Raw genomic sequence first — 57671 nt, 5'->3', positions numbered from 1 at the left:
CGAGGTCCTGCATCCCGGGCATGGGCACCACTTTGCCGTTCGGTCCCTTCAGGCCGACGGCAATCTGCGAAATGGAGTGTCCCTCGGTGTGTCCGACGAGACCATAAACATTTATAAACGGCAGCAGCCAGGCATCCAGCTTGAGCGTCTCGGTTTTGCTGCTTTCCCGCGTATGACCAACGCCAATCTGGAAGGCGTTATCCAGTGAGACCGGCCCCTTAGCGAAAATGTTCTTCACGGCGTGTTTGCAAACAGGATCCTTACCGCAATCGATATTGCGGCCGTCCAGCGACAGGCCGGTGAAGCTAATGCTGTCGACATTAATATTCTGCCGCATATCCATATAATTAATGCTGACGCCAAACGGCAGCGGCAGGACGTAGCCACGTTTTCTGGCCTCATCGCCTAGAAATGGCAATATCGGCGCCGATTCCGCTGTCTCAGTCTCGGTGTCGACCGGCGCCGGCAGATCCGCAGGCTCGGCGCCGTGATAGGCGTACGCCGGCTCAAGCGGCGTCGTTGGTTCCGCGGCCGCGCAAATCTGAACAGAGGCGAATGGCAGCGTAACCAACATCAAATAATGGCGTTTATTCATGAAAAATCTGATGTTAGTTCTGAATTGCAAAAAAAGAGGGCGGGTAGCTTATAGAATCCCCTGTGCGGAATAAGGGATTTAAATGCGGATTAACATCTGTTCATGAAAAAAGAGAAGACAGGCCCGAAGAACGCCGGGCCTGAAGGAAGCTTACGCTAAAACGTATTTTTCAATAGCGAAGGCGACGCCATCATCGAGGTTCGATTTGGTAATGAAGTTCGCCGCCTCTTTAACCGCCGGAATGGCGTTATCCATCGCCACGCCGACGCCGGCAAATTCTATCATCGCGATATCATTTTCCTGATCGCCAATCGCCATAATCTCTTCCGGTTTGATACCCAGCGCATCGGCCAGCGACTTCACGCCGGTGCCTTTATTGACGCGTTTATCCAGTATTTCGAGGAAGTAAGGCGCGCTTTTCAGCACGGTGTACTTCTCTTTCACTTCCGCCGGGATACGGGCGATGGCCTGGTCGAGGATCGCCGGCTCATCGATCATCATGACTTTCAGCAGCTGGATCTCAGGGTCCATCTTTTCCGCTTCGCAGAACACCAGCGGGATGGTCGCCACATAGGATTCATGCACGGTGTAGTAGCTGATATCGCGGTTTGCGGTATACAGCGTATTGCGATCGAGCGCGTGGAAGTGGGAGCCGACCTCGCGGGAAAGCTGTTCGAGGAAGCGATAGTCGTCATAGCTCAACGCGGTTTGCGCCACGGTGCTGCCGTCCCCGGCTTTTTGCACCAGCGCGCCATTGTAGGTAATGCAGTAATCACCCGGCTGCTCCATATGTAGCTCTTTCAGATAGCTGTGAACGCCGGCGTAAGGGCGGCCGGTGGTCAGCACCACGTTGACGCCGCGCTCACGCGCCGCGGCAATGGCGGCTTTCACCGCAGGAGAGATGGTATGGTCTGGCAGCAGCAGAGTGCCGTCCATATCGATTGCAATCAGTTTAATAGCCATAGGATCCCCGGGTAAGATGAGTCTTCCCTCATGCTAACGCGATTCCGCTCAAAAAACAGTAAAAGTGTCGGCCAGAAAGGGGGATGGAACCGCAGCAGAGGATTCCTCTTTTACTGGCAAAGAAAAGCCCGGTCGCGCCATGCGACCGGGCTCAGACATTCCGTTACCCCGGGCAAACTCGCTCCGGGGGAACACGGCTTAGATATCGATATTCGCCGCTTTCAGGGCGTTTTCTTCGATAAAGGCGCGACGTGGTTCAACCGCATCACCCATCAGGGTGGTGAACAGCTGATCGGCAGCAATGGCATCCTTGACGGTGACGCGCAGCATGCGGCGGCTGTCCGGATCCATGGTGGTCTCCCACAGCTGATCCGGGTTCATCTCGCCCAGACCTTTATAGCGCTGGATAGAGAGGCCGCGACGGGACTCTTTCACCAGCCAGTCCAGAGCCTGCTCGAAGCTGGCCACCGGCTGACGACGTTCGCCGCGCTCGATGTAAGCATCTTCTTCCATCAGGCCGCGCAGTTTCTCACCCAGGGTACAGATACGGCGATATTCCGGCCCCATAATGAACTCATTATCCAGCGGATAGTCGGTGTCCACGCCGTGGGTACGAACGCGAATAACCGGTTCAAAATGCTGCAGCTCTTTGTTCTCGTGGAGATCAAATTTCCACTGGCTGCCGTGCTGCTCTTTCTCATTCAGCTCGGATACCAGCGTGTTCACCCAGCGGGTCACCTTCTGTTCGTCAGCCAGATCGGTCTCGGTCAGGGTCGGCTGATAGATAAGCTCTTTCAGCAGCGCTTTCGGGAAGCGGCGCTCCATGCGGCCAATCATTTTCTGGGTGGCGTTAAACTCGGCAACCAGTTTTTCCAGCGGTTCGCCCGCCAGCGCCGGCGCATTGGCGTTAGTATGCAGGGTCGCACCGTCAAGAGCGATAGCGATCTGATACTGATCCATCGCTTCGTCGTCTTTAATGTACTGTTCCTGTTTGCCTTTCTTCACTTTGTACAGCGGCGGCTGGGCAATATAGACGTGGCCGCGCTCGACGATCTCCGGCATCTGACGATAGAAGAAGGTCAACAGCAGGGTACGAATGTGCGAGCCGTCGACGTCCGCATCGGTCATGATGATGATGCTGTGATAGCGCAGTTTGTCCGGGTTGTACTCATCGCGGCCGATGCCGCAGCCCAGAGCGGTGATCAGCGTGGCCACTTCCTGAGAAGAGAGCATCTTGTCGAAGCGGGCTTTCTCAACGTTAAGGATTTTACCCTTCAGCGGCAGGATCGCCTGATTCTTACGGTTACGACCCTGTTTAGCAGAGCCGCCCGCAGAGTCCCCTTCCACCAGGTACAGTTCGGAGAGCGCCGGGTCGCGTTCCTGGCAGTCCGCCAGTTTGCCCGGCAGGCCAGCCAGATCCAGCGCGCCTTTACGGCGGGTCATCTCACGGGCACGACGCGCGGCTTCGCGCGCGCGCGCGGCGTCAATAATTTTGCCGACCACGATTTTCGCATCGGACGGGTTTTCCAGCAGGTATTCGCTCAGCAGTTCGTTCATCTGCTGCTCAACCGCCGATTTCACCTCGGAGGAGACCAGCTTGTCTTTGGTCTGTGAGGAGAATTTCGGATCCGGCACTTTCACCGATACCACGGCAATCAGGCCTTCACGGGCGTCGTCGCCGGTGGCGCTGACTTTCGCTTTTTTACTGTAGCCCTCTTTGTCCATGTAGGCGTTGAGGGTACGGGTCATCGCCGCACGGAAGCCGGCAAGGTGAGTACCACCGTCACGCTGCGGAATGTTATTGGTAAAGCAGTAAATGTTTTCCTGGAAGCCATCGTTCCACTGCAGGGCCACTTCCACACCGATACCGTCTTTTTCCGTAGAGAAATAGAAGATATTCGGATGGATCGGCGTTTTGTTCTTGTTGAGATACTCAACGAACGCCTTGATGCCGCCTTCGTAGTGGAAATGATCTTCTTTGCCGTCACGCTTATCGCGCAGGCGGATAGAGACCCCGGAGTTCAGGAACGACAGTTCGCGCAGGCGTTTCGCCAGGATATCGTATTCAAACTCGGTGACGTTGGTGAAGGTTTCCAGGCTCGGCCAGAAACGCACCATGGTGCCGGTTTTATCGGTCTCGCCGGTCACGGCCAGCGGCGCCTGCGGCACACCGTGCTCATACATTTGTTTGTGCACTTTGTTATCGCGCTGGATAACCAGCTCCAGCTTCTGCGACAGGGCGTTAACCACCGAGACGCCCACGCCGTGCAGGCCGCCGGAGACTTTATAGGAGTTATCGTCAAATTTACCGCCAGCGTGCAGGACGGTCATGATAACTTCCGCTGCGGAGACGCCCTCTTCCGGGTGAATGCCGGTCGGGATGCCGCGGCCGTCATCCTGGACAGAGACGGAGTTATCGCTGTGGATGGTCACCACGATATCTTTGCAGTAACCCGCGAGCGCTTCGTCGATAGCGTTATCCACAACCTCGAATACCATGTGGTGCAGACCGGTGCCGTCATCCGTGTCGCCGATATACATACCCGGGCGCTTACGCACCGCATCCAGCCCTTTCAGGACTTTGATACTGGAGGAGTCATAAGAATTCGACATCAACGTTTCTCGCTCATTTAATCTTGGGTTAATCCGTTATTTTACCTTTTTCCACGCGGAACATCTTCGAATTTTTGTCCGACATGTCCATAACGTGCTCAGCGCTGATCGCGCTGACGAAAACCTGCGACTGCGTCGCTTTCAGGCGACTGGATAACAGACCGCGGCGGGCATCATCGAGTTCCGAGGCAAAATCATCTATCAGGTACAGGCAGCGCCGCCCGCTGACGCGGGTGAGGAACTCGCCCTGCGCCAGACGCAGGGCGCACATCAGCAGCTTAAGCTGCCCGCGCGACAAGGTATCTTCCACCGGCGCCCCGTCGGCACGAATACGGAAATCCGCTTTATGCGGGCCGTGGGCGGTATAGGTTAACATTCTGTCGCGCTCGAAATTCCGCTCCAGCACTTCAGCGTAGTTGGTCTCTTTTTCCCAGCCGCGCTGGAAGGAGAAAGAGAGCGAGAATTCCGGTAAAAATTGCTGACAGGTATCCGCCATGTCTTCGACGATAGCGGCGCTGTATTCGGCACGCCAGCGGCTGATCTGCTCCGCCAGCGGGATTAATTCCAGATCCCATGGCCGCAGCTGGGCATAGCGGCTGACCTGACGCAGCGCGGCGTTGCGCTGCTTGACCAGGCGCTTCAGGTTGCTCCAGGCGGTGAAGAATCCGGCTTCGTTATGAAAGCATCCCCAGTCAAGGAATGCTCTTCTGTATTTGGGGCCGCCGTTGAGTAAAGTAAACCCCTCCGGCGTAATCAGCTGCATCGGCATCAGGTGCGCCAGCTCCGCCACTTTGTGGCCATCGGTGCCGTCGATACGCACCTTGCTGTCGCCCTGTTTGTCTTTGGTCAGGCCGATGGCGGTTTCCCGCTCTTCGCCCTGTAAACGCCCGTGCAGAACAAACGCATCCTGCTCGTGGCGGATCACCCGGCCAATTTGCAAACTGCGAAACGCCCGGCCGTGGCCAAGCGTGTAAATGGCTTCCAGCACGCTGGTTTTGCCGCTGCCGTTGGCGCCAACCAGGAAGTTAAAGCCGGGAGATAAAGCGAGATCCGCATGTTCAATATTGCGGAAGTCTTTGATCAGGAGTCGGGATAGCGACATATCAGCTCGTCATCATTCAAGGGGCGTGGGTGTCGCAGCCAGTTCGTCTACCGCCAGCGCGCAGAAAGCGGAGCGTACACGAAGTACGTGAGCATTTGCTCGCTCCGCTCGTCCTTCGGACCGTCTTACAGACGTCCAAAACGCATAGCGTTTTGTCGAGCACTGCCGGAAGGCGAAATGGCAAGTAAACCAGCCCCTTTGCAGATTCTACAATCGCATTGGCATGACAACGTAGGCGGCGGATTGCGAAGCCGCATCCTCAATCTGCACGCTCGACACAGAATCCGTCAGCAGAATCCGTACATTCTCGCACTTCAGCGCGTTCAGCACATCCAGCACGTAGCTAACGTTGAAGCCAATCTCCATCTCCGTTCCGGCGTAGGTCACGTCCAGAATCTCTTCCGCTTCTTCCTGCTCCGGGTTATTGGCGGTGATTTTCAGCTGATTTTCGCTCACGTACAGCCGCACGCCGCGGAATTTCTCATTGGAGAGAATCGCCGCGCGGGCAAAAGCCTGCTTCAGAATATCGCAGCCCGCTTCGAGGTGTTTATCCGGATTTTTCGGCAATACGCGGCGATAATCCGGGAAACGGCCATCAACCAGCTTCGAAGTGAAGATAAAATCGCCGACGTGGGCGCGGATATTATTGCTGCCGATCTGCACGCGCAGCGGCGTATCACCGCCGTCGAGCATCCGCATCAGCTCAATCACTCCTTTACGCGGCACGATCACCGAATGGTTCGGCAGCGACGCTTCCAGCGGCATCGAACAGACCGCCAGACGGTGGCCGTCGGTAGCAACGGTGCGCAGTTCGCTGCCTTCGGTTTCGAACAGCATACCGTTTAAGTAGTAACGAACATCCTGGTGCGCCATCGAGAACTGGGTCGCTTCGATCAGACGCTTCATGGTCGCCTGCGGCAGGGTAAATTCCACCTCGCTCTGCCAGTCGTCAAGATTCGGGAAATCGGCAGCGGGCAGGGTCGACAGCGAGAAGCGGCTGCGGCCGGAACGCACCAGCATGCGATCGCCTTCCAGCTGCACCGCGATCTCCGCGCCTTCCGGCAGGCCGCGGCAGATATCAAAGAATTTACGCGCCGGAACGGTGGTGGCGCCCGCTTCGTGCGGCTGAACCAGCGCCACGCGCGCCACCATCTCCATTTCAAGATCGGTACCGGTCAGCGACAGCGCGCCGTCCGCGACCTGAAGCAGCAGGTTACCGAGAATGGGCAGCGTCGGACGACCACCTAACGGACCGCTCACCTGTTGCAGCGGTTTTAATAAATGTTCACGTTCTACGGTAAATTTCATAGCGTCACGAGGATAATGTTCTGATTAAATTGGAAAAATCTTCTTTAATGTCGTGGCTTTCTTCACGCAGCTGCTCAATCTTGCGGCAGGCGTGCAGCACGGTGGTATGGTCGCGGCCGCCAAACGCATCGCCGATTTCCGGCAGGCTGTGGTTGGTCAGCTCTTTGGCCAGCGCCATCGCCATCTGGCGAGGACGCGCCACCGAACGGGAGCGGCGTTTGGACAGCAGATCCGCTACCTTAATCTTGTAGTACTCCGCCACCGTCTTTTGAATATTGTCGATGGTGACCAGTTTTTCCTGCAGCGCCAGCAAATCGCGCAGCGCTTCGCGCACGAAATCGATGGTGATCGCCCGGCCGGTGAAGTTGGCGTTGGCGATAACGCGGTTCAACGCCCCCTCCAGCTCACGCACGTTTGAGCGCAGACGCTTGGCAATAAAGAACGCTACTTCACCCGGCAGGCGGATATCGTTCTCATCGGCTTTTTTCATCAGGATCGCGACGCGGGTTTCCAGCTCCGGCGGCTCGATCGCCACCGTCAGCCCCCAGCCGAAGCGGGATTTCAGACGATCTTCAACGCCGTTGATCTCTTTGGGATAACGATCCGAGGTCAAAATGATCTGCTGATTACCTTCCAGCAGGGCATTGAAGGTATGGAAAAACTCTTCCTGGGATCGCTCTTTATTGGCGAAGAACTGAATGTCATCGATCAGCAGGGCGTCAACGGATCGGTAGTAGCGCTTAAACTCTTCGATGGCGTTGTTCTGCAGCGCTTTAACCATGTCCTGAACGAAACGCTCCGAGTGCATATAGACCACTTTGGCGTTCGGTTTACGCGCCACGATACCGTTCCCCACCGCGTGCAGCAGGTGGGTTTTGCCCAGACCCGTCCCGCCATAAAGGAACAGGGGGTTGTAGGCGCCGCCCGGGTTATCCGCCACCTGACGCGCCGCCGCGCGGGCCAGCTGGTTAGATTTACCTTCGACGAAGTTATCAAACGTGTGTTTCACGTTAACGTTAGAACGGTAGGTCGGCTCCGCTGGCGCCGGGACATTATCCCAGCCAGGGCGCACGATCGTCGGCGCCACGCGCGCGGTCTGCACCTGCGCCGCCGGGATAGTCGCTGCGGCCGGGCTTACCGCCCCTTTCTGCAGCGAGCTGGCGGGCTTAGCGCCCACCTCAAAACGCAGCTGCGGGGCGTCCGCACCGCAAAAATCATTGAGGAGTCCATTGATATTATTGAGGTATTTGTCCCTTACCCAGTCGAGCACAAAACGGTTTGGCGCATACAGTGCCAGCGTGTTATCGCTCAGTTCCGCCTGCAATGGGCGGATCCACATGCTGAATTCTGTGGCTGGTAACTCATCCTGCAATCGGGCAAGACACTGCTGCCAAAGCGAAAGTGACACGGCGGACTCCACTCGAACATAAAATCGATATCAAAGAAAAACTGAAACAATCGTGATTGTTGGCACACGTCGACAAGACCCTGCATTAGCCGAAAAGCCCCTGCACAAAAGGGGTGACGTGCGAACCGCTATCTGCGGTTATTTCCCGCTGCGGATCCGGGGATCGCGATCGGGACCGGGGATCATAGCCTAAACTGAGAAAGAGATCTTGTGTTTCTCAACAGATTCTTCCCGATTTATCCACAGGAAGGATCGAAACCGGGTAAGTGTAATCGATCCTGGAAGGAGTGAAGCACGATTTCCGCCGCATATTGGAAAAATTAATGAGCTATGCCGCTTTTGGGCGCAAACGATCTAACAAAGATCCTTCAGGATCCTTGCGCTTTACTGGCCAGGCCGTATAATCCCCCACCCGGCGCGTAATGCCCGTTTTCGTCACACGTCTCAGCTTATTTTTTGTGCGACGAGGTGCGAGAAATAAGGAAAGAGAATTGACTCCGGAGTGTACAATTATTACAATCCGGCCTCTTTAATCACCCACGCTGAGGCGTAAGTCGTTCGAAGTTCGTTCGGGTCTACGCAAAAGTCAGTGAATTTATTCAAGTTTAGGTAGAAATCGCCATGAAACGCACTTTTCAACCGTCTGTACTGAAGCGCAACCGTTCTCACGGCTTCCGTGCTCGTATGGCTACTAAAAATGGTCGTCAGGTTCTGGCACGTCGTCGTGCTAAAGGCCGCGCTCGTCTGACCGTTTCCAAGTAATAAAGCTAACCCTGCGTGGTTAAGCTCGCATTTCCCAGGGAGTTACGCTTGTTAACTCCCAGTCATTTCACTTTCGTCTTCCAGCAGCCACAACGGGCTGGCACGCCGCAAATCACCATCCTCGGCCGCCTGAATTCGCTGGGGCATCCCCGCATCGGTCTCACCGTCGCCAAGAAAAACGTGAAACGCGCACATGAACGCAATCGGATTAAACGTCTGACGCGTGAAAGTTTTCGTTTGCGTCAACATGAACTCCCACCTATGGATTTCGTGGTGGTGGCGAAAAGAGGGGTTGCCGACCTCGATAACCGTGCTCTCTCGGAAGCGTTGGAAAAATTATGGCGCCGCCATTGTCGCCTGGCTCGCGGGTCCTGATCGGCCTGATTCGAGTTTATCAGCGCCTGATTAGTCCGCTACTCGGGCCGCATTGTCGTTTCACCCCAACCTGTTCTCAATACGGAATTGAGGCCTTACGCAGGTTTGGAGTGATAAAAGGCAGTTGGTTGACGATGAAACGCGTATTAAAATGCCACCCTTTACACCCTGGTGGTGACGATCCCGTCCCGCCTGGACCATTTGATACCAGAGAACACTAACGATGGATTCGCAACGCAATCTTCTTATCATCGCTTTGTTGTTCGTGTCTTTCATGATCTGGCAAGCCTGGGAGCAGGACAAAAATCCGCAACCCCAGCAGCAGACCACGCAGACTACGACCACAGCAGCGGGTAGCGCCGCCGACCAGGGCGTACCGGCCAGTGGCCAGGGGAAACTGATTACGGTTAAAACCGACGTGCTTGAGCTGACTATCAACACCAACGGTGGCGATATTGAGCAGGCGCTGCTTCTGGCGTATCCAAAAACGCTGAAATCGACCGAACCGTTCCAGTTACTGGAAACCACCCCGCAGTTTGTCTACCAGGCGCAGAGCGGCTTAACCGGCCGTGACGGTCCGGATAACCCGGCAAACGGCCCGCGTCCGCTGTACAGCGTCGATAAAGAGGCGTTTGTGCTGGCCGATGGCCAGGATGAGCTCGTCATCCCGCTGACCTACACCGACAAAGCCGGCAACGTCTTCACCAAAACCTTCACCCTGAAACGCGGTGGCTATGCGGTGAACGTCGGTTATAGCGTGCAGAATGCCAGCGAGAAACCGCTGGAAGTCTCGACCTTCGGTCAGCTGAAGCAGACCGCTGCGCTGCCGTCCAGTCGCGATACGCAGACCGGCGGCCTGTCCACGATGCATACTTTCCGTGGCGCAGCGTTCTCCACCGCGGATTCGAAATACGAAAAATACAAATTCGATACCATTCTGGATAACGAAAACCTGAACGTTAGCACCAAAAACGGTTGGGTTGCCATGCTGCAGCAGTACTTCACCACTGCGTGGGTGCCGCAGAATAACGGGACGAATAACTTCTATACCGCCAACCTCGGCAACGGCATTGTTGCTATCGGCTATAAATCTCAGCCGGTACTGGTACAGCCTGGTCAAACCGACAAACTGCAGAGCACGCTATGGGTCGGCCCGGCGATTCAGGACAAAATGGCTGCCGTCGCGCCGCACCTGGATCTGACCGTCGACTACGGCTGGCTGTGGTTCATCTCCCAACCGCTGTTCAAGCTGCTGAAGTTCATCCACAGCTTCCTCGGCAACTGGGGCTTCTCGATCATCGTCATCACCTTTATCGTTCGTGGCATCATGTACCCGCTGACCAAAGCGCAGTACACCTCCATGGCGAAGATGCGTATGCTGCAGCCGAAGATTCAGGCCATGCGCGAGCGTCTGGGCGACGATAAACAACGTCAAAGCCAGGAGATGATGGCGCTGTATAAAGCGGAGAAAGTGAACCCGCTGGGCGGCTGCTTCCCGCTGATTATTCAGATGCCGATCTTCCTTGCGCTGTACTACATGCTGAGCGCCTCGGTTGAACTGCGTCATGCGCCGTTTATCCTGTGGATCCACGACCTTTCTGCTCAGGACCCGTACTACATCCTGCCGATCATCATGGGCGCGACGATGTTCTTCATCCAGAAGATGTCGCCGACCACCGTGACTGACCCGATGCAGCAGAAGATCATGACCTTTATGCCGGTCATCTTCACGGTGTTCTTCCTGTGGTTCCCGTCTGGCCTGGTGGTGTACTACATCGTCAGCAACCTGGTGACCATTATTCAGCAGCAGCTGATTTACCGTGGTCTGGAGAAGCGTGGCCTGCATAGCCGCGAGAAGAAGAAATCCTGATACTCTTCATTCTTCAAGGCAACGCATCTGCGACTTGAATGATTTAGAGTAGTTACGGTAACGTTAATGCCAGAGAAGGCGGTCAATGGACCGCCTTTTTTACATCTACATAGAGAGTCACCATGAGCCATAACGACACTATCGTCGCCCAGGCAACCCCACCGGGACGCGGGGGTGTGGGCATCCTGCGCATCTCCGGCCTCAAAGCGCGCGACGTCGCGCAGGCGGTACTCGGCAAGCTGCCGAAACCGCGCTATGCCGACTACCTGCCGTTCAACGACGTTGACGGTACGCCGCTGGATCAGGGGATTGCGCTGTGGTTCCCCGGACCGAACTCCTTTACCGGGGAAGATGTGCTTGAGCTGCAGGGCCACGGCGGCCCGGTCATTCTCGACCTGCTGCTTAAACGTATTCTGACCCTGCCGGGCCTGCGCATCGCCAGGCCGGGCGAATTCTCCGAGCGCGCGTTCCTTAACGACAAGCTCGACCTGGCGCAGGCAGAGGCCATCGCCGACCTTATCGACGCCAGCTCAGAACAGGCGGCGCGCTCGGCGCTGAACTCACTGCAGGGGGCCTTCTCCGCGCGGGTTAACCACCTTGTGGAAGCGCTCACTCACCTGCGCATCTACGTGGAAGCGGCGATTGATTTCCCGGATGAAGAAATTGATTTCCTCTCCGACGGCAAAATTGAAGCCCAGCTGAACGAGGTGATGGCCGACCTCGACGCCGTCCGCGCCGAAGCCCGTCAGGGCAGTCTGCTGCGCGAAGGGATGAAGGTGGTGATCGCCGGGCGGCCAAATGCCGGTAAATCGAGCCTGCTAAACGCCCTGGCGGGCCGCGAAGCAGCGATCGTCACCGACATCGCCGGCACCACCCGCGACGTGCTGCGCGAACATATCCATATCGACGGCATGCCGCTGCATATCATTGATACCGCAGGCCTGCGCGACGCCAATGACGAAGTGGAACGTATCGGCATCGAGCGCGCCTGGCAGGAGATTGCCCAGGCCGATCGGGTGCTGTTTATGGTCGATGGCACCACCACCAGCGCCGTTGATCCGGCGGAGATCTGGCCAGATTTTATCGAGCGCCTGCCCGCTAAACTGCCGATTACCGTGGTGCGTAATAAAGCCGATGTCACCGGCGAAGCGCTGGGTATCAGCGAAGTAAATGGCCACTCACTGATCCGCCTGTCGGCACGCACTGGCGAAGGCGTCGAGGTGCTGCGTAACCACCTCAAGCAGAGCATGGGCTTCGATACCAATATGGAAGGCGGCTTCCTCGCCCGCCGTCGCCATCTGCAGGCGCTGGAAGAGGCGGCGGACCATCTGCAGCAGGGCAAAGCCCAGCTGCTGGGCGCCTGGGCCGGCGAGCTGCTGGCGGAAGAGCTGCGTCTCGCGCAGCAGGCGCTGAGCGAGATCACCGGGGAGTTCACCTCCGATGACCTGCTGGGCCGCATCTTCTCCAGCTTCTGTATCGGCAAATAACGTTTAGTCCGTAAATGTTCACTCACCCGCATTAACGCCGCGTTAATGCGGGTTTTTTCTTGCCCTTTGCGGCGCAACGTTCTCTACTTTTATCTCCCCTTAACCACGAGACTAAAGCATGACCGTTGAATATACCGTGATCGAGAAGGTGCCCTCCGCCGAAGCGTTTTGCCACCTGCGAGAGGTAGCGGGTATGTCGCCGCGCCCCCTGGAAGGCGCCAGAGCCGGGCTGCCGCGCAGCTGTTATGGCGTACATATCCTCTGGCAGGAGACGCCGATCGCCATGGGCCGCATCGTTGGCGACGGCGCGATTAATTTTGACATTGTCGACGTCGCCGTCGATCCAGCTCACCAGGGAAAGGGCCTTGGCCGGCTGGTGATGGAGAAGCTGGTCGCCTGGCTGGACGCTAACGCCTTTGACGGCGCCTACGTTACGCTGGTAGCAGATGTTCCGGAGCTGTACGCGAAGTTTGGCTTCGAAAGCGTTCGGCCGGAAAGCGAAGGGATGGCCCGCGTCTGGCGACGCCGGGACCGCTAGCTCGCGTTTCCTGCCAGGAAAATAGCGTTGTCCAAATGGCAACTCGTCTTGCGGGGCGTTCCTCACTATGCTGAACGCCATTCACTTCGCGAGGATCTCATGACACGCTTTCTTCTCTGCAGCTTTGCCCTGGTTCTGCTCTATCCCTCCGGCATCGATATGTATCTCGTCGGCCTGCCGCGTATAGCGCAGGATCTGGGAGCCAGCGAGGCGCAATTACATATCGCCTTCTCGGTCTATCTGGCCGGAATGGCCTCGGCGATGCTGTTTGCTGGCCGTATCGCCGACCGCTCGGGGCGTAAACCTGTCGCCATGGTGGGGGCGGCGATCTTTGTTATCGCCTCCCTGCTCTGCGCGCAGGCGCACACCAGCAGCCACTTCCTTACCGGACGCTTTATCCAGGGGATCGGCGCCGGCTGCTGCTACGTGGTGGCTTTCGCTATTCTGCGCGATACGCTGGACGACCGTCGGCGGGCTAAAGTGCTGTCGTTGCTCAACGGAATTACCTGCATCATCCCCGTGCTGGCGCCGGTGCTCGGCCACCTGATCATGCTGAAATACCCGTGGCAGAGTCTGTTCTACACCATGATCGGCATGGGGGTAACGGTGGGTTTACTGGCGGTATTTATCCTGCGCGAGACGCGTCCGACGGCGCCTGCGCAGATGGCTATGCCGCAGCATGGCGCGGGCGAATCGCTGTTGAACCGCTTTTTCCTCAGCCGCATTCTCATCACCACCCTCAACGTAACGGCGATCCTCACCTACGTGAACGTCTCGCCGGTACTGATGATGGAGGAGATGGGGTTCGATCGCGGTACCTATTCCATGACGATGGCGCTGATGGCGATGGTCAGCATGGCGGTCTCCTTCTCGACGCCGTTCGCCCTGTCGCTGTTTAAACCGCGCACCCTGATGGTAACCTCGCAGCTGCTGTTCCTGGCGGCAGGCGTGGCGCTGAGCCTCGCCACCCGCCAGGCCGTCACCCTGGTCGGGCTGGGCATGATATGCGCCGGCTTCTCCGTCGGCTTCGGCGTCGCGATGAGTCAGGCCCTGGGGCCATTCACGCTGCGCGCCGGTGTCGCCAGCTCGGTCCTCGGTATCGCGCAGGTGTGCGGTTCGTCGCTGTGGATTTGGATCGCCGCCATCATCGGACTCAGCGCAATGAATATGCTGATCGGGATACTCATTGCCTGTAGCATAGTGAGTCTTGTTCTGCTACTGGTCGCCACTCCGCCGCGGGTTGCGCAACACAATGAAGAAGCCGCTTTCGAGTCTCGATCTTAATTTACTGCTCTGCCTGCAGCTCCTGACCCAGGAGCTCAGCGTCACCCGTACGGCGAAGCGGATGAACGTTTCGCCCTCGGCGGTGAGCAAGTCGCTGGCCAAGCTGCGCGCCTGGTTTGACGATCCGCTGTTTGTCAAAACGCCGCTGGGCCTGGCGCCTACACCGCTGGTCAGCAGCATGGAGCAGGATCTGGCGGACTGGATGCAGATGGGCAACCAGATCCTCGATAAACCGCACCACACCATGCCGAGCGGCCTCAAGTTCGAGCTGGCGGCGGAAACGCCGTTGCTGATGATCCTGTTTAACACCCTCTCCCAGCGCATCTATCAGCGCTACCCGCAGGCATTGATTCGTTTGCGCAACTGGGACTACGACTCCCTGGACGCCATCATCCGCGGCGAGGTGGATATCGGCTTCTGCGGACGCGAAAGCCATCCGCAGTCGCGGGAGCTGCTGAGCCTGCTGCCGTGGTATATCGATTTTGATGTGCTGTTCACCGACCTGCCGCAGGTCTGGCTGCGCGCCGATCATCCGGCGCTCAGGGAGGAGTGGGATCTGGCGGCATTCTTACGCTATCCGCATATCACCATCTGCTGGGAACAACGCGATACCTGGGCGCTGGACGACGTGCTGCAGGAGCTGGGGCATAAGCGTAATGTGGCGCTGACCGTGCCGGGGTTTGAGCAATCCCTCTTTATGGCGGCTCAACCGCAGCACACCATGCTGGCCACCGCGCCACGCTACTGCCAGCACTATAATCAGCAGCATCAGCTACCGCTGGTCTCCCGGCCGCTGCCGCTAGAGCCGCAGCATCTGGAAAAGCTTCGCGTCCCCTTCACCTTGCTATGGCATAAACGCAACAGCTACAACCCGAAGCTTGTCTGGCTTAGAGATACGTTGAAAGCGCTCTATTCCGGTACGCTGTAAGCTTTGTTTCGTGTCCGTAGCACCTTATTTGCGCAATAATTTGTAAAATCCAAACAAATTCCCTTTTCAAGGGGGGATTTCGGCATTAAAACCTGTTAATACCAGGCGATAATAGCGCCCGCAGTTTTCATTCAGACCATTACTCACGGAGCGACGTATGGCAACGCATTTTGCACGAGGGATACTCAGTACCGGGGAGCCGCTATCGACACGTTTGTCAGCGGCCTGTCATCAATCCGCACGTCGGCTCCCTGAATACCGGCAAGCCCGCTTTCGCGCTTCGCGGTCGCTGCTCGCCGAACTGCTGTTTATGCTTTACGGCATCGGCGAGCTGCCTGAAATCGTTAACGAAGCCAATGGCCGACCGGTTTTTAGCGATCGTCACCTTCCCCGCTTCTCTATCTCTTATACTGGCAATATCGTTGGCGTAGCGCTGACCACCGAAGGGGATTGTGGCCTCGATATGGAGCTGCAGCGCACTGTCCGCAGCCACGACGCCGACCGGCAAAATTTCAGTAACAATGAGAATCTGTGGGTTAACATTCAGCATGACCCGGACGAAGCGCGCAGCCAACTGGTGGCGCTGCGGCGCAGCGTGCTGAAGCTGACCGGTGAAACATCAATGCAGCTGCAGCTGCTGCCTGGCTCCGGCCGCCTGCGTACCGCCGGCAGCCTGCCGATCGAAGCCGTCTGTGACGCCGAATCGCTGCTGGTGTGGTCGATTGCCGCTACCCCGAATATCGGCCCGCTGAAGGTCTGGGAGTATGACGCTAAGGGAGGCGACTGGCACAGCCTGGCGGACGCTCAGCGGCGCGCGCGCGAGCCGTCAGCCCGCCTGATGCGCTTTACCAGCCTACCCACGGAAAAAACCTTATCCCTCAATTGACCGGTCTTGCCGGCATCATGATCCAAAGGAGCAATCATGTCAGATACCTTGAAAGTGGTTACGTTACTCGGCAGCCTGCGTAAAGGGTCGTTTAATGGAATGGTCGCGCGTACCCTGCCCGGCATCGCGCCGGCGGGCATGGACATCTCCGCGCTGCCGTCAATCGGCGATATTCCGCTGTACGATGCTGATATTCAGGAAGAAGAGGGATTCCCGCAGCGCGTGCAGGAGATTGCGCAACAGATCCGCGAGGCGGATGGCGTGGTGATCGTCACCCCCGAGTATAACTATTCCGTGCCTGGCGGCCTGAAAAACGCCATCGACTGGCTTTCACGCCTGCCAGAGCAGCCGCTGTCCGGCAAGCCGGTGCTGATTCAAACCAGCTCAATGGGCGCCATCGGCGGCGCGCGCTGCCAGTATCATCTGCGGCAGATTCTGGTGTTCCTCGATGCGATGGTAATGAATAAACCGGAATTTATGGGCGGCGTGATCCAGAACAAAGTGGATCCGCAGTCAGGTGAAGTGGTCGATCAGAGCACCCTCGACCATCTGCGCGGCCAGCTGACCGCCTTTGGCGATTATATTAAGCGGGTAAAAGCATAAAAAAAGCCCGGCAGCGATGCCGGGCTTTTTCATCATGCGTGCGGATTAATGTGCATCAATAAAGACAATCTTCAGCACGAACAGCAGCGAGACGATAATTACGCAAGGGCTGAGGTCGCGCAGACGGCCGGTGCCGATCTTCATCACGCAGTAGGAGATAAAGCCCAGGGCGATACCTTCAGTGATCGAGAAGCTAAACGGCATCATCACCGCGGTGATAAACGCCGGTACCGCTTCCGTCAGGTCATCCCACTTCACGCGCGCCAGGCTGGAGGTCATCAGCACGCCGACGTAAATCAGCGCGCCGGCGGCCGCATAGGCCGGAACCATCCCCGCCAGCGGAGAGAGGAAGATAACCAGCAGGAACAGGATACCGACGACAACGGCGGTCAGGCCGGTGCGCCCGCCTACGGAAACGCCGGAGGAGGATTCGATATACGCTGTTACCGACGAGGTGCCGATGAAGGAACCTGCCACCGACGAGACGCTATCGACAAACAGCGCCTGCTTCATGCGCGGGAATTTACCGTTGGCGTCCGCCAGACCCGCTTTATCCGTCACGCCGATCAGCGTCCCGGAGGAGTCAAACAGGTTGACCAGCATAAAGGAGAAGATTACCCCGGCCAGGCCCAGATTCAGGGAGCCCGCCAGATCGACATGACCGATCACCGAAGTCACGCTCGGCGGCGCTGAGACGATACCGGTGTAGTGCACATCCCCCAGCATCCAGCCCAGCAGGGTGGTCACCACGATAGAGACCAGTACCGCGGCGTGAATGTTGCGCGACGCCAGAATCGCGATGATAAAGAAGCCCAGCACGCCCAGCAGCACGCTGTGGGAGGTAAGATGACCAATGCTGACCAGCGTTTCCGGGTTAGCGACGATAACCCCGGCGTTCTTCAGGCCCATCATACCGATAAACAGGCCGATCCCGCTGGTGATGCCCACGCGCAGGCTCAGCGGAATATTGGCGATCATCCAGTAGCGTACGCGGAAGATCGTCAGCAGCAGCAGGCCGACGGCGCCCCAGAAAATCGCGCCCATGCCGACCTGCCATGGCAGGCCCATCGCCTGCACCACCACAAAGGCGAAAAAGGCGTTCAGGCCCATCGCCGGCGCCAGAGCAACCGGCAGGTTCGCGAACAGCCCCATCATGATACTGCCGAAAGCGGCAATCAGACAGGTGGTCACAAACACGGCGCTGGTATCCATGCCCGCTACGCCAAGAATTTGTGGGTTAACAAAAACGATATACACCATCGTCAGGAACGTGGTGAAACCGGCGATGGCTTCCGTGCGCACCGTGGTGCCGTGCTCGCGCAGTTTAAATACGCGCTCCAGCAGACCCTGGCCAGAAGACTGGCTGGTTTGTTGTTGACTCATTATCGGTTTCCGAACGTAAGGAGGGAAAATTCGACGCTATCCTATACCAAATTACAGCGCCAGGCGCGGTTGTATGGTAATTTTTTTCATTTATTTTGCTTATACGGCAACGATTGCGTCGCGGCATTGGACATGACGAAAACGTTAAACTTGTTAATATGGAATGGCTATGACTCAACCAGAAGCAGTATTTTTTGACTGTGACGGCACGCTGGTCGACAGCGAGGTAATTTGCTCCCGCGCCTACGTGCACATGTTCCAGGAATTTGGCATTACGCTGGAGCTTGCAGAGATTTTTAAGCGCTTCAAAGGCGTAAAGCTGTACGAAATAATCGACACCATCAACGCCGAGCATGGCGTTAACCTGCAAAAGGCCACCCTGGAGCCGATTTACCGTGCGGAAGTCTCCCGCCTGTTCGATAGTGAACTGGAAGTGATTGCTGGAGCCCAGGCGCTGCTGGATGCGGTAAGCGTCCCGATGTGCGTGGTCTCCAATGGCCCGGTCAGTAAGATGCAACACTCTCTTGGCCGCACCGGCCTGCTGCACCATTTCGCTGACCGGTTGTACAGCGGCTACGATATTCAGCGCTGGAAACCCGATCCGGCGCTGATGTTCCATGCCGCAAAGGCGATGAACGTTAACGTTGAGAACTGCATTCTGGTTGATGATTCCAGTGCAGGTGCACAATCGGGAATAGCCGCCGGCATGGAGGTGTTCTACTTCTGCGCCGATCCGCACAACCCGCCAATCGATCATCCCAAAGTGACAACCTTTACCGATCTGGCTGCGCTGCCGGCATTGTGGAAAGCGCGCGGTTGGGATATCACTCGCTAGCCCCCGGCGTCGCCTGGCCGGGCGACGGTTGGCAGCAAGGGTAGCCCGGTAGCGCTGTGATCTCGCCCAGAACAGGATGGCTGGCGACCGGCTTAACTCATTATCTTCGGACACAAGCACTTTCATCTTGTCTTTCTTCACTCGCGGAAAACGGGGGCTAAACGCCCCCTCCGGCTATTTAAACAGTTTTTGCACAAACTCCGCGTAGGCAGGGCGCCAGACGTCCATTTCATGGTTCAGGCCGGGATAGGCGTGATAGTCAAAGTTGATCTTCTGTTTTTCCAGCTCGCTTTTCAGACCCGCGATGTCTTTGCCGGTCACGGAATCTTTTTCCCCGACGACCACGGTAAAGTTACGCAGCTGTTTATTGATCGCCTCAGGATGCTTCAGCTGTGCTTCCACACCAGCATTCGGCACCGTGGTGGTTGTGACGCCGCTAAACGTGGCGAGCCAGCCAAAGCTCTCCAGATGATTCATTCCGGAGACCAGCGCCTGATAGCCGCCCTGCGACAGCCCGGCGAGCGCCCGGCCATCCGCGTCTTTACGCACATTAAAACGCGCATCAATCAGCGGAATGATATCGTTCATCAGCTCGTTATCAGCCGCTTTCGCATTTAGCGGATAGAAGGTTTTGCGTCGCTCCTGCGGCGGGAAGTTTTCCGCGATGGCTTCCGGGATATCGGTTTCGGTATCCGGGACCACCACCAGCATTGGCTTGATCTTGCCCTCCGCCAGCAGGTTATCCATGATTTGCGGGATCCGCCCCTGATCGATGGCCGACAGGCCGCTGTCGCCAAAGCCATGATAGAAATAGAGCACCGGCAGCGGATCGCCGGTTCCGCTATAACCCGGCGGCGTCCAGACATAGAGACGACGTTCAGCGTTCAGTGCCTTTGAGTGATAGGTAAGGGTGCGCAGATCGCCGTGCGCGACCGCCCGATCGTCAAGAATACTGCCCGGCACCAGAATCAAACTGGTGTTCACCTGGCGCTGCGGCTTCTGATAGCGGCTGCCGGTATCTACCGAGCGGAAGCCATCCACATCGAAATAGTATTCATAGAGATTGGGCTTCATCGGCTCGCTTTTCCATGTCCAGACTCCGTCCGCTGCCTTGGTCATGTCGTGCGAGACAAAGGTGTCCGGCGTGGCGCCGGTGACTACCGAAACCCGCCGGGCATCAGGGGCAAACAGGCGGTAAGTGATACTTTTATCCGCGTTAACTTGGGTGATAAAGTGGCTCACCGGCAGGGAGGGGTCCGGCACCGCGGGCAACGGTGCCGCCTGAATGGTGAACGCCGCGCCCGCCAGCGCCAGGGCGAAATAAATTGCATGTCGTTTCATCGTTATTCCTCTTATGTTGTGTCCGTTCTGTTATCGTCTCACCACCAGATTTCCGCCTGCGCCCCTACGGCAAACTGATCGTTTTTACCGTCTTCAAAAATGCTGGTGGTGTTATTCGCGGCCTTATCCAGGTCGATATCCTTCGCTTTAATATAGGTGGCATAGAAGCGAATTTCCGGGCGCGAGGTCAGCATACTGGTATTAACTTTGAAGGTATGGAACAGCGTGGTCTTATAGCCGGACTCGTTATATTTTTTGCCGGTAACATCTTTGTTTTGCTGCTTGAAGTACCCCAGTTCGACGCCGGTCTGGTTATATTTATTCCAGATAGCCGGTCGCAGGACCGTACGGATGGATTCAAAATCGGAGTGGGCCCCGGTCTCGTAGCTGTAAACGTCGTTACCAAAAGAGTAAACGATGGCATTCGCCATAATAATGTCATCACGTAAATAGGTTTCCCCTTGCGAGGTTAAGCGCACGGCGGTGCCATTGGTATGGTCGCCATAATAGCGGCCGTTAAAGGTTGTATAGGGGCTGGATCCGGCATAGCGCGAGAAGCTGCTGGCAATGGAGTTATTCGCCAGTAAGAAAGAGAATTCGTTAAAGCCGCCGTTAGCAAATTTTTGCGTTAACGAGGTGCCGGCCATCCAGGTATCTTTCCATGGATAATAGCCTTCATTGCCCTCTTTATATTTCTCAGAAGAACTTTGGTTGGCAGCGACATAGCGTCCGCTGACCATCAGGCTGGCTTTATCCCACAGCGGGATCTCTTTGTAACGGATATCAAGGGTATTGGTGTTTATTTGCTGCTTATTGCTCAAGGAACGATCGTAGTCATCAACATCTTCCCGCACCAGCGCGATATCGAATTTCCCGACGCCAACCTGCCAGTTTTCCAGCCCCACGCCAGCCGCCGCATCGGTTCTCTGCGTTTTCCAGTCCAGCATCTGGATCTCGATTTTTGGCGCACCGTGTTTGCCGACCCAGAAATCGGCCTCCGGGGCAAACGGCAGGAATCCTTTGGTGTTAACGTACATATCCGAGAATTGGATGTAGTTTTCGCCGCCGGCATTGTCGCCAAACCAGCCAGTGGAATACTGCTGGCCAACGTTCCCGTCGAGCATCACGATGGCGTCGACGCGTTTATCGCCTTCCTGAAACACCCGCTGCTTCAGCTGCAGATCGAACCAGCCGGAATATTCATTGCCCAGACGGCCAAGCGAGCCGATGGCCCACGATTTTGGCGAGCCATGCGAGGCGGTTCCCCAGCCCGAGCGGAAGTAGCCGTTATAGCTAAAGCCAATTTCATCTTTGACGAACCTGCTAAAATCTTTCAGCGTCATCGCGCTGTAGGCTGGTGCACTGTCTGTAGCAGGTTGTTGATTTTTGACCAGTACCGCATCCGGTTTCACCGCTGCTTTCGGTCCGGCTGCCGCCGCGACGTTGCGCTTCTGGCTCTCTGCAGGCGGAGACCATGAGGCCCAAATCTGGTCTCTTTTTCTCTCCTGGTCTTGATATTTTTTGAGCTCTTTTTGCGTATCGCTGAGCGCTTTTTCCAGCAACTCAAGCCGTTGCTCTACCGTCAGCTGGCTCGCGATCAGGGAGGTTGAATAACAAAGCGGCGCCAGCAAGGCTATCGCCGAAGCGATCCTGGTTTTTCTCATCATAATATTCCCTTATATAAGTATTGGCATTAATAAAAACGACAGCGACAAGCATCGCGCGGGTTCAAATAGCTTTATCCATACCGCTTAAGGGCGCGGGGACTGTTATTTTTGCGCCTGGAAAAAAGCAAAAAAACCCGAAGAAGACGATCTGCCTTAACAGATAATCCTCTTCAGGTTTTGCCCGCGCATCGCGGTAGCAACCCTTATTAAGTCATTCTTCGCACGCATAAAAAAACCTGATATCGCCGCCGTGGGGGCAATATCAGGTTTTGCCTGCTGTCGCAGTAACAATCCGTTTAAAACATTCTGAGCTTGCGCGCTCAGTCAGTGGATGCTGATTGTTACGCGATAAAATGAAGAACTCAAACGGGCAGCCTGTTAATTGTGACGATAATCTCAGCAATATCGCTGCCGGTGGAGGAATCATATCTAATTCTGATAAATCCATTCATCAGAATTAGACAAAATGATTATTACTCTTTCGGATCTTTACCAGCGAGCAATTTATCCAGTTCATCGCCGCCCACATGACGGAAATCCTGGCCTTTGACGAAGTAGAAAATATATTCGCAGATATTCTGGCAGCGGTCGCCGATACGCTCGATGGAGCGCGCGCAGAACAGCGCCGTCAGGACGCTGGGGATAGTGCGCGAGTCTTCCATCATGTAGGTCATCAGCTGACGTACGATGCCTTCATATTCCTGGTCGACTTTCTTGTCTTCGCGATAGATACGTACCGCCTCGTCGAGATCCATACGCGCGAAGGCATCCAGCACGTCATGCAGCATCTGCACCGTATGGCGGCCCAGCGATTCAAGGCTCACCAGCAGCGGCTGATGCTGCTGGGAAAACTTCTCCAGCGCGGTACGGCAGATTTTATCCGCCACATCGCCAATGCGTTCCAGCTCAGCGATAGTCTTGATGATCGCCATCACCAGGCGCAGGTCGCTGGCGGTCGGCTGGCGCTTGGCGATGATGCGCACGCAGGCTTCATCGATCGCCACTTCCATCATGTTGACCTGTTTGTCGCCGTCAATCACGCGTTTCGCCAGTTCGCTGTCCTGGTTATGCATTGCGGTGATCGCATCAGAAAGCTGTTGCTCCACCAGCCCCCCCATGGTCATCACCTGGGTGCGGATATACTCCAGTTCAGCGTTGAACTGGCCGGAAATATGTTTGTTAAGATTTAGGTTGTCCATGGTGTCTCCTGATTGCCCAACTGGTGAGAGCCTGAAAGCACAAGGGCAAATCAACCGTAGCGGCCAGTAATATAATCTTCAGTTTGTTTCTTCGCGGGCTTGGTGAACAGATCATCCGTATTGCTGAACTCAATCAGCTCGCCAAGATACATAAATGCCGTATGGTCGGAGCAACGCGCAGCCTGCTGCATGTTGTGAGTCACGATAACGACGGTGTAGTCCTGTTTCAGCTCGGTGATCAGTTCTTCGATACGCCCGGTGGAGATCGGGTCCAGCGCGGAGCACGGCTCATCAAGCAGCAGCACTTCCGGGCGGATCGCGATACCGCGGGCAATACACAGACGCTGCTGCTGACCACCGGAGAGAGAATACCCGCTCTGGTGCAGTTTATCTTTGGTTTCGTTCCATAATGCGGCTTTGGTCAGCGCCCACTGCACGCGCTCGTCCATATCGGCACGGGACAGTTTTTCAAACAGGCGCACCCCGAAAGCGATGTTGTCGTAAATGGACATCGGGAACGGCGTTGGCTTCTGGAACACCATGCCAACCTTAGCGCGCAGCAGGGCGATATCCTGGGTGTTAGTCAGAATATTGTCGCCATCCAGTAGGATCTCACCTTCCGCACGCTGCTCTGGATACAGTTCAAACATTTTGTTGAACGTGCGCAGCAGGGTGGATTTACCACAGCCTGACGGACCGATAAACGCCGTTACCTGGTTTTTGGTGATATCCAGGTTGATGTTCTTCAGGGCATGGAATTTGCCGTAGTAGAAGTTCAGGTTACGAACTGAAATCTTACCCGGAGCTGTATTCACCATACTCATCTCAATCTCTTCCTCATTCAGCGCAGCCGTGGCTGCGCCGCAAAAAATTAACCGTGTTTCTTCTTGGCGAAGATAACGCGCGCCAGGATGTTCAGCAGCAAGACGCACAGGGTGATAATCAATACCCCGGCCCATGCCAGTTGCTGCCACTCCGCAAACGGACTCATGGCAAATTTGAAAATGGTCACCGGCAGGTTGGCAATCGGCTGCATCATGTCGGTGCTCCAGAACTGGTTAGACAACGCGGTGAACAGCAAGGGCGCCGTTTCCCCAGCGATACGGGCGATAGCCAGCAGGATCCCGGTCATAATCCCTGAGACGGAGGCTTTCAGGGTGATCGCCGAGATCATCTTCCACTTCGGCGTCCCCAGCGCATAGGCCGCTTCACGCAGGCTATCCGGCACCAGTTTCAGCATGTTTTCGGTGGTACGAATAACGATAGGCACCTGCAGCAGCGCCAGGGCGATAACGCCCGCCCAGCCCGAGAAGTGCTGCATCTGCGCCACCACGATGGTGTAGACGAACAGGCCGACCACGATAGACGGTGCGGAAAGCAGAATATCGTTGATAAAGCGGATAATTTCAGCCAGCACCGACTTGCGGCCATACTCCGCCAAATAAATTCCGGCGAGGATACCCAGCGGCGTACCAAAGACGGTTGCCCACAGGATCAGCAGGCCGCTGCCGGCGAGGGCGTTGGCCAGACCACCGCCCGCGGTATTCGGCGGCGGCGTCATTTCGGTAAACAGCGCCAGACTCATGCCGTCGAAGCCGCGGGTTATGGTCGCCATCAGGATCCAGATAAGCCAGAACAAACCAAACGCCATGGTGGCCATCGACAGCGCCAGAGCGATACGGTTCTTCATGCGGCGTTTGGCCTGCATCTTGCGGCGGGACTCCGCCAGCTCGGCGGTGCTTTGCATTTCAATGGTCGCCATTAGCGTGCCCCCTCATTCTTCGCGAGGCGCATAATCATAAACTTCGACGCCGCCAGAACGATAAAGGTGATAACGAACAGGATCAGGCCCAGCTCCATTAGCGCCGCCACGTGCAGGCCGGTTTCCGCTTCGGCGAATTCGTTGGCCAGCGCGGAGGTAATGCTGTTCCCCGGCATATACAGCGATATGCTGTCGAGCTGGTAGGTGTTGCCGATGATAAAGGTGACCGCCATGGTTTCACCCAGCGCGCGGCCCAGACCGAGCATCACGCCGCCGATCACCCCGTTTTTGGTGAACGGTAAAACGATGCGCCAGATCACTTCCCAGGTGGTGCAGCCGATGCCATAGGCCGACTCTTTCATCATCACCGGCGTCTGTTCGAAAACATCGCGCATGACCGCGGCGATATAAGGGATGATCATGATGGCCAGAATGACGCCAGCGGCGAGAATGCCAATCCCAAACGCCGGGCCGGCAAACAGCGCGCCGACGAACGGGATGGTCGACAGGACGTTACCCACCGGCTCCTGGAAGTAAGTCGCAAACAGCGGGGCGAAAATAAACAGGCCCCACATGCCGTACACGATACTCGGGATTGCCGCCAGCAGCTCAATCGCAATGCCCAGCGGGCGCTTGAGCCAGGCGGGGGACAGTTCAGTCAGAAACAGCGCGATGCCGAAGCTCACCGGGACGGCGATCAGCAGCGCGATAAAGGAGGTCACCAGAGTTCCGTAGATCGGCACCAGCGCGCCGAAGATTTCGTTGGGCGCATCCCACTCTTTGGTCCACAAAAAGGCAAAGCCAAACTTTTGAATGCTCGGCCAGGAAGAGATGATCAGGGAAACGATGATGCCGCCCAGCATCAATAGCACAATCAGCGCAGCCAGTTTTACCAGCGCACTGAAAATTATGTCACCCTTTTTCCCCGGAGGGGTAAATGCAGGCTTGGTTGCAGCCATAGATTACTCTTTACGTATTAAAACTTGTTCGAATAAATGCCCGGTGGCGTTGGCTCCCGGGCCTACAGTCTGAACCGTAGGGCGGGCAGCGCCTGAACGCCCCCGCCATCTTCGTCAAAAATCTACTTTTAGTACAGCGCTTTACCGCTGCTGTCTTTGACGTTGGTTTTCCATGCCGCACGAACCTGCTCTACCACGCTTTCCGGCAGCGTCGCGTAATCCAGCGCATTGGCTTCTTTCCCGCCGTTTTTATACGCCCAGTCAAAGAACTTCAGCACTTCGGCGGTCTGCTCAGGCTTGTTCGTCGCCTTATGCACCAGGATGAAGGTGGTTGAGGTGATCGGCCATGCGTTTTCACCTTTCTGGTTAGTCAGGTCCTGAGCGAAAGACTTGCTCCAGTCAACGCCTTTTGCGGCGTTAGCGAAGTTGTCTTCAGTCGGGCTAACCGGCTTGCCGTCGGCAGAGACCAGTTTGGTGTACGCCAGGTTGTTTTGCTTGGCGTAAGCGTATTCGACGTAACCAATCGAGCCCGGCAGACGCTGAACAAAGGCGGCGATACCGTCGTTGCCTTTACCGCCCAGACCGGTTGGCCAGTTAACGGTAGAGCCTGCGCCGATTTTCGATTTCCACTCTTCATTCACTTTGGACAGGTAGCTGGTGAAGACGAAGGAGGTACCGGAACCATCGGCGCGGCGAACCACGGCGATATTCTGCGACGGCAGCTTCAGACCCGGGTTGAGCTTAGCGATCGCTTCGTCATCCCATTTTTTAATTTTACCCAGGTAGATATCGCCAAGGGTTTTGCCATCCAGCACCAGCTCGCCGGATTTCACGCCAGGCAGGTTAACCGCCAGCACCACGCCGCCAATCACGGTCGGGAACTGGAACAGGCCTTCCTGGGTCAGTTTGTCATCAGCCAGCGGAGCATCAGAAGCACCGAAATCCACGGTGTTGGCAATAATCTGTTTAACGCCACCAGAGGAACCAATACCCTGGTAGTTCACTTTATTGCCAGTTTCTTTCTGATAGGTGTCAGCCCATTTGGCATACACCGGCGCAGGAAAAGTTGCACCTGCGCCAGTCAGGCTTGCTGCTGCGAAAGCAGAGAAAGCGCTCATCGATAAGGTCGCGGCGACAACTGTTGCGACGGTGGTACGCATAACGTTCATAATGTCTCCTGCTGGGATTCGTAAATCATTGTTTCGAGGCTATGGTGAGCAAAATAGGTCAAAGAGGTGACAGTAAAATGTACGAATTATGACAGTTTTATGACACGCCGGTAGGGGGGATTTTACGTCAAATTATACGCTTATAACTCAAATGGTTATCTACTAGCATGACCACACAATGACAGAATAATTTTCTTTTTATGACAGCGAAATCGCAGAGCAAAACGATCGTTTGTCATCTATCGCCTCCCCAGATATTGCGCACAAGATCGGCGAAAAACAGCAGGTAAAAATAAAAAAGGGCCGCCGCCGGCAGCCCTTTGCAAAAGAGATAATACGTTACTCAACCGTGACCGATTTCGCCAGGTTACGCGGCTGATCAACGTCAGTGCCTTTGATCAGCGCAACGTGATAAGCCAGCAGCTGCAGCGGTACGGTGTAGAAGATAGGCGCGATGCTCTCTTCGACATGCGGCATCTCAATGATGTGCATGTTGTCGCTGCCGTTGAAGCCGGCGTCACCGTCGGCGAAAACGTACAGCTCACCGCCGCGGGCGCGAACCTCTTCAATGTTGGATTTCAGTTTTTCCAGTAGCTCATTGTTCGGCGCCACTACGATCACCGGCATTTCCGCATCAATCAGCGCCAGCGGGCCGTGCTTAAGCTCGCCTGCCGCGTAGGCTTCCGCATGAATATAGGAGATCTCTTTCAGCTTCAGCGCCCCTTCCATAGCGATCGGGTACTGATCGCCGCGGCCAAGGAACAGCGCATGATGCTTATCAGAGAAACGCTCTGCCAGCTGCTCAATACGCTTGTCCTGGGAGAGCATCTGCTCGATACGGTTCGGCAGCGCCTGCAGGCCGTGGACGATATCATGCTCAATGGACGCATCCTGGCCTTTCAATCGCGCCAGTTTCGCCACCAGCATCAGCAGCACCGTCAGCTGAGTGGTAAAGGCCTTGGTCGAGGCCACGCCAATTTCCGTTCCGGCTTTGGTCATCAGCGCCAGATCGGATTCACGCACCAGCGACGAGCCCGGCACGTTGCAGATGGCCAGCGAGCCGAGATAGCCCAGCTCTTTCGACAAACGCAGCGCCGCCAGGGTATCGGCGGTTTCACCAGACTGGGAAAGGGTGATCATCAGGCTGTTACGACGCACCGCAGACTTCCGATAGCGGAATTCGGAGGCGATTTCCACATCGCACGGCACGCCGGCTAACGCCTCGAACCAATAGCGGGAGACCATCCCGGAGTTATAGGAGGTCCCGCAGGCAACAATCTGAATATGTTCAACCTGAGCCAGCATTTCATTGGCGTTCGGCCCCAGCTCGCTGAGATCGATTTCGCCGTGGCTGATACGCCCGGTCAGGGTGTTCTTAATCGCATTTGGCTGTTCGAAAATCTCTTTCTGCATATAGTGGCGATAGATACCTTTATCGCCGGCGTCATACTGCAGATTGGATTCGATCTCCTGACGCTTCACTTGCGCAGCGGATTTATCGAAAATCACTACCGAGCGACGAGTCACTTCCGCAATGTCGCCTTCTTCAAGGAAGATGAAGCGGCGGGTAACCGGCAGCAGCGCCAGCTGGTCGGAGGCGATAAAGTTTTCCCCCATGCCCAGACCGATAACCAGCGGGCTACCGGAGCGGGCCGCCAGCAGGGTACCCGGGTCGCGGGTATCCATGATCACGGTGCCGTAGGCGCCGCGCAGCTGCGGGATGGCGCGCAGCACGGCTTCACGCAAGGTTCCACCTTGTTCCAGCTCCCAGTGCACCAGATGGGCGATAACTTCGGTATCGGTCTCAGTGACGAAGACATAGCCGCGAGACTGCAGCAATGCGCGCAGCGGCTCGTGGTTTTCGATGATCCCGTTATGGACCACCACAATGTGTTCAGAAACATGCGGATGCGCATTGCTCTCAGACGGTTCGCCGTGCGTCGCCCAGCGAGTATGGGCGATCCCGGTACCACCGTGTAACGGTTGCTCTTCGACCGCCTGAGCCAGCATCTGTACCTTACCCAGGCGACGCACGCGGGTCATATGACCTTCGCTGTCGACTACCGCCAGACCGGCAGAGTCATAGCCACGGTATTCCAGACGACGTAAACCTTCGAGAAGGATTTCAGCAATATCACGCTGCGCGACTGCGCCAACAATTCCACACATAGTTAAATTTCCTGATAATGGCGATATGCCATGCGTTGTCGCTGACCTGTATTTGCCCGTTTTCCGGGCGCCCCGAGCCTTGTAGAGAGTGGGGTTATTGTTATGGTACTGCCTGCGGACGGGGATCTATGTTGACCCTCTCATCCTGGTTCGCCTGGCGTTGTACACCCCCGGCGACAATTCTGTTCATTTTTTCTTCACCGGACGCTGCCAGCCCTGCTTATGGACCTGCGGCACGCGGCTCAACACCAGTTCGTTATCGGCGATATTGCGTGTGACGGTGGTGCCGGCGGCGATAGTGACGCCGTTGCCTACCGTAACCGGGGCCACCAGCTGGGTATCCGAGCCGACAAAGACATCGTCGCCAATAATCGTTTTGTGTTTGTTCGCGCCATCGTAGTTGCAGGTGATGGTGCCCGCGCCGATATTGACGTTATCACCGATCTCCGCATCGCCCAGATAGGTCAGATGACCCGCCTTGGAGCCTTTGCCGAGACGCGCCTTTTTCATTTCCACGAAGTTGCCAACGTGGGCGCCTTCCAGCAATTCGGCGCCCGGGCGCAGACGGGCAAATGGACCGATGGTGCAGGCCGCCTGCAGCTGGGCATCTTCCACCACGCTGTAGGGGCTGATTTCACAATCATCGCCGATGGTGCTGTTTTTGATCACGCAGCCGGCGCCGATTTTCACTCGATCGCCCAGCACGATGCAGCCTTCCAGAATAACGTTAGTATCGATCTCCACATCGCGCCCGTGCTGCAGCGTACCGCGCAGATCGAAACGCGCCGGATCGCGCAACATCACTCCCGCCAGCAGCAGCTTTTCCGCTTGCTCAGCCTGGTAGACGCGCTCCAGGCGCGCAAGCTGCAGGCGGTTGTTGACGCCTTCGACTTCGCTCAGGCGCTGGGGATGCACGGCAACGATCTCGCGACCTTCCTGATGCGCCATGGCGATGATATCGGTGATGTAGTATTCGCCCTGGGCGTTGTTATTGGTGAGATTCGCCAGCCAGCGCTTGAGGTCCGCTCCGCCGGCGATCAGGATCCCAGTGTTAATTTCCTGAATCTGGAGCTGCGCCTCGCTGGCATCTTTGTGCTCAACGATGCCCGTCACCTGGCCATTTTCACGGGTAATGCGGCCGTAGCCGGTTGGATCATCCAGCTTCACCGTCAGCAGACCAATCCCGCCCTGCGGCTTCGCGGCGCGCAGGCGCTGTAGCGTCTCGACGGAGATCAGCGGCACGTCGCCATAGAGCATCAGGATGTCTTCATCATCATTGAAGAACGGCGCCGCCTGCTGCATGGCGTGTCCGGTTCCGAGCTGCTCGGCCTGTAGCACCCAGTTCAGGTTGTCTTCATGCAGCGTCTGACGCAGCAGATCGCCACCGTGGCCATACACCAGGTGTACCGCACATGCGCCTAAATCGTTAGCGGCATCAATGACATGCTGCACCATTGGCTTCCCGGCCAGGGTATGCAGCACCTTAGGAAGATCGGAATACATGCGGGTCCCTTTGCCTGCGGCAAGGATAACCACGCTCATCGCACTATTTGACATACTCATCCTGACGGTAGTTAGAACGAAAAGTAAAAGCCTTTCACGTTGAAATTTCTACATATTTTTCATCATAAAACGAGACGTGGAGAAAACGTCCAGGCTCACTGCTATACACCATTTTATGACGCTATTTTTAACCACTGCAAATCAGTTTAACGCTGAAAAAGGAGGGCGGGGAGGATAATCATTGACTATCTCACTGCTTTTGCTGTTTTTTCGCCACCTGAATAAAGCCGCTGCGGAAAGCGATTTTCAGTACCCACAGCGGGAAGAACCAGGATAATCGTCGCCAGTCGCTGGCGGGGGAGGACGGCAAAGTGATTGATGTAGCGATAAAAAACGAAAGGCCACCGTCAGGTGACCTTCTTTGCCCGGTTTCACATCGCCAGTGTTGTCGTTTTGATGGGCGATACGTCATGTCAGCGGGGGGATAGCGCGGAGCTTAGAAGCTCAGGACGCTAAATTTAGCGATGATTTTATGGAACAGTTTCATGATGATTTCCTGACGCAGGTGCAGTTTGATAACGCTATTTTATGTGATATACATCACACAAAACGGAGTCTACGCTTCATCATTTAACTAATCAATAACAATTAAGGGTGAATTCTGTTTTCACTTCATCCGCTCGTCAGCAGCTGGGCATAAAAAAAGCCAGCCTGGAAACCAGACTGGCTTTTTACGTTCAAGCCGGTGTTACATCGCTTTTTTGGTCAACTCGATAACGCGCAGTTTAGCGATCGCTTTGGCCAGTTCCGCAGACGCCTGAGCGTAATCCACATCGCCGTGAGAGCTCTTAATGTGCTCTTCCGCTTTGCGTTTCGCTTCCAGCGCTCGCGCTTCGTCGAGGTCCTGACCACGAATTGCGGTATCCGCCAGGACGGTCACGCTGCCAGGCTGCACTTCAAGAATGCCGCCGGACAGATAGATAAACTCTTCATGACCGTGCTGTTTAACGATGCGAATCATACCAGGCTTAATGGCGGTGAGCAGCGGTGCGTGTCCCGGGTAAATACCCAGTTCACCTTCGCTACCCGTTACCTGGATTTTTTCGACCAGACCAGAGAACATTTGTTGCTCTGCGCTGACGACGTCCAGGTGGTAAGTCATTGCCATATCACCCTCCGATTAAGGCGTTAAAGTTTTTTGGCTTTTTCCACGGCTTCGTCGATGGAACCGACCATGTAGAACGCCTGCTCTGGCAGGTGATCGTATTCGCCTTCCATGATGCCTTTAAAGCCACGGATGGTGTCTTTCAGCGCCACGTATTTGCCCGGAGAACCGGTAAAGACTTCAGCCACGAAGAACGGCTGGGACAGGAAGCGCTGGATCTTACGTGCGCGAGCTACCACCAGTTTGTCTTCTTCAGACAGTTCGTCCATACCGAGGATGGCGATGATGTCTTTCAGTTCCTGATAACGCTGCAGGATGGACTGCACGCCACGCGCGGTGTCGTAGTGTTCCTGACCAACAACCAGCGGATCCAGCTGACGGCTGGTGGAGTCCAGCGGGTCAACAGCCGGGTAGATACCCAGGGAAGCGATCTGACGGCTCAGTACTACGGTTGCATCTAAGTGAGCAAAGGTAGTGGCTGGGGATGGGTCAGTTAAGTCATCCGCCGGTACGTATACCGCCTGTACGGAGGTGATAGAACCGGTTTTGGTGGAGGTGATACGTTCCTGCAGAACGCCCATCTCTTCCGCCAGAGTCGGCTGATAACCTACCGCTGAAGGCATACGACCCAGCAGTGCGGATACTTCCGTACCGGCCAGGGTGTAACGATAGATGTTATCGACGAACAGCAGTACGTCACGACCTTCGTCACGGAATTTCTCAGCCATGGTCAGGCCGGTCAGCGCAACGCGCAGACGGTTTCCCGGCGGCTCGTTCATCTGGCCGTACACCAGGGATACTTTATCGATAACGTTGGAATCGGTCATTTCGTGGTAGAAGTCGTTACCCTCACGAGTACGCTCACCTACGCCCGCAAACACGGAGTAACCGGAGTGCTCGATCGCGATGTTACGGATCAGCTCCATCATGTTTACGGTTTTACCGACACCCGCACCACCGAACAGACCGACTTTACCGCCCTTCGCGAACGGACACATCAGGTCGATAACTTTGATGCCGGTTTCCAGCAGTTCCTGAGAGCTGGACAGCTCTTCATAGGACGGCGCTGCGCGGTGGATAGCCCAACGCTCTTCTTCGCCGATGTCGCCTTTCATGTCGACCGGTTGACCCAGTACGTTCATGATACGACCCAGCGTAGCTTTACCAACCGGGACTTCGATCGGGTGCTCGAGGTCTTTTACATCCAGACCGCGGCGCAGACCATCGGAAGAACCCATGGCGATGGTACGCACGATACCGCCGCCCAGCTGCTGCTGAACTTCCAGCACCAGAACTTCATTACCATTCTGTACCTCAAGGGCTTCGTACACGCGTGGTACGGCATCCTGAGGGAACTCGACGTCGACCACGGCGCCGATTACCTGGACAATCTTTCCAGTAGCCATCTTAAATCCTCTACGAAATAACCTGGTTAAACCGCGGCGGCCCCCGAGACGATCTCGGTGAGTTCCTGAGTAATGCTGGCCTGACGAGCTTTGTTGTATACCAACTGCAGCTCTTTAATCAGGCTGCCGCCATTATCGGTCGCGGCTTTCATCGCCACCATACGGGCGGCCTGCTCGCTGGCCAGGTTTTCAACCACGCCCTGATAAACCTGAGACTCGACGTAACGGCGCAGGAGGGTATCCAGCAGCGCTTTCGGATCGGGCTCATACAGGTAATCCCAGGATTTACGTTTCAGATCAGCGTCTTCTGATGCCGGTAACGGCAGCAGTTGAGTGATCGTCGGAACCTGAGACATGGTGTTAATAAATTTGTTGCTGACAACGTACAGCTTGTCCAGACGGCCTTCATCATAGGCCTGCAACATCACTTTTACCGGGCCGATCAGTTCGGACAGGGATGGGTTATCCCCCATACCGGTCACCTGTGCAACAACGTTGCCGCCAACGGAGTTAAAGAAAGAGACGCCCTTAGAGCCGATCATTGCGAGGTCGCACTGAACGCCTTTATCGGACCATGCTTTCATTTCCGCCAGCAGTTTCTTGAACAGGTTAATGTTCAAGCCGCCGCACAAACCACGGTCGGTCGACACCACCAGGTAGCCCACGCGCTTAACGTCGCGTTCTTCCAGGTAAGGGTGCTTATATTCCAGATTACCGTTCGCAAGGTGACCAATCACTTTGCGCATAGTATCTGCGTAAGGACGGCTGGCCGCCATGCGCTCCTGCGATTTACGCATTTTGGAAGCGGCGACCATCTCCATCGCTTTAGTGATCTTTTGCGTGTTCTGGACGCTTGCGATCTTACTACGTATCTCTTTTGCGCCGGCCATGAGCTTCTCCTCAATGCCTTGCGGCCTGCCCTAAGACAGACCGCCAGACGTTACCAGGACTGGGTTGCTTTGAAGGAATCGAGGATGCCTTTCAGCTTGCCTTCGATTTCGTCGTTATAGCCACCGGACTGGTTAATCTCTTGCATCAGCGGAGCGTGATCACGGTCGACGTAAGCCAGCAGTGCGGCTTCGAAGCTACCGATTTTCGCCAGTTCTACATCAGCCAGATAACCACGTTCTGCTGCGAACAGAACCAGAGACTGCTGCGCGACGGACATCGGCGCATACTGTTTCTGTTTCAGCAGTTCGGTCACTTTCTGACCGTGGTCCAGCTGTTTGCGGGTTGCATCGTCGAGGTCGGATGCAAACTGGGAGAACGCCGCCAGTTCACGATACTGCGCCAGCGCGGTACGGATACCACCGGACAGTTTCTTCATGATCTTGGTCTGCGCTGCACCACCCACACGGGATACCGAGATACCCGGGTTAACCGCAGGACGAATACCGGCGTTGAACAGGTTGGTTTCCAGGAAGATCTGACCATCGGTAATGGAGATTACGTTGGTCGGAACGAACGCGGAAACGTCACCCGCCTGGGTTTCGATAATCGGCAGCGCGGTCAGGGAGCCGGTTTTCCCTTTCACTTCACCTTTGGTGAAGGCTTCAACGTATTCGGCGTTAACACGCGCAGCACGCTCCAGCAGACGAGAGTGGAGGTAGAATACGTCGCCCGGGAACGCTTCACGTCCTGGCGGACGACGGAGCAGCAGGGAGATCTGACGATAAGCAACAGCCTGTTTAGACAGGTCATCGTAAACGATCAGCGCATCTTCACCGCGGTCGCGGAAGTATTCGCCCATTGCGCAACCGGCGTATGGCGCCAGGTATTGCAGTGCAGCAGATTCTGATGCAGTCGCTACCACCACGATGGTGTTAGCCAGCGCGCCGTGCTCTTCCAGTTTACGCACCACGTTAGAGATGGTGGACGCTTTCTGGCCGATAGCAACATAGACGCACTTGATGCCGGAATCACGCTGGTTGATGATGGCATCGATAGCCAGCGCAGTTTTACCGGTCTGACGGTCGCCGATGATCAGTTCACGCTGACCACGACCGATTGGGATCATGGCGTCAACGGATTTATAACCGGTCTGTACCGGCTGATCGACGGACTGACGTTCGATTACGCCCGGCGCGATCGCTTCAACGGCGGAGAAACCGTCGTTTTCCAGCGGACCTTTACCATCAATTGGCGCGCCCAGGGTGTTAACCACGCGGCCCAGCAGGCCACGACCAACCGGAACTTCCAGGATACGGCCAGTACATTTCACCTTCATGCCTTCGGCGAGGTCAGCGTACGGACCCATCACCACCGCACCGACGGAGTCGCGCTCCAGGTTCAGTGCGATAGCGTAACGGTTACCCGGCAGGGAGATCATCTCACCCTGCATACATTCGGCAAGGCCGTGGATGCGGATAACACCGTCACTTACAGAAACAATAGTACCTTCGTTATGAGCTTCGCTCACAACATTGAACTGAGCAATGCGCTGCTTGATCAGTTCGCTGATTTCGGTGGAATTCAGTTGCATGCTCCAGTCCCCTTAAGACTGCAAGACGTCTGCAAGGCGATCAAGACGGCCGCGTACGCTGCCATCAATGACCATATCACCCGCACGGATGATAATACCTGCCATAACAGACTTATCGATTTTGCAATTCAGCTTAACTTTGCGTGACAGACGTTTTTCCATCGCGCTGACGATCCTGGCAAGCTGTTCATCACTCAGTTGGTTGGCAGATATGACTTCTACCTCTGCGATGGCCTCACTGGCCGCGCGCAGGTGAATGAATTGCTCAAGAACGTCCGGGAGCACCTTCAGACGATTATTTTCCGCCATCACCTTAATCAGGTTCTGGCCGTTTTCGTCAAGTTGCTCGCCGCAGATAGCGATAAACGCTTCTGAGAGCGTTTCCGGCGCCAAAGCACCGGAGAGAAGCTCTGCCATTTGATCGTTTTTGGTCACTTCGGCGGCAAACGCCAGCATATCCTGCCAGCGTTCAACACTGTTGTGTTCGACGGCAAAGTCAAAAGCTGCTTTGGCGTAGGGGCGAGCTACCGTTACAAATTCAGACATCAGCCCCTCCCTCCTTACAGTTCAGCGACAAGTTTATCCACGATGTCGCTGTTAGCAGCTTCATCCACGGAACGTTCGATGATCTTCTCGGCGCCAGCAACAGCCAGGATAGCGACCTGCTTACGCAGCTCCTCGCGTGCACGTTTACGCTCAGCATCAATTTCAGCCTGCGCTTGTGCAACGATTTTGGTGCGTTCCTGTTCTGCTTCAGCTTTAGCTTCGTCCAGAATCTGAGAGCGGCGCTTGTTCGCCTGCTCAATGATTACCTGGGCTTCCGCTTTCGCTTTTTTCAGCTGGTCGGTCGCGTTGGCCTGTGCAAGGTCCAAATCTTTCTTAGCGCGTTCTGCAGAAGCTAAACCGTCAGAAATCTCTTTCTGGCGTTTTTCGATGGCAGCCATTAAAGGCGGCCATACGTACTTCATGCAGAACCATACGAAGATAACAAACGCGATGGCCTGGCCGAGGATTGTTGCGTTCATGTTCACAGCACAATACCTCTTTAATTAACTCTGTGGCTTAGGTTTCTAACAACTTACTACGCGACGGCGAACATCACGTACAGACCCAGACCTACAGCGATCATCGGGATAGCATCCACCAGACCCATAACGATAAAGAACTGAGTACGCAGCAGAGGGATCAGATCCGGCTGACGCGCTGCGCCTTCCAGGAATTTACCTCCGAGGATGCCGATACCGATCGCAGCACCGATTGCCGCCAGACCCATCATCACAGCGGCAGCCATGTACAGCAGATCCATATTCAGGTTTTCCATGACAGTCTCCAGTTTGTTTCAGTTAAAACGTAGTAGTGTTGGTAAAAATCAATGCTCTTCAGACGCCATCGACAGATAGACAATCGTCAGAACCATGAAGATGAAGGCTTGCAGCGTAATAATCAGGATGTGGAAAATGGCCCAAGGCACATTCAGAACCCACTGTGACCACCACGGCAACAGACCAGCAATCAGAATGAAAATCAGCTCACCGGCATACATGTTGCCGAACAGTCGCAGACCGAGAGAGACCGGTTTGGACAGCAGGCTTACCCCTTCAAGGATTAAGTTGACAGGAATGAACGCCCAGTGATTGAACGGCTGCATGGTCAGTTCTTTAACGAACCCACCCACGCCTTTCATTTTGATGCTGTAGAAAAGAATCAGGATGAACACGCCAAGCGCCATCGACAGGGTGATGTTCACGTCAGCAGACGGAACCACGCGCAGTGCAGGCAGGCCGAAAATGTGTTCGCCGATATAAGGAAGCAGGTCGATTGGCAGCAGGTCCATCAGGTTCATCAGGAAGACCCAGACGAACACGGTCAGCGCCAGCGGCGCGATAACCTTGCTCTTGCCATGGTACATGTCTTTGACGCTACCATGGACGAAGCCGATGATCATTTCGATGAAGGTCTGGAATTTCCCTGGTACGCCGCTGGTCGCTTTCTTAGCAACGCTACGGAACATGGCCAGGAACAGCAGACCGAGAACCACCGAGAAGAACATGGAGTCAATGTTGAGCGTCCAGAAGGTGGCCGGGGGGTTGTGCGGATCCACCAGCGAGAAAGTACGCAGGTCAATCTGAAGGTTGTTCAGATGGTGACCTATGTATTCCTGCGGCGTCATATTTTCTGAAGCCATGATGCCTTTTACCCTTTGTTGTTGATTACAGCTGGCGCCAGAACTTGTACCACCAGCACCAAAACCCACGTCACGATCAGTGGCAAAAATACCACTTTTAAAACGGCCAGCGCCACCGCCAGGAGGGCGAAGGTCAGCAACACCTTGAAGGCTTCACCGAAGGCGAAGGTCCAGGCCACACGGCCTTTTGCTGGTGTATGCGCCTGATGACGCCAGGCAAAAATCATAAACATCAGATTTGGCAAAACCACTGCCAAACCGCCGCATACCGCGGAAATGCCCCAGAAGGGGTCTTTGAGGCTGAACAGCAGTCCACTTGCCATTACTGCCAGTAACTGAATAAACAGAAGCTTGCGAGCAACGTTTCGACTCAAGAGCGACACTGACATCACGTTTTTACTCCTGCTCCCTTTGAGGTATGTCGCGTGTCGTATAAAACGTCCTTTAAGACGAAGAGTCAAGCATCAAAAAGCGGACAAATTATACGGTGACGCCCCGTGATTTCAAACAATAAGTAGCAAAATAGTGAATAAATGTTTAATTATTTTCCAACGGACAACTTTCCGCGCATTTCAGCGTTCTGTGAGCGGTCATACAAAACTGCAAATAACGTGGAAACACGGCAATTAAAGCGTGCATTAGATCACATAATAAACATTTCAAGCGCCCTTTAATGAATCAAGGACATAAAACACTATTTTTCATGCTTTTGATATTCAAGATAAAAAGTGAGGACATTATCTAAAACAACCCCACATACAATAAAAACCTTTTATTGACATTTATAATAAAAATTTAACATCGCTATGCTGTTTATCGTTGTCGATTTTTAGCACCCTGATATTTTCAAAGTTGACTATTTTGTCAGTGAATCAGTTACGCTAAGTTAACCGCAAGAAAAACCATAGTAAAAACATGGTTAAATGCAGCCCGATTAGAACGGGAGGTGTCCTTTATTTTTGTAACATTCACGGGCCACATTTTTTCCACATTTTTTGATAAAAATTAACTCGATTTTGGCGTAATCACCACCAGGTGCCGCTCCCCTTCCAGCTGAGGAACATGTAGCTCAATGACCTCGGCTATGGCATACCCTTCCGGCAGGTTTTCCATTTCGTCTTTTTGCGCTAACCCTTTGAGCGCATAGAAGTGACCGTTCGCGGCCGGCAAATGATGGCACCAGCTCACCATATCATTAAGCGATGCGAAGGCGCGGCTTATCACGCCATCAAACGGCGGCTCAGCCGGGAAAGCTTCCACGCGGCTCTGCACCGGGGTAACGTTATCCAGCTTCAGCTCATGCTGCACCTGACGCAGGAAGCGCACGCGTTTGCCAAGGCTGTCCAGCAGGGTGAAATGCGACTCCGGGCGCACGATAGCCAACGGGATCCCAGGCAGCCCCGGTCCCGTACCGACATCGATAAAGCGCGAGCCCTGCAGATAAGGCGCGACGACGATGCTGTCCAGGATATGACGCACCAGCATCTCATTTGGATCGCGAACGGAGGTCAGGTTATAGGCTTTGTTCCACTTATCGAGCAGCCCGACGTAAGCCACCAGCTGATTTTTCTGGTGATCGGTGAGCAAAATACCCGCTTCATCCAGCAGACGAGAAAGTTTGTTGAGCACGGTAAGTACCTTCAAAAAATAATGAGCCCGGAGGCGCTAACGCTTACCGGGCCAGGAATGATAAAGGCGAACGCTGATTATGCAACTGGGAAATCAGCGCGGCAGGCTGCCGCAATCAGGCGCTGCGACGCAGCATCCCCTGCTTTTTCAACCAAACCAGCAAAATAGAGATCGCCGCCGGGGTGATCCCGGAAATACGTGACGCCTGCCCTATCGACGACGGTTTATGGTCGTTTAGTTTAGCGATCACTTCATTAGACAGTCCGGTGACCTGACGGTAGTCGAGTGTCGCCGGTAACAAGGTATTCTCGTTGCGCTGCTGTTTCTCGATCTCATCCTGCTGGCGCGCGATATAGCCTTCATACTTCACCTGGATCTCAACCTGCTCAGCCGCCTGCCGATCTTCCAGCCCCGGCGCGAACGGCGAGAGCTGAACCAGCTGCTCGTAGGTCATTTCCGGACGACGCAGCAGATCTTCACCGCTGGCTTCGCGCGACAGCGGCGCGGTCAGGTGAGCGTTCACTTCGTTAGCGCTCTCAGCCTGAGGGTTCACCCAGGTCGATTTCAGGCGCTGGCGTTCACGCTCAATGCTTTCCAGCTTCTCGTTGTAACGCGCCCAGCGTTCATCATCCACCAGACCCAGTTCACGCCCCTGCTCAGTCAGACGCAGGTCGGCGTTGTCTTCGCGCAGCATCAGACGATATTCAGCACGAGAGGTAAACATGCGGTACGGTTCTTTGGTACCCAGAGTACACAGGTCATCCACCAGCACGCCGAGGTAGGCCTGATCGCGACGCGGTGCCCAGCCCTCTTTTTCCGCCGAGAAACGAGCTGCGTTAAGACCGGCCAGCAGACCCTGAGCCGCAGCTTCTTCATAACCGGTGGTGCCGTTGATCTGACCGGCGAAGAACAGACCCTGAATGAATTTGCTCTCGAGCGTCGGCTTCAGATCGCGCGGGTCGAAGAAATCGTACTCAATAGCGTAGCCAGGACGGACGATCCGCGCATTCTCCATCCCCTGCATCGAGCGGACGATTTGCATTTGCACATCGAACGGCAGGCTGGTGGAGATGCCGTTCGGATAAATTTCGTTTGAGGTCAGGCCTTCCGGTTCGAGGAAGATCTGATGTTGGTTGCGATCGGCAAAACGCATGACTTTGTCTTCGATCGACGGGCAGTAGCGTGGACCGATCCCTTCGATCACCCCGGCGTACATGGGGCTGCGATCGAGGTTATTGCGGATCACGTCATGGGTTTTTTCGTTAGTGTGGGTGATATAGCACGGCACCTGACGCGGATGCTGATCGGCAGATCCCATAAACGAGAAGACCGGCATTGGGTTATCGCCATGCTGTTGCGCCAGCACGCTGAAATCGATGGTGCGCGCGTCAATGCGCGGCGGGGTTCCGGTTTTCAGCCGGCTGACGCGCAGCGGCAGTTCACGCAGGCGACGAGACAGCGGGATCGACGGCGGATCGCCGGCGCGTCCGCCGCTGTAGTTATCCAGACCAATATGGATTTTGCCGTCAAGGAAGGTCCCGACGGTCAGTACCACCGCTTTGGCTCGGAATTTGAGGCCCATCTGGGTGACCGCACCTACGACACGATCGTTTTCGACAATCAGATCTTCCACTGCCTGCTGGAAGATCATCAGGTTCGGCTGGTTCTCCAGCGCAGTGCGTACCGCCTGACGGTACAGCACGCGGTCAGCCTGGGCGCGAGTGGCGCGCACCGCGGGGCCTTTGCTGGCGTTTAGTATCCTAAACTGAATGCCTGCCTGATCGATCGCTTTGGCCATCAGACCGCCGAGCGCGTCCACTTCTTTTACCAGGTGTCCTTTCCCAATGCCGCCAATCGCCGGGTTGCAGCTCATCTGCCCCAGTGTGTCGATATTGTGTGTCAAAAGCAGGGTCTGTTGACCCATACGCGCTGCGGCCATTGCGGCCTCAGTGCCTGCGTGACCCCCGCCAATGATAATGACGTCAAAAGGATCCTGATAAAACATGGTGGTCTGCCTCGCATAACGCGGTTTGAAAATGGATTGAAGCCCGGGCCGTGGATTCTACTCGGCTTTGGTCTTTTGAGAAAGACTCCGGGATCCTGAGTATTAAAAAGAAGATCTTTATATAGAGATCTGTTCTATTGTGATCTCTTATTAGGATCGACTCTCTTTGTGGATAAGTCGGATCCACGAAGTAAGATCAAAAGCTTAAGAAGGATCACTATCTGTGAATGATCGGTGATCCTGGTCCGTATAAGCTGGGATCAGAATGAAGGGTTATGCACAGCTCAAAAACCATACTCCGGTTATTCTTTGGATAACTACCGGTTGATCCAAGCTTTTAAGCATGGTTATCCACAGAAGAACGGACGATCTTTACAATTCTCAGAGCAAATTTTTCCAGGATCCCAGCCAGATTTCCGCCGGATCCTCCGGAATTTCATGTTCCAGCACGTTGATCTTCAGGGTCTCGCCGATCTGTTTTGCCCCGCAGGCCTTCAGCGCCGCTTCTAATTTATCGATCGCGCCGCAAAAAGTGTCGTATTCACGGCTGCCGATCCCGATGGCGCCAAAGCGCACGGCGGAAAGATCGGCCTGCTGCGCCAGCAGTGCGTCATAGAAGGGAACCAGGTTGTCGGGAATGTCGCCGGCGCCATGGGTGGAAGAGATAACTAACCAGATCCCTTGCGCCTGCAGATCGTCCACCAGCGGGCCGTGCTGGATTTCAGTGCTGTAGCCTGCTTCTTCCAGCTTTTCTGCCAGATGCTCCGCTACGTATTCCGCACTGCCCAGGGTGCTGCCGCTGATAAGTGTAATGTCTGCCATAGATCGCCGATCGCCCGCTCAACTGTTCAGAGTGGCGTATTGTACGCTGTGAGCGAGCTGGGATCTACCTGTGGAAAAATGTGGGATTAAAAAAAACGATCAGGGCTTAATGGTGCGCATGATCGGGTTCTGCAGCACGATCAGGGTTTCAGTGGACTGAATTTCATCAATTGTTTGGATCTTGTTGATAAGTACCTGCTGCAGGGCATCGATGGATTTACACATCACCTTAATAAAGATGCTGTAGTGGCCGGTGGTGTAGTAAGCCTCGGTCACCTCCTCCAGGCTTTCCAGGCGGGCGAGGGCGGAGGGATAGTCTTTGGCGCTCTTGAGAATAATGCCGATGAAGCAGCCGACGTCATAGCCCAGCTGTTTGGGGCTGACGTCAATGCGCGCGCCAGTAATGATGCCCGCCTGTTTCATCTTTTCGACGCGCACATGAATAGTGCCCGGGCTGACGCTGAATTGTTTGGCCAGTTCGGCATAGGCGGTACGGGCGTTGGCCATGAGCGCATCGAGAATGCCGCGGTCCAGATTGTCGATCTGATAATTTTCCATATCTTTTTCTTATGAAGTTTGACGGTTCTTACTATTTTAGCTCTATATTTTGTTGAATTAAAAGTTGACGAGCCTTTTTATTGATTGATTATTGTATTGGCGGCCTGTTTTGTTGCTTAATCAATGGCAACAGGACGCAGGAGTCATAAAAATGAAAACCGCTTATATCGCAAAACAACGCCAGATCAGTTTCGTTAAATCCCATTTTTCCCGTCAGCTGGAAGAGAAGCTTGGCCTGATTGAAGTCCAGGCGCCAATCTTAAGCCGCGTGGGCGATGGGACGCAGGATAACTTGTCCGGCTGCGAGAAAGCGGTTCAGGTGAAAGTGAAAACACTGCCCGACGCCCAGTTCGAAGTGGTTCATTCGCTGGCGAAATGGAAGCGTCAAACCCTGGGACAACACGACTTCAGCGCGGGCGAAGGGCTGTACACGCACATGAAGGCCCTTCGCCCCGATGAAGACCGTCTTACGCCGATCCACTCCGTCTATGTCGACCAGTGGGACTGGGAGCGGGTGATGGGGGATGAAGAGCGCCACGTCGGCACGCTGAAGGCGACCGTCGAAGCGATCTACGCCGGGATCAAAGCCACCGAGCTGGCGGTCAGCCAGGAATTTGGCCTGACACCGTTCCTGCCGGAACAGATCCACTTTGTTCACAGCCAGGCGCTGCTGAGTCGCTATCCGGATCTTGATGCCAAAGGCCGCGAGCGAGCGATTGCCAAAGAGCTGGGCGCCGTCTTCTTAATCGGCATCGGCGGCAAACTCTCTGATGGCAAGCGCCATGATGTACGTGCCCCGGATTATGATGACTGGAGCACTGAGGTTTCTGAAGGCTTTGCCGGACTGAACGGCGATATCCTGGTGTGGAACCCGGTGCTGGAAGATGCGTTCGAGATCTCATCAATGGGGATCCGCGTTGACGCCGCGGCGCTAAAACGCCAGCTGGCGCTGACTGGCGACGAAGATCGCCTGCAACTGGAGTGGCACCAGGCGCTGCTGCGCGGCGAGATGCCGCAGACTATCGGCGGCGGCATTGGCCAGTCTCGCCTGACGATGCTGCTGCTGCAGCTCGACCATATCGGCCAGGTGCAGTGCGGCGTATGGCCGGCACAGGTTCGCGAAAGCGTTCCCGCGCTGCTGTAACGATTAGCGCCGCCAGCGTCGCAGCAGGCGGCTACGCAACCCGGTATCAAAGCGCCAGATATGATCGAAGATGCGCATGATGCCGGGTTTGCCGTGTACCGACATCGCCACCGCGTGAAAACGGTGCTGATGCTTTCGCTGTAGCTCCCCCACCTGCGCAATCACCTCATCCGGCAACCGCTGGGCAATAAAGTCGGAGATCACCACGGCATCCGCATCCACCCACTGCGGGTTTTGCAGACGTTCAATAATGGCGCGAAAACAGCTGGCCAGATCGGTGCCGCCGCGAAAGCGCTGGCTCAGAAAGCGGATCGCCTGCTCCAGGCCGCCCTCGCAGGTCAGTTCGTAGTGCACCACTTCGCTGGAGAACAGCATAATAAAGCAGCGGCGGTTATCCGCCAGCGCGACGCGCATCAGGGCCAGACAAAAGGCTTTGGCGCACTGCTCGTTAAAACCGCCCATCGATCCTGAGGTATCGACGCAGACAATAAAGGGCCCGCGAGGCTGTTCATCAAAATCCTGCCGCGTCACCGGGCGTTCGGTGATTTTTTCGCGCCAGGCGTCACCGTGCAGCCGGTAAGTCAGGAGCTGTTTCTCCACCAGCTTGCGATAAAATTCAAACTCCAGCTCCGTGATGCCGAGCGTCGCCAGCTCCGGCGGCAGCAGGCGCAGAATGTCATCGCTCTGCTGGAGGCCGTCGACCTGTTCCGGCACCGTCGCTGGCTCGCGCACCAGACTACGGAAGGTCTCCATCGGCGCGTCTTTCTTCGGCACGGATTTCGCTTCCCGTGAACGCCCCAGCTGTTCCGCCAGCTGCAGCAGCTCCGGCTGCTGGTTAAGAAAATCGCCATAGCGCACAATCAGCTGATAGTCGCCACGTTTCAGTTCGCCGGCACTCATATCCCACAGGCGTCCGGCGGCGGTGTCATTCTCCGCCAGCACCGGATCGAGCTGACCGCTGAGTGTCATTCGTTCCTGGACCTCACTGAGCAACTGATCGCGCTCCTCATCCAGCAACTGCTGATTAAGGCTGGTGGCTTGCACCACCAGGCTCAGGCGCCAGCGCTGTAAAAACAGCGTATGCAGCGCCGGGGTAAAGGTAGCATTGTCGTCCACCAGCTTCTGCGCCTGGGCGGCAAAAGGGGACTGGAGCTGGTGCAGCTTGCCGAGGATCTGCGGTAGCTGGACGATAAACTGTGAGGTAGAGAGCAGTTGAGCCTGCTGATAGGTTTGTACTTCGGCGTCCAGATCCGGCGGGATGTTAACCTCTTTTAAGCGGGCGCGAACGGCTTCCCGCCAGCGCGGAATATCCGCCGCGATGATGTTTTTCAGGCGGGGAAATTTCTCAAAGAAAACCGCCAGCTGCGGAGAGGCCAGCAGCGCCAGCAGCATCTCCTCGATCATTCCCTCTTCGCTGACTGCCAGCATGACATTCAGCATATCCAGCGTCATGGCTGCTTCGCCTGTTTAATCTGCGCGCCGACGTCCTGCAGGCTGGCTTCGATTCTTCCCAGCCACTCGACCGGGATAAACAGGCACTTCTGCTGCTCGCTGAAGCGGTTATGTTGCTGGTGCCACTCATCGTCCAGCGCCTCCAGCTGCTGGCGAATTTCCGCCGGCATGTTCTCCTGCGACGCGCTGCCGGGCAGCGCGAGGCGTGAGCCCTGCAGGCTGACGTCGCGAACGACCAGATGCTGGCTGGTGTCGACATCCATATTGAGCAGTTGGGCAAAGCCGATCCCGTTGAGCTTGCCGCGGATCTCGCCGCCTTTTTCCAGCCAGCTGGCTAACGCCTCGCGCTCAAAAGTAATGTGGATCACTTCCATATCGTGAAGTTTGAGCGGCTGCTGCAGCAGCAGGGTCAGGGTGGATCCCTGGATCTCCGCCGGCAGCTCATAGTGCGGCTTGCGGCTAAACATGCCGCCAAGGCGGGTGACCTTTAGCGCCGTTTTGTCACTTTGCTGCTGTTGGATTTGAATGCGTCGCTGCACAATCGCCCCGAGCCGCGTCAGCATTGCCTGCTGCTGCCAGGCGTGGCAGGTCATCAGCGTTTCCAGCTGCTGCGACATCAGGTGCATGCTCTCGACGTTGTGCCACAGACAATCTTTCAGCAGGATAAGATCTATCGGCGCGATGCTGTCGCGGCCGCTGAAGAAGGCGCTGGCCTGCAGCAGGCGAATGGCCTTTTTCCAGCGGCGATCTGAAACGTACGGCGCGTTTGGCAGGGCATCCAGCTGCTGGCGCAGCTGGAATATCAGCTCAAACACCGCGTCCGGTAGTTTGATATTGCCGATCTGCTGCTGCCATTGCGTAAACTCCTCGTCGCTTACCTGCAGCGCGCTGGGCACCGGATTGCTGTTTTCATCCTGCTGGCTGACCAGCATCGAACGGAAATTTCCTTTATCCTGCACTTTATCAAGCCACAGACGGATCAGCATTCGGTCATACAGCGCTTCCAGGCTGCTGTCGGCTTCGGGGAGTTCGTTCGAGGCGGCCACCAGCAGGCGCATTGGGATTTTCTCTTCGTGAGCGCCATTGCGGAAGTGACGTTCGTTAATCGCCGTCAGCAGGGTGTTGAGGATAGCCGGACCCGCTTTCCATATTTCATCGAGGAACACGATTTCTGCTTCCGGCAGGTAGCCGGCGGTTAAACGCTCGTAGCGCCCTTCATCTTTCAGCGCCTGAATGGACAGTGGGCCAAAAACCTCTTCCGGGGTGGAAAAGCGGGTCATCAGGTATTCAAAAGCGCGCGCCTGCTGGAAGGCGAACTTGAGGCGGCGGGCAATCAGGCTTTTGGCGATCCCCGGCGGACCGAGCAAAAATACGCTCTCGCCGCTGAGCGCCGCCAGCAGGCACAGGCGTATCGCGTGGCTGCGTTCAAAGAGTCCTTTTTCGAGTGCCGCGCTGAGTCGGGAAATTCTTTCAGCCAGTAAATGTGTTTGAGCCATAATTGAGTTGCGTGCTTTGTCATGTATCGTTATTGGGACGAGTATAGATGTTAGAGCAGGGGCGGTAATAGCCTGAAGAATCGATTTATTTTTTTTGAGCCAGGTTAATATGGTGTCTGTTAGGGGTACGATTTCACAAATAATCGTGCATACTGTGCGCTTTTTGTGGGCCAAGGGACTAGGCACACATTTGTTTTATAAACGAAAAGACTAGTCTATGAGCACTGATAATAAACAATCGTTGCCGGCGTTAACGCTGGCGGCCATCGGCGTGGTGTACGGTGATATCGGTACCAGTCCACTGTATACCCTGCGTGAATGCCTGTCAGGTCAGTTTGGCTTTGGCGTTGAGCGCGATGCCGTTTTTGGCTTTTTGTCGCTGATTTTCTGGCTGTTAATCTTTACCGTATCGATTAAATACATCACCTTCGTGATGCGGGCGGATAACGCCGGGGAAGGCGGGATCTTAACGCTGATGTCACTGGCCGGACGCAATACCTCGGCGCGGATGACCTCTGTGCTGGTGATCCTCGGCCTGATCGGCGGCAGTTTCTTCTATGGCGAAGTGGTGATAACCCCGGCGATTTCGGTCATGTCGGCGATAGAGGGGTTAGAAATTATCGCCCCGCAGCTCGATAGCTGGATTGTGCCGATCTCCATTATCGTGCTTACCCTGCTGTTTATGATCCAGAAGCACGGGACCGGGATGGTCGGCAAGCTGTTTGCGCCGATTATGCTGATCTGGTTCCTGTTGCTGGCGGTGCTTGGCGCGCGAAGCATTTACGCTAACCCGGAAGTTCTGCAGGCGCTGAACCCCTACTGGGCGGTGCACTTCTTCCTGCAGTACAAGACCGTTTCCTTTATTGCGCTTGGCGCGGTGGTGCTGTCGATTACCGGGGTGGAAGCGCTGTACGCCGATATGGGGCACTTCGGCAAACTGCCGATCCGCGTCGCCTGGTTCTCCGTCGTACTGCCTTCGCTGGTGCTGAACTATTTTGGCCAGGGGGCATTGCTGCTTAAGCATCCGGAAGCGATTAAAAACCCGTTCTTCCTGCTGGCGCCGGAGTGGGCGCTGATCCCGATGCTGATTATCGCCACGCTGGCGACGGTTATCGCCTCGCAGGCGGTGATCTCCGGGGTCTTCTCCTTAACCCGTCAGGCGGTGCGTCTGGGCTATCTGTCGCCGATGCGCATCATCCACACCTCGGAAATGGAGTCCGGGCAGATCTATATCCCGTTTATTAACTGGCTGCTGTATGTCTCGGTAGTGATCGTCATCGTCAGCTTCGAGCACTCCTCTAACCTGGCGGCGGCGTACGGTATCGCGGTAACGGGCACCATGGTGCTGACCTCCATCCTGTCGGCAACGGTGGCGCGCAAAAACTGGCACTGGAATAAGCTGTTCGTTGGGCTGATGCTGGTGGCCTTCCTGTGCATTGATGTTCCGCTGTTCTCGGCGAACCTCGATAAGATTGTCTCCGGCGGCTGGCTGCCGTTGTCCCTGGGTCTGGTGATGTTTACGGTGATGACCACCTGGAAGAGCGAGCGCTTCCGCCTGCTGCGTCGGATGCACGAGCACGGCAACTCGCTGGAAGCGATGATCTCTTCACTGGAGAAATCGCCGCCGGTACGCGTCCCGGGTACCGCGGTGTATATGTCCCGCGCCCTGAACGTGATCCCGTTTGCCCTGCTGCATAACCTGAAGCACAACAAGGTGCTGCATGAGCGAGTGATCCTCCTGACCCTGCGCACCGAGGACGCGCCTTACGTGCATAACGTTCGCCGGGTGCAGATTGAGCAGCTGTCGCCCTCGTTCTGGCGGGTGGTGGCCAGCTACGGCTGGCGGGAAACGCCAAATGTCGAAGAGGTGTTCCATCGCTGTGGCCTGGAAGGACTCAGCTGCCGGATGATGGAGACCTCGTTCTTTATGTCCCATGAGTCGTTGATTATCGGCAAACGGCCGTGGTATCTGCGTCTGCGCGGCAAGCTTTATCTGCTGTTGCAGCGTAACGCCCTGCGCGCGCCGGATCAGTTTGAAATCCCGCCAAACCGGGTTATCGAGCTCGGTACTCAGGTCGAAATCTGATGTCAAAAAAGCCCTTCCGTTGCGAAGGGCTTTTTGTTTCTCACTCCGTTTGTCATGTCCTGTCGCTGTCTCGCGAAACGTTTCGATGGCGATCACATTTCTCTCTTCTGGTGATGGTTTTCTGCTCACACATTGATAATAATTATTGTAGCGAAACGTTTCGCTAGTGGAGCAAAAGAGAAAAAATGAAAAAAGGCACCGTACTTAACGCTGATATTTCCGCGGTCATCTCCCGCCTGGGTCACACCGATACGCTGGTGGTCTGCGATGCCGGATTGCCGGTTCCCCGCAGCAGCGCGCGCATCGATATGGCGTTAACCCAGGGCGTACCTTCATTTATGCAGGTTCTGGAAGTGGTGACGACGGAAATGCAGGTTGAAGCGGCTGTCATCGCGGAGGAAATTAAGACGCATAATCCGCAGCTCCACGCGACGTTGCTCAACCATCTTGAGCAGCTGCAGCAGCACCAGGGAAATACCATTGAAATTCGTTACACCAGTCATGAGCAGTTCAAAAAACAAACCGCAGACAGTCAGGCGGTAATTCGCAGCGGGGAGTGTTCCCCGTTCGCGAATATCATTCTCTGTGCCGGCGTTACGTTCTGAGGTCGCCGTCATGGAAGCCTTATTGCAACTGAAAGGGATCGATAAAGCGTTCCCTGGCGTCAAGGCGCTCTCCGGCGCCTCGCTGAATGTCTATCCTGGCCGGGTGATGGCGCTGGTGGGTGAGAACGGCGCCGGTAAATCCACCATGATGAAAGTGCTGACCGGGATCTACACCCGTGACGCCGGCGCTTTATTATGGCTCGGTAAAGAGACCACCTTTAACGGCCCAAAATCTTCCCAGGAAGCCGGGATCGGCATTATCCATCAGGAACTGAACCTGATCCCGCAGTTGACGATCGCCGAGAACATCTTCCTTGGCCGCGAGTTCGTTAACCGCTTTGGCAAAATCGACTGGAAGCGGATGTATGCCGAAGCCGACAAGCTGCTGGCGAAGCTGAATCTCCGTTTTACCAGCCAGAAGCTGGTGGGCGATTTGTCGATTGGCGATCAGCAAATGGTGGAGATCGCCAAAGTGCTGAGCTTCGAGTCGAAGGTCATCATTATGGATGAACCGACCGACGCGCTGACCGATACCGAAACCGAATCGCTGTTCCGCGTGATCCGCGAACTAAAATCGCAGGGGCGCGGCATCGTCTACATCTCCCACCGCATGAAAGAGATCTTCGAGATTTGCGACGACGTGACCGTGTTCCGCGACGGGCAGTTTATCGCCGAACGCGAGGTCTCCTCGCTGGATGAAGACCGTCTGATCGAAATGATGGTTGGCCGGAAGCTGGAAGAACAGTATCCGCATCTGGCTAAGGCACCGGGCGCGGTGCGTCTGAAAGTCGATAATCTCTGCGGCCCGGGCGTGGAAAACGTGACCTTTACCCTGCGCCAGGGGGAAATCCTCGGCGTCGCCGGGCTGATGGGCGCCGGGCGGACCGAGCTGATGAAAGTGTTGTATGGCGCACTGCCGCGCAGCAGCGGCTCTGTGACGCTCGACGGTCACGAAGTGGTGACCCGTTCGCCGCAGGATGGTCTGGCGAACGGCATTGTCTATATCTCCGAAGACCGTAAGCGCGACGGCTTAGTGCTCGGGATGTCGGTAAAAGAAAATATGTCCCTGACCGCCTTGCGCTACTTTAGCCGGACGGGAGGGAGCCTCAAGCATAAAGATGAACAGCAGGCGGTCAGTGATTTCATCCGGCTGTTTAACGTGAAAACGCCGTCCATGGAGCAGGCGATCGGCCTGCTCTCCGGCGGCAACCAGCAAAAGGTCGCCATCGCCCGCGGGCTGATGACCCGGCCGAAGGTCCTGATCCTCGATGAGCCGACCCGTGGCGTCGACGTCGGGGCGAAGAAAGAGATCTACCAGCTCATCAATCAGTTCAAAGCCGATGGCCTGAGTATCATTCTGGTCTCCTCCGAGATGCCGGAAGTGTTGGGCATGAGCGATCGCATCATAGTGATGCATGAAGGGCATCTCGGCGGTGAATTCACACGCGAGCAGGCCACCCAGGAAGTATTGATGGCTGCCGCTGTGGGCAAGCTTAACCGTGTGAATCAGGAGTAAGAAAGATGACAACCCAGGCTGTTTCTGGTCGCCGTTATTTCACGAAAGCGTGGCTGATGGAGCAAAAATCGCTGATTGCCCTGCTGGTGCTGATCGCGGTGGTATCGACCATGAGCCCCAACTTTTTTACCGTCAATAACCTGTTCAATATTCTGCAGCAGACCTCCGTTAACGCCATTATGGCGGTAGGGATGACGTTGGTCATACTGACCTCGGGGATCGACCTGTCCGTCGGTTCCCTGCTGGCGCTCACCGGCGCGGTGGCGGCGTCGATCGTTGGCATTGAGGTGAATGCGCTGGTGGCGGTCGCTGCTGCCCTCGCATTAGGTGCGGCGATCGGCGCAGTCACCGGGGTGATTGTGGCGAAAGGCCGCGTGCAGGCTTTCATCGCCACCCTGGTGATGATGCTGCTGCTGCGCGGCGTGACCATGGTGTACACCAACGGCAGCCCGATCAATACCGGCTTTAGCGATAATGCCGATCTGTTCGGCTGGTTTGGTATCGGGCGTCCGCTGGGGATCCCGACGCCGGTATGGATCATGGCGATTGTCTTCCTGGCGGCCTGGTACATGCTGCACCATACTCGCCTGGGCCGTTATATCTATGCCCTTGGCGGTAATGAGGCAGCGACGCGTCTGTCCGGGATTAGCGTCAATAAAGTCAAAATTATCGTTTACGCGTTGTGCGGGATGCTGGCGTCGCTGGCCGGGATTATCGAAGTGGCGCGCCTCTCCTCCGCACAGCCAACGGCCGGGACAGGCTATGAGCTGGACGCCATTGCGGCAGTCGTGCTCGGTGGCACTAGCCTGGCGGGCGGCAAAGGACGCATTGTCGGCACGCTGATTGGCGCGCTGATCCTTGGCTTCCTGAATAATGGTTTGAACCTTTTAGGCGTTTCTTCCTATTACCAGATGATCGTTAAAGCGGTGGTGATTTTGCTGGCGGTACTGGTAGATAACAAAAAGCAGTAACTGAGAACTCTACAGGACATCTTAACTATGAATATGAAAAAACTGGCGACCCTGGTCTCTGCTGTTGCGCTAAGTGCGACCGTTAGCGCGAACGCGATGGCCAAAGACACCATCGCTCTGGTTATCTCTACTCTCAACAACCCGTTTTTCGTGTCTCTGAAAGACGGCGCGCAAAAAGAAGCTGACAAACTGGGCTACAACCTGGTGGTGCTCGATTCCCAGAACAACCCGGCGAAAGAGCTGGCTAACGTTCAGGATTTAACGGTGCGCGGCGCGAAGCTGTTGCTGATCAACCCCACCGACTCTGATGCCGTCGGCAATGCTGTGAAGATGGCGAACCAGGCGAAAATCCCGGTCATCACCCTTGACCGTCAGGCGACAAAAGGCGATGTCGTGAGCCACATCGCCTCTGACAACGTGCAGGGCGGAAAAATGGCGGGCGATTACATCGCGAAAAAGCTGGGTGAAAGTGCGAAAGTCATTGAGCTGCAGGGCATTGCCGGGACTTCCGCGGCGCGCGAGCGTGGCGAAGGCTTCAAACAGGCTGTGGCGGCGCACAAGTTCAATGTTCTGGCCAGCCAGCCGGCCGATTTCGACCGTACCAAAGGGCTGAACGTGATGCAGAACCTGCTGACCGCCCATCCTGACGTCCAGGCGGTGTTCGCGCAGAATGATGAAATGGCGCTCGGCGCCCTGCGCGCGCTGCAGACCGCAGGCAAGTCCGATGTGATGGTGGTTGGATTTGACGGCACTCCGGATGGCGAAAAAGCAGTAAACAGTGGCAAACTGGCGGCGACCGTCGCACAGTTGCCGGAGCAGATCGGCGCGAAAGGCGTTGAGACTGCTGACAAGGTACTGAAGGGCGAAAAAGTGGAGGCTAACTACCCGGTTGAGCTGAAGCTGGTCGTTAAGCAGTAATATGCGATTCGGACTGGCAACGGTCCGAGGGACAATATAAAAAAGAAAAGCAGGGCATGCGCCACCGGATCCCGGTGGCGCGCTTTCCCGGGAACAGAAACGATGAAAACTGCAGGCAAACTTGTCGTCCTTGGCAGCATCAATGCCGATCACATTCTCAACCTTGACGCTTTCCCGACACCGGGTGAAACCGTCACCGGCAACCACTACCAGCTGGCGTTCGGGGGGAAAGGGGCCAACCAGGCGGTGGCCGCCGGGCGCAGCGGGGCGGATATCGCGTTTATCGCCTGCACCGGCGATGACGACATCGGTGAACGCATCCGCCGCCAGCTGGCAAGCGATAAAATCGATGTGGCGCCTGTGCGCGCGGTCGCCGGGGAAGCAACCGGCGTGGCGTTAATCTTCGTTAACGCCGAAGGTGAGAATGTCATCGGTATTCATGCCGGCGCCAATGCGGCATTATCCGTCGCTCAGGTAGAGGCGGAAAAAGCGCGGATCGCCAGCGCGCAGGCGTTGTTGATGCAGCTCGAGTCACCGCTGGAGAGCGTGCTGGCGGCGGCGAAAATCGCCCATCACCATCAGACCACCGTGGTGCTTAATCCCGCGCCAGCGCGTGAACTGTCCGATGAACTGCTGGCGCTGGTGGATATCATTACCCCCAACGAAACCGAAGCGGAAAAGCTGACGGGTATTCGCGTTGAGAGTGACGAGGATGCGGCAAAAGCCGCCGACGTGCTGCATGCCAAAGGCATTGGTACGGTGATGATCACCCTCGGCAGCCGCGGCGTCTGGCTCAGTGCCGAAGGCGAAAGCCGCCGGATCCCAGGGTTTCGTGTGCAGGCTATTGATACTATCGCCGCCGGCGACACCTTCAACGGCGCGCTGGTAACCGCGCTGCTGGAAGGGACCGACCTGCCGGAGGCGATCCGCTTTGCGCATGCCGCGGCGGCGATTGCCGTAACCCGCAAAGGCGCGCAGCCTTCCGTGCCGTGGCGCACAGAGATCGATGAATTTTTAGCGCAACAGGGGTAATGCTTGGCTACGATGAAAGATGTGGCCCGCGTAGCGGGCGTTTCCACATCGACGGTGTCACACGTCATCAATAAGGACCGCTTTGTCAGCGAGGCGATCACCGCCAAAGTCGACGCCGCGATCAAAAGCCTTAACTACGCCCCCTCTGCGCTGGCGCGTAGCCTCAAGCTTAATCAAACCCGCACCATCGGCATGCTGATCACCGCCAGTACCAATCCGTTTTATTCGGAGCTGGTGCGGGGCGTGGAGCGCAGCTGCTTTGAGCGGGGTTATAGTCTCGTACTCTGTAATACGGAAGGTGATGAGCAGCGAATGAATCGTAATCTGGAGACGTTAATGCAAAAACGCGTCGATGGATTACTGCTGCTGTGCACTGAGACCCACCAACCCTCTCCGGAAATTATGCAGCGCTATCCGTCGGTTCCGACGGTCATGATGGACTGGGCGCCGTTTGATGGCGATAGCGATCTGATTCAGGATAACTCGCTGCTCGGTGGTGATATGGCGACCCAGTACCTGATCGATCAAGGGTATTCACACATCGCCTGCATTGCCGGCCCGCTGGATAAAACCCCGGCGCGTCTGCGCCTTGAAGGTTACCATGCCGCGATGGCGCGCTGCGGTCTGCCCGTAGCCGAGGGATACGTGGTGACCAGCGATTTTGAGTTTGGCGGCGGGTTTAGCGCGATGCAGCGGCTGCTGGCGTTGCCGCAGCGGCCGCAGGCGGTGTTTGTCGGTAACGATGCCATGGCGGTTGGCGCTTATCAGGCGTTATACCAGGCCGGGCTGCAGATCCCGCAGGATATGGCGCTGGTGGGTTACGATGATATTGAACTGGCTCGCTATATGACGCCGCCGTTGACCACCATTCATCAACCGAAAGATGAGCTGGGGGAACTGGCCATCGACGTGCTGATCCATCGCATGGCCGACCCGCAGCAAAAACAGCAGCGCGTACAGTTAACCCCGGAGCTGGTGGTCCGCGGTTCCGCTTAGCGTTTGTGCCGCTCGCTAATCAGGTTGCGGCCATCCTTCGCTCTTAACAGCATAAACATCAGCGCCGACACGATGGTTATCACGCCCATGGTAATAAAGGTGTAGTGAAACTGCTCTACGGTGCTGGCGCTGTCAAAACCTTCATAGAAGCGCAGCACCGCAGCGCTGATGGCCACCCCGAGACTGATGGAAAGCTGCTGGGTGACGGCCAGCAGGCTGTTGCCGCTGCTGGCATTGTCATCCGTCAAATCGGCCAGGGTAATGGTATTCATGGCGGTAAACTGCGTGGACATCGCCATCCCCAGCACGAACAGCGGCAGAAGAAGCATCCACAGCGGCATTTCTGGCGACTGCAGCGAGAACTGGGCAATCATAAGGCCAATAAACACGGTGATCCCCACCAGGGTCTTACGATAGCCAAACCAGCGCAGCACCTGGGTAACGGTAGATTTCGCAATAATCGAGCCGATAGCGGTGGGGGCGATCATACAGCCGGCGATAATAGCCGGATAGCCGAAGCCAACCTGTAGCATGAGCGGCATCAGAAACGGCACGCAACCGGTACCCAACCGCGTGGCAAGGTTGCCGGCAATGCCAACCGAGAACGTATGGGTCTTAAATAAAGAGAGCGAGATCAGCGGCGCAGGATGGCGGCGCGCGTGACGGACATAGGCCATGAGCAGTATCAGACTGACGGCGATCACCGCCAGCGCCAGCCATGTCGCCACAATTTTTTCGCCAAACAGTTCAATACCGCTGGAAAATAACACCAGGCTTAAGCCAAATAACAGAAAACCGGTTATATCGAAGCGTCGGCGCGGCGTTGTGAAATTTGGCATGTATTTACGGGCGTACAGAATGCCGATCACGCCGATGGGAATGTTTATCAGGAAAATCCAATGCCAGCTGGCCCAGGTAACAAATACCCCGCCGAGCACCGGACCCAGAATCGGTCCCACCAGTCCTGGCATGGTGACAAAGTTCAGAACCGGCAGCAGTTCGCTGCGCGGATAGGCGCGCAGGAGGGCCAGCCTCGCCACCGGCATCATCATCGCCCCGCCGATCCCCTGAATGACGCGAAAAATGACCAGTTCCGTTAATGAACTGGAGAGCGCGCAGGCGAGAGAGCCGAGAGTAAACAGGCTAACGGCGATGATAAAGACCCGACGCGTGCCGAAGCGATCGGCCAGCCAGCCGCTGACCGGGATCAGCATCGCCACCGTCAGCGTATAGCTGATGATGGCCGACTGCATTGCTAACGGGGAACGATTCAGGCTGTGGGCGATAGCCGGGAGGGCAGTGTTAAGAATGGTGGCATCCAGCGCCTGCATAAAGAAGGCCATCGCCGCAATCCACGGCAGGCCGGCCATGCTGCGCCCTTTTTTTCCGCTCATGCCAAATCCTTGTTATTGATTTACGTGGTGGGGGGCGTTTAGCAGCGCCTGGCAGGCAAGTAAGGCACCCGGCGCATCACTGTTGAGAATGGCATCGACAATCGCCTGGTGGAGATCGAGCTTCACCACTTCATTTTGCGTAATTGATGTGAAGTAAGTGTGGTAGACCGAATGAAATAAAGAAGCGAATGAGCTGAGGAAAGGATTACCGCTCATTTCATAGATATGTTCATGCCAGGCCATATCGACTGCAATCCAGCGATCGCGCTGAAAATGGCGTTTCAGGGCAATCATCTCTTCCATTAGGGTATTGAGCTGCGCTTTCTGCTCTGCGGTGCCGTGGGCGGCGGCGAGAAAACAGGCCTGTGGCTCCAGGCTGCTGCGCATGACGAGAAAGTGGCTCACCACCTCTTCGAAGTTATCTTCTGTTAGCCACCAGGAGAGGAGCTCTTTATCAAGGAAGTTCCAGCTGCTGCGCGGCATGACCCGGGTGCCAATGCGAGGGCGGGGCAGCAGCATGCCTTTTGCAGTGAGTGTCTTCACCGCTTCGCGGACGGCGGTACGACTCACGCCGAACTGCTCCCCTAACTCCATTTCGCCGGGAAGAATGCTTTCCGGCTGATATTCGCCAGTCAGTATTTTTTGGGCGAGCTTCTCGGCCAGTACCCAGGAGATGTTCTTTTGTGCCGCCAGTTGCTGTGCGCTTAAAGACATAAATGCCGTTCCTTTCTTTTCTCTACTCTAACAGTATGCCACCAGGCGCCCCGTTTCGTTGGTTAAAACAGCAAAACGGCGGTTTTTTGCGACATTCCTCGCCGCATTGTTGAAAAAAGAGACGGTTGAAAAGTTTTTTTGCATTTCCCCTTGTCACCTCGGAATTACTCCCTATAATGCGCCTCCACTGACACGGAACAACGGCAAGCAAGCCGCCGGGTCAGCGGGGTTCCGGTGAGAACCTCGCAGAGAAAAGCAAAAATAAATGCTTGACTCTGCAGCGGGAAAGCGTAATATGCACACCCCGCGCCGCAGCGAAAAACGAAGCGGCACTGCTCTTTAACAATTTATCAGACAATCTGTGTGGGCACTCAAAGTGACATGGA

At 55.8% G+C, this 57671-nt stretch carries 52 protein-coding genes (1 of these 52 running past the window's edge); 19 read left to right on the top strand and 33 right to left on the bottom strand.

Annotated features, from left to right (window positions below; all coding sequences use genetic code 11):
• From ABLV76_RS05400 to dnaA, 6 genes are all read right to left on the bottom strand, one after another.
• Positions 1-595 carry the 5' portion of a hypothetical protein gene (locus tag ABLV76_RS05400; protein ID WP_126494022.1) on the bottom strand. It extends 488 nt beyond the left edge of the window, so only the first 595 of its 1083 coding nucleotides appear in the window; its start codon is at positions 593-595; the stop codon falls past the left edge of the window.
• Between the two features lie 150 nt (positions 596-745).
• The gene (gene yidA, locus ABLV76_RS05395) at positions 746-1558 is read right to left on the bottom strand and encodes a sugar-phosphatase (protein WP_004202280.1); all 813 of its coding nucleotides are present in this window, start codon (positions 1556-1558) and stop codon (positions 746-748) included.
• 198 nt (positions 1559-1756) lie between these two features.
• Entirely contained in the window at positions 1757-4171 is a 2415-nt protein-coding gene (gene gyrB / locus ABLV76_RS05390) for a DNA topoisomerase (ATP-hydrolyzing) subunit B (RefSeq protein WP_060656538.1), read from the bottom strand.
• 28 nt (positions 4172-4199) lie between these two features.
• The gene (recF, locus tag ABLV76_RS05385; protein ID WP_064794347.1) at positions 4200-5273 is read right to left on the bottom strand and encodes a DNA replication/repair protein RecF; all 1074 of its coding nucleotides are present in this window, start codon (positions 5271-5273) and stop codon (positions 4200-4202) included.
• A gap of 207 nt (positions 5274-5480) precedes the next feature.
• On the bottom strand, positions 5481-6581 hold the full coding sequence (dnaN, locus tag ABLV76_RS05380) for a DNA polymerase III subunit beta (RefSeq protein WP_004145090.1): 1101 nt from the start codon (positions 6579-6581) through the stop codon (positions 5481-5483).
• A 4-nt stretch (positions 6582-6585) separates the two neighbouring features.
• The gene (gene dnaA, locus ABLV76_RS05375) at positions 6586-7989 is read right to left on the bottom strand and encodes a chromosomal replication initiator protein DnaA (RefSeq protein WP_017899658.1); all 1404 of its coding nucleotides are present in this window, start codon (positions 7987-7989) and stop codon (positions 6586-6588) included.
• A 621-nt stretch (positions 7990-8610) separates the two neighbouring features.
• Between dnaA and rpmH the strand changes: the two genes are divergently transcribed.
• The 10 genes from rpmH to ABLV76_RS05325 all read left to right on the top strand — a co-directional run bounded on the left by rpmH (position 8611) and on the right by ABLV76_RS05325 (position 16722).
• On the top strand, positions 8611-8751 hold the full coding sequence (gene rpmH / locus ABLV76_RS05370) for a 50S ribosomal protein L34 (RefSeq protein ID WP_000831330.1): 141 nt from the start codon (positions 8611-8613) through the stop codon (positions 8749-8751).
• Positions 8752-8766: 15 nt separating this feature from the next.
• Positions 8767-9126: a ribonuclease P protein component gene (rnpA, locus tag ABLV76_RS05365; RefSeq protein ID WP_004151535.1), complete on the top strand. Its 360-nt coding sequence runs from the start codon at positions 8767-8769 to the stop codon at positions 9124-9126.
• Complete coding sequence (yidD, locus tag ABLV76_RS05360) at positions 9090-9347, top strand: membrane protein insertion efficiency factor YidD (RefSeq protein WP_004151536.1); 258 nt, start codon at positions 9090-9092, stop codon at positions 9345-9347. The genes rnpA and yidD overlap by 37 nt, the downstream gene beginning before the upstream one ends.
• 2 nt (positions 9348-9349) lie before the next feature.
• Positions 9350-10996 (top strand): membrane protein insertase YidC, encoded by a 1647-nt coding sequence (yidC, locus tag ABLV76_RS05355; RefSeq protein ID WP_017899657.1) that lies wholly within the window; start codon positions 9350-9352, stop codon positions 10994-10996.
• 122 nt (positions 10997-11118) lie between these two features.
• Entirely contained in the window at positions 11119-12483 is a 1365-nt protein-coding gene (gene mnmE, locus ABLV76_RS05350; protein ID WP_004202288.1) for a tRNA uridine-5-carboxymethylaminomethyl(34) synthesis GTPase MnmE, read from the top strand.
• Between the two features lie 118 nt (positions 12484-12601).
• Positions 12602-13021 (top strand): GNAT family N-acetyltransferase, encoded by a 420-nt coding sequence (locus ABLV76_RS05345; RefSeq protein ID WP_064794348.1) that lies wholly within the window; start codon positions 12602-12604, stop codon positions 13019-13021.
• A 99-nt stretch (positions 13022-13120) separates the two neighbouring features.
• Positions 13121-14305, top strand: coding sequence for an MFS transporter (locus ABLV76_RS05340; RefSeq protein ID WP_348878212.1), 1185 nt, complete (start codon positions 13121-13123; stop codon positions 14303-14305).
• On the top strand, positions 14274-15233 hold the full coding sequence (yidZ, locus tag ABLV76_RS05335; protein WP_004202291.1) for an HTH-type transcriptional regulator YidZ: 960 nt from the start codon (positions 14274-14276) through the stop codon (positions 15231-15233). Before ABLV76_RS05340 ends, yidZ begins: the two co-directional genes overlap by 32 nt.
• Positions 15234-15543: 310 nt before the next feature.
• Complete coding sequence (locus tag ABLV76_RS05330) at positions 15544-16119, top strand: phosphopantetheinyl transferase (protein ID WP_348878223.1); 576 nt, start codon at positions 15544-15546, stop codon at positions 16117-16119.
• Positions 16120-16155: 36 nt separating this feature from the next.
• Positions 16156-16722, top strand: a complete 567-nt coding sequence (locus ABLV76_RS05325; RefSeq protein WP_004202293.1) for an NADPH-dependent FMN reductase — start codon at positions 16156-16158, stop codon at positions 16720-16722.
• 45 nt (positions 16723-16767) lie between these two features.
• Here ABLV76_RS05325 and ABLV76_RS05320 read toward each other — a convergent pair whose 3' ends face one another.
• The gene (locus ABLV76_RS05320; RefSeq protein WP_004202294.1) at positions 16768-18105 is read right to left on the bottom strand and encodes an NCS2 family permease; all 1338 of its coding nucleotides are present in this window, start codon (positions 18103-18105) and stop codon (positions 16768-16770) included.
• A gap of 169 nt (positions 18106-18274) precedes the next feature.
• Between ABLV76_RS05320 and yieH the strand changes: the two genes are divergently transcribed.
• A complete protein-coding gene (gene yieH / locus ABLV76_RS05315; protein ID WP_048293941.1) occupies positions 18275-18940 on the top strand; it encodes a 6-phosphogluconate phosphatase in 666 nt (221 codons plus the stop codon).
• A gap of 174 nt (positions 18941-19114) precedes the next feature.
• Here yieH and ABLV76_RS05310 read toward each other — a convergent pair whose 3' ends face one another.
• The 22 genes from ABLV76_RS05310 to asnC form a co-directional block, all read right to left on the bottom strand.
• The gene (locus ABLV76_RS05310; protein WP_004202296.1) at positions 19115-20281 is read right to left on the bottom strand and encodes an alpha/beta hydrolase-fold protein; all 1167 of its coding nucleotides are present in this window, start codon (positions 20279-20281) and stop codon (positions 19115-19117) included.
• Between the two features lie 38 nt (positions 20282-20319).
• Positions 20320-21948: a carbohydrate porin gene (locus ABLV76_RS05305; RefSeq protein WP_348878211.1), complete on the bottom strand. Its 1629-nt coding sequence runs from the start codon at positions 21946-21948 to the stop codon at positions 20320-20322.
• Between the two features lie 473 nt (positions 21949-22421).
• Positions 22422-23147 (bottom strand): phosphate signaling complex protein PhoU, encoded by a 726-nt coding sequence (phoU, locus tag ABLV76_RS05300; RefSeq protein WP_004107251.1) that lies wholly within the window; start codon positions 23145-23147, stop codon positions 22422-22424.
• 50 nt (positions 23148-23197) lie between these two features.
• Positions 23198-23971, bottom strand: coding sequence for a phosphate ABC transporter ATP-binding protein PstB (gene pstB / locus ABLV76_RS05295; RefSeq protein ID WP_004145006.1), 774 nt, complete (start codon positions 23969-23971; stop codon positions 23198-23200).
• A 47-nt stretch (positions 23972-24018) separates the two neighbouring features.
• Positions 24019-24909 carry a phosphate ABC transporter permease PstA gene (pstA, locus tag ABLV76_RS05290; RefSeq protein ID WP_004202301.1) on the bottom strand — a complete coding sequence of 297 codons (891 nt, stop codon included), beginning with the start codon at positions 24907-24909 and terminating at the stop codon, positions 24019-24021.
• The gene (gene pstC, locus ABLV76_RS05285; RefSeq protein WP_004202302.1) at positions 24909-25868 is read right to left on the bottom strand and encodes a phosphate ABC transporter permease PstC; all 960 of its coding nucleotides are present in this window, start codon (positions 25866-25868) and stop codon (positions 24909-24911) included. The genes pstA and pstC overlap by 1 nt, the downstream gene beginning before the upstream one ends.
• A 128-nt stretch (positions 25869-25996) precedes the next feature.
• Positions 25997-27037, bottom strand: coding sequence for a phosphate ABC transporter substrate-binding protein PstS (gene pstS, locus ABLV76_RS05280; protein WP_004150308.1), 1041 nt, complete (start codon positions 27035-27037; stop codon positions 25997-25999).
• A gap of 339 nt (positions 27038-27376) precedes the next feature.
• Entirely contained in the window at positions 27377-29206 is a 1830-nt protein-coding gene (glmS, locus tag ABLV76_RS05275) for a glutamine--fructose-6-phosphate transaminase (isomerizing) (RefSeq protein WP_004202303.1), read from the bottom strand.
• Positions 29207-29392: 186 nt separating this feature from the next.
• On the bottom strand, positions 29393-30763 hold the full coding sequence (gene glmU, locus ABLV76_RS05270; protein WP_348878210.1) for a bifunctional UDP-N-acetylglucosamine diphosphorylase/glucosamine-1-phosphate N-acetyltransferase GlmU: 1371 nt from the start codon (positions 30761-30763) through the stop codon (positions 29393-29395).
• A 694-nt stretch (positions 30764-31457) separates the two neighbouring features.
• Entirely contained in the window at positions 31458-31877 is a 420-nt protein-coding gene (locus tag ABLV76_RS05265; RefSeq protein ID WP_001251971.1) for a F0F1 ATP synthase subunit epsilon, read from the bottom strand.
• Between the two features lie 20 nt (positions 31878-31897).
• The gene (atpD, locus tag ABLV76_RS05260; RefSeq protein WP_004144997.1) at positions 31898-33280 is read right to left on the bottom strand and encodes a F0F1 ATP synthase subunit beta; all 1383 of its coding nucleotides are present in this window, start codon (positions 33278-33280) and stop codon (positions 31898-31900) included.
• Positions 33281-33306: 26 nt separating this feature from the next.
• Complete coding sequence (gene atpG, locus ABLV76_RS05255; protein ID WP_004144996.1) at positions 33307-34170, bottom strand: F0F1 ATP synthase subunit gamma; 864 nt, start codon at positions 34168-34170, stop codon at positions 33307-33309.
• 50 nt (positions 34171-34220) lie between these two features.
• Positions 34221-35762: a F0F1 ATP synthase subunit alpha gene (gene atpA, locus ABLV76_RS05250; protein WP_004144995.1), complete on the bottom strand. Its 1542-nt coding sequence runs from the start codon at positions 35760-35762 to the stop codon at positions 34221-34223.
• A 12-nt stretch (positions 35763-35774) separates the two neighbouring features.
• The gene (gene atpH, locus ABLV76_RS05245; protein ID WP_004202307.1) at positions 35775-36308 is read right to left on the bottom strand and encodes a F0F1 ATP synthase subunit delta; all 534 of its coding nucleotides are present in this window, start codon (positions 36306-36308) and stop codon (positions 35775-35777) included.
• A 14-nt stretch (positions 36309-36322) separates the two neighbouring features.
• Positions 36323-36793: a F0F1 ATP synthase subunit B gene (atpF, locus tag ABLV76_RS05240; RefSeq protein ID WP_004107293.1), complete on the bottom strand. Its 471-nt coding sequence runs from the start codon at positions 36791-36793 to the stop codon at positions 36323-36325.
• A gap of 50 nt (positions 36794-36843) precedes the next feature.
• Positions 36844-37083, bottom strand: coding sequence for a F0F1 ATP synthase subunit C (atpE, locus tag ABLV76_RS05235; RefSeq protein ID WP_000429386.1), 240 nt, complete (start codon positions 37081-37083; stop codon positions 36844-36846).
• Between the two features lie 48 nt (positions 37084-37131).
• Positions 37132-37947: a F0F1 ATP synthase subunit A gene (gene atpB / locus ABLV76_RS05230; RefSeq protein WP_004202309.1), complete on the bottom strand. Its 816-nt coding sequence runs from the start codon at positions 37945-37947 to the stop codon at positions 37132-37134.
• Positions 37948-37955: 8 nt separating this feature from the next.
• Positions 37956-38336, bottom strand: a complete 381-nt coding sequence (gene atpI, locus ABLV76_RS05225) for a F0F1 ATP synthase subunit I (protein ID WP_004202310.1) — start codon at positions 38334-38336, stop codon at positions 37956-37958.
• Between the two features lie 616 nt (positions 38337-38952).
• Positions 38953-39576: a 16S rRNA (guanine(527)-N(7))-methyltransferase RsmG gene (gene rsmG, locus ABLV76_RS05220; protein ID WP_004202311.1), complete on the bottom strand. Its 624-nt coding sequence runs from the start codon at positions 39574-39576 to the stop codon at positions 38953-38955.
• Positions 39577-39691: 115 nt separating this feature from the next.
• Positions 39692-41581 carry a tRNA uridine-5-carboxymethylaminomethyl(34) synthesis enzyme MnmG gene (mnmG, locus tag ABLV76_RS05215; RefSeq protein WP_004202313.1) on the bottom strand — a complete coding sequence of 630 codons (1890 nt, stop codon included), beginning with the start codon at positions 41579-41581 and terminating at the stop codon, positions 39692-39694.
• A gap of 381 nt (positions 41582-41962) precedes the next feature.
• Positions 41963-42403 carry an FMN-binding protein MioC gene (mioC, locus tag ABLV76_RS05210; protein ID WP_017899651.1) on the bottom strand — a complete coding sequence of 147 codons (441 nt, stop codon included), beginning with the start codon at positions 42401-42403 and terminating at the stop codon, positions 41963-41965.
• A gap of 99 nt (positions 42404-42502) precedes the next feature.
• Positions 42503-42961: a transcriptional regulator AsnC gene (asnC, locus tag ABLV76_RS05205; RefSeq protein ID WP_002882510.1), complete on the bottom strand. Its 459-nt coding sequence runs from the start codon at positions 42959-42961 to the stop codon at positions 42503-42505.
• A gap of 151 nt (positions 42962-43112) precedes the next feature.
• On the opposite strand from asnC, the gene asnA reads away from it, so the two are divergent.
• Positions 43113-44105, top strand: coding sequence for an aspartate--ammonia ligase (gene asnA, locus ABLV76_RS05200; RefSeq protein ID WP_004202316.1), 993 nt, complete (start codon positions 43113-43115; stop codon positions 44103-44105).
• A gap of 3 nt (positions 44106-44108) precedes the next feature.
• On the opposite strand, the gene viaA is transcribed toward asnA, so the two are convergent.
• Positions 44109-45557, bottom strand: coding sequence for an ATPase RavA stimulator ViaA (gene viaA / locus ABLV76_RS05195; protein WP_004202317.1), 1449 nt, complete (start codon positions 45555-45557; stop codon positions 44109-44111).
• Complete coding sequence (gene ravA / locus ABLV76_RS05190) at positions 45554-47053, bottom strand: ATPase RavA (RefSeq protein WP_004202318.1); 1500 nt, start codon at positions 47051-47053, stop codon at positions 45554-45556. Before ravA ends, viaA begins: the two co-directional genes overlap by 4 nt.
• A gap of 217 nt (positions 47054-47270) precedes the next feature.
• Between ravA and kup the strand changes: the two genes are divergently transcribed.
• The 7 genes from kup (at position 47271) to rbsR (ending at position 55177) form a co-directional block, all read left to right on the top strand.
• Positions 47271-49139 carry a low affinity potassium transporter Kup gene (gene kup, locus ABLV76_RS05185; RefSeq protein ID WP_004202319.1) on the top strand — a complete coding sequence of 623 codons (1869 nt, stop codon included), beginning with the start codon at positions 47271-47273 and terminating at the stop codon, positions 49137-49139.
• Between the two features lie 185 nt (positions 49140-49324).
• Positions 49325-49744 (top strand): D-ribose pyranase, encoded by a 420-nt coding sequence (gene rbsD, locus ABLV76_RS05180; RefSeq protein WP_004202320.1) that lies wholly within the window; start codon positions 49325-49327, stop codon positions 49742-49744.
• A gap of 10 nt (positions 49745-49754) precedes the next feature.
• Positions 49755-51260: a ribose ABC transporter ATP-binding protein RbsA gene (gene rbsA / locus ABLV76_RS05175; RefSeq protein ID WP_348878209.1), complete on the top strand. Its 1506-nt coding sequence runs from the start codon at positions 49755-49757 to the stop codon at positions 51258-51260.
• 5 nt (positions 51261-51265) lie between these two features.
• Positions 51266-52231 carry a ribose ABC transporter permease gene (gene rbsC / locus ABLV76_RS05170; protein WP_004202322.1) on the top strand — a complete coding sequence of 322 codons (966 nt, stop codon included), beginning with the start codon at positions 51266-51268 and terminating at the stop codon, positions 52229-52231.
• A gap of 27 nt (positions 52232-52258) precedes the next feature.
• On the top strand, positions 52259-53149 hold the full coding sequence (rbsB, locus tag ABLV76_RS05165; RefSeq protein WP_004202323.1) for a ribose ABC transporter substrate-binding protein RbsB: 891 nt from the start codon (positions 52259-52261) through the stop codon (positions 53147-53149).
• A 102-nt stretch (positions 53150-53251) separates the two neighbouring features.
• Positions 53252-54181 carry a ribokinase gene (gene rbsK, locus ABLV76_RS05160; protein WP_004202324.1) on the top strand — a complete coding sequence of 310 codons (930 nt, stop codon included), beginning with the start codon at positions 53252-53254 and terminating at the stop codon, positions 54179-54181.
• A 3-nt stretch (positions 54182-54184) separates the two neighbouring features.
• Entirely contained in the window at positions 54185-55177 is a 993-nt protein-coding gene (gene rbsR / locus ABLV76_RS05155) for a ribose operon transcriptional repressor RbsR (RefSeq protein ID WP_004202326.1), read from the top strand.
• Here the strand turns inward: rbsR and mdtD are convergent.
• On the bottom strand, positions 55174-56571 hold the full coding sequence (mdtD, locus tag ABLV76_RS05150) for a multidrug transporter subunit MdtD (RefSeq protein ID WP_023319405.1): 1398 nt from the start codon (positions 56569-56571) through the stop codon (positions 55174-55176). The two genes, rbsR and mdtD, sit on opposite strands and share 4 nt — an antisense overlap.
• A gap of 12 nt (positions 56572-56583) precedes the next feature.
• Positions 56584-57285 (bottom strand): FadR/GntR family transcriptional regulator, encoded by a 702-nt coding sequence (locus tag ABLV76_RS05145; protein ID WP_004202329.1) that lies wholly within the window; start codon positions 57283-57285, stop codon positions 56584-56586.
• Positions 57286-57671: the final 386 nt, after the last annotated feature.

The sequence above is a fragment of the Klebsiella sp. GB_Kp047 genome (genome assembly GCF_040065235.1).
Classification (GTDB): domain Bacteria; phylum Pseudomonadota; class Gammaproteobacteria; order Enterobacterales; family Enterobacteriaceae; genus Klebsiella; species Klebsiella quasipneumoniae.
The sequence above is the reverse complement of the archived record's forward strand: the minus strand, read 5'-3'. Positions and strand labels throughout refer to the sequence as shown.

Excerpts from the sequence above, each read along its gene's own strand:
- mnmG (WP_004202313.1), bottom strand. The coding sequence starts at position 41,581 with ATGTTTTATCAGGATCCTTTTGACGTCATTATCATTGGCGGGGGTCAC.
- mdtD (WP_023319405.1), bottom strand. The coding sequence starts at position 56,571 with ATGAGCGGAAAAAAAGGGCGCAGCATGGCCGGCCTGCCGTGGATTGCG.
- atpA (WP_004144995.1), bottom strand. The coding sequence starts at position 35,762 with ATGCAACTGAATTCCACCGAAATCAGCGAACTGATCAAGCAGCGCATT.
- yidZ (WP_004202291.1), top strand. The coding sequence starts at position 14,274 with ATGAAGAAGCCGCTTTCGAGTCTCGATCTTAATTTACTGCTCTGCCTG.
- rbsK (WP_004202324.1), top strand. The coding sequence starts at position 53,252 with ATGAAAACTGCAGGCAAACTTGTCGTCCTTGGCAGCATCAATGCCGAT.
- kup (WP_004202319.1), top strand. The coding sequence starts at position 47,271 with ATGAGCACTGATAATAAACAATCGTTGCCGGCGTTAACGCTGGCGGCC.
- ABLV76_RS05345 (WP_064794348.1), top strand. The coding sequence starts at position 12,602 with ATGACCGTTGAATATACCGTGATCGAGAAGGTGCCCTCCGCCGAAGCG.
- gyrB (WP_060656538.1), bottom strand. The coding sequence starts at position 4,171 with ATGTCGAATTCTTATGACTCCTCCAGTATCAAAGTCCTGAAAGGGCTG.
- mnmE (WP_004202288.1), top strand. The coding sequence starts at position 11,119 with ATGAGCCATAACGACACTATCGTCGCCCAGGCAACCCCACCGGGACGC.
- asnC (WP_002882510.1), bottom strand. The coding sequence starts at position 42,961 with ATGGAAAATTATCAGATCGACAATCTGGACCGCGGCATTCTCGATGCG.
- ABLV76_RS05145 (WP_004202329.1), bottom strand. The coding sequence starts at position 57,285 with ATGTCTTTAAGCGCACAGCAACTGGCGGCACAAAAGAACATCTCCTGG.
- pstC (WP_004202302.1), bottom strand. The coding sequence starts at position 25,868 with ATGGCTGCAACCAAGCCTGCATTTACCCCTCCGGGGAAAAAGGGTGAC.
- atpB (WP_004202309.1), bottom strand. The coding sequence starts at position 37,947 with ATGGCTTCAGAAAATATGACGCCGCAGGAATACATAGGTCACCATCTG.
- atpG (WP_004144996.1), bottom strand. The coding sequence starts at position 34,170 with ATGGCCGGCGCAAAAGAGATACGTAGTAAGATCGCAAGCGTCCAGAAC.
- ABLV76_RS05265 (WP_001251971.1), bottom strand. The coding sequence starts at position 31,877 with ATGGCAATGACTTACCACCTGGACGTCGTCAGCGCAGAGCAACAAATG.
- yidC (WP_017899657.1), top strand. The coding sequence starts at position 9,350 with ATGGATTCGCAACGCAATCTTCTTATCATCGCTTTGTTGTTCGTGTCT.
- ABLV76_RS05340 (WP_348878212.1), top strand. The coding sequence starts at position 13,121 with ATGACACGCTTTCTTCTCTGCAGCTTTGCCCTGGTTCTGCTCTATCCC.
- dnaN (WP_004145090.1), bottom strand. The coding sequence starts at position 6,581 with ATGAAATTTACCGTAGAACGTGAACATTTATTAAAACCGCTGCAACAG.
- ABLV76_RS05310 (WP_004202296.1), bottom strand. The coding sequence starts at position 20,281 with ATGAAACGACATGCAATTTATTTCGCCCTGGCGCTGGCGGGCGCGGCG.
- pstS (WP_004150308.1), bottom strand. The coding sequence starts at position 27,037 with ATGAACGTTATGCGTACCACCGTCGCAACAGTTGTCGCCGCGACCTTA.
- viaA (WP_004202317.1), bottom strand. The coding sequence starts at position 45,557 with ATGACGCTGGATATGCTGAATGTCATGCTGGCAGTCAGCGAAGAGGGA.
- rpmH (WP_000831330.1), top strand. The coding sequence starts at position 8,611 with ATGAAACGCACTTTTCAACCGTCTGTACTGAAGCGCAACCGTTCTCAC.
- recF (WP_064794347.1), bottom strand. The coding sequence starts at position 5,273 with ATGTCGCTATCCCGACTCCTGATCAAAGACTTCCGCAATATTGAACAT.
- pstB (WP_004145006.1), bottom strand. The coding sequence starts at position 23,971 with ATGAGTATGGTGAATACAGCTCCGGGTAAGATTTCAGTTCGTAACCTG.
- atpH (WP_004202307.1), bottom strand. The coding sequence starts at position 36,308 with ATGTCTGAATTTGTAACGGTAGCTCGCCCCTACGCCAAAGCAGCTTTT.
- ABLV76_RS05320 (WP_004202294.1), bottom strand. The coding sequence starts at position 18,105 with ATGAGTCAACAACAAACCAGCCAGTCTTCTGGCCAGGGTCTGCTGGAG.
- glmS (WP_004202303.1), bottom strand. The coding sequence starts at position 29,206 with ATGTGTGGAATTGTTGGCGCAGTCGCGCAGCGTGATATTGCTGAAATC.
- phoU (WP_004107251.1), bottom strand. The coding sequence starts at position 23,147 with ATGGACAACCTAAATCTTAACAAACATATTTCCGGCCAGTTCAACGCT.
- atpE (WP_000429386.1), bottom strand. The coding sequence starts at position 37,083 with ATGGAAAACCTGAATATGGATCTGCTGTACATGGCTGCCGCTGTGATG.
- ABLV76_RS05305 (WP_348878211.1), bottom strand. The coding sequence starts at position 21,948 with ATGATGAGAAAAACCAGGATCGCTTCGGCGATAGCCTTGCTGGCGCCG.
- ABLV76_RS05325 (WP_004202293.1), top strand. The coding sequence starts at position 16,156 with ATGTCAGATACCTTGAAAGTGGTTACGTTACTCGGCAGCCTGCGTAAA.
- ravA (WP_004202318.1), bottom strand. The coding sequence starts at position 47,053 with ATGGCTCAAACACATTTACTGGCTGAAAGAATTTCCCGACTCAGCGCG.
- yidD (WP_004151536.1), top strand. The coding sequence starts at position 9,090 with ATGGCGCCGCCATTGTCGCCTGGCTCGCGGGTCCTGATCGGCCTGATT.
- pstA (WP_004202301.1), bottom strand. The coding sequence starts at position 24,909 with ATGGCGACCATTGAAATGCAAAGCACCGCCGAGCTGGCGGAGTCCCGC.
- rbsB (WP_004202323.1), top strand. The coding sequence starts at position 52,259 with ATGAATATGAAAAAACTGGCGACCCTGGTCTCTGCTGTTGCGCTAAGT.
- rbsD (WP_004202320.1), top strand. The coding sequence starts at position 49,325 with ATGAAAAAAGGCACCGTACTTAACGCTGATATTTCCGCGGTCATCTCC.
- asnA (WP_004202316.1), top strand. The coding sequence starts at position 43,113 with ATGAAAACCGCTTATATCGCAAAACAACGCCAGATCAGTTTCGTTAAA.
- ABLV76_RS05330 (WP_348878223.1), top strand. The coding sequence starts at position 15,544 with ATGCTTTACGGCATCGGCGAGCTGCCTGAAATCGTTAACGAAGCCAAT.
- yieH (WP_048293941.1), top strand. The coding sequence starts at position 18,275 with ATGACTCAACCAGAAGCAGTATTTTTTGACTGTGACGGCACGCTGGTC.
- atpD (WP_004144997.1), bottom strand. The coding sequence starts at position 33,280 with ATGGCTACTGGAAAGATTGTCCAGGTAATCGGCGCCGTGGTCGACGTC.
- glmU (WP_348878210.1), bottom strand. The coding sequence starts at position 30,763 with ATGTCAAATAGTGCGATGAGCGTGGTTATCCTTGCCGCAGGCAAAGGG.
- atpI (WP_004202310.1), bottom strand. The coding sequence starts at position 38,336 with ATGTCAGTGTCGCTCTTGAGTCGAAACGTTGCTCGCAAGCTTCTGTTT.
- mioC (WP_017899651.1), bottom strand. The coding sequence starts at position 42,403 with ATGGCAGACATTACACTTATCAGCGGCAGCACCCTGGGCAGTGCGGAA.
- rbsA (WP_348878209.1), top strand. The coding sequence starts at position 49,755 with ATGGAAGCCTTATTGCAACTGAAAGGGATCGATAAAGCGTTCCCTGGC.
- rbsC (WP_004202322.1), top strand. The coding sequence starts at position 51,266 with ATGACAACCCAGGCTGTTTCTGGTCGCCGTTATTTCACGAAAGCGTGG.
- yidA (WP_004202280.1), bottom strand. The coding sequence starts at position 1,558 with ATGGCTATTAAACTGATTGCAATCGATATGGACGGCACTCTGCTGCTG.